This window comes from Thermosynechococcus sp. B3 (genome assembly GCF_030323045.1).
GTDB lineage: Bacteria > Cyanobacteriota > Cyanobacteriia > Thermosynechococcales > Thermosynechococcaceae > Thermosynechococcus.
This window is the reverse complement of sequence record NZ_CP097584.1, coordinates 2605076-2652703: the sequence shown is the minus strand read 5'-3', so window position 1 is coordinate 2652703 and position 47628 is coordinate 2605076. Positions and strand designations below refer to the sequence as shown.

Sequence of the window (47628 nt, the reverse complement as noted above, 5' to 3'; positions counted from 1 at the left end):
GCAAACCTCGTCCGTAGGATGTGAGCAATGATAGGCAACACGACCAAGACGGCAATAGCCCTGCAGGGCTACCGCTGCCTCACGGGAAGTGATACGATTGTAGATCGCTCTAACGACTGACTAGGGCGTGCCCCTTGGGGCAGTGTTTTTTCTGATCAACCATCATAACTGCAACAGCCATGACGCAACGTACACTGGGCGGCACTGTCCGCAAACGTAAACGCACCTCTGGGTTCCGGGCGCGCATGCGTACCAAATCCGGTCAGAACGTGATTAAGGCACGGCGGCGTAAAGGGCGGGCACGGCTGGCCGTCTAGTGTTGCCTCCTCAACATCGCCTGCGCGATCGCCATGATTTTGACCGCGTCTATCAACACAAAACTGCCCACCACGGCAAACTGGCCGTTCTTTGGCTGGCGCCCCAAGCCGTCAAGGCAGCACCACGGCTGGGCATTGTGGTCAGTAAAAAGGTGAGTAAGCGAGCCGTTGATCGCAACCGTTTGAAGCGGCAATGGCGACGGGTGATCCACCCACTCTTACCGCAGATCGCCGCAGGGTGGGATATGATTGTGGTAGTGCGTCAGGCGGCACTAAAAGTGAGTGACGAGGACTGTCGCGCTGAATTGACGCAGTTAATGGCCAAAGCAGGGGTACTGACGATGCCGGGAATTTCCGAAGACGTTTTCTACGAAGGCGGTCCCCATTGGGGTGACTTGGTGATCAACTTACTGTTGGGGCTAACGGTGATTTGTCTGCCCCTTACCGTTGGTGCCATTGTCCGTGCCCTTTGGCTGCGCTACCGCATTACAAATCGGCGGATTACGGTGATTGGCGGCTGGATGGGGCGCGATCGCTCCGATGTCATTTATAGCGAAATCACCAAAGTCGTCACCGTTCCTCGCGGCTGGGGCGCCTACGGTGATATGGTCGTCACCCTCAAAGATGGTAGCCGCTTAGAAATGCGCGCTGTCCCCCGCTTCCGTGAAATTTATGACTATATTTCTGCCAAATTGAGTCCCGCTGCCAAAAGTGTCAGTGGCGCGATTGGTTCTTAAGACCTAAGATAGTTCTGTTAACTGTTCACCCCTAATTGCAGGATTCCATGGATTTTGGTATCGGTTTCCTCTCCAACAATGTCATGCTGCCAATCCTTGACTTTTTCTATGGGATTGTGCCCAGCTATGGCCTTGCGATTGTGGCGCTGACACTGGTGGTGCGCTTTGCCGTCTATCCCCTCAGTGCGGGATCCATTCGCAATATGCGGCGCATGAAAGTGGTGCAGCCGATCATGCAAAAACGGATGCAGGAAATCCAACAGAAATACAAGGATAATCCTGCCGAACAGCAAAAGGCAATGGCAGAGGTCTATAGGGAGTTTGGTAATCCCTTGGCGGGGTGTTTTCCTCTGCTATTGCAGTTACCGATTCTCTTTGCTCTCTTTGCCACGCTCCGCGGATCACCCTTTGCTGATGTGAATTACCAGCTCAACCTGCAAATTGTTCCTCCTGATCAAACTGTCTTAGCCCAGCCCTTTGCCACTAAGCCGCAAAATATCTACGTTGATGAGGGCATCCACTTCCCCATTCAGGCGGTGGTTCCCAGCGGTACCAAGATTCCAGTGGGTCAAACGGTGGATCTCCAATTCCAAACCAAGGAGGGGAAACCCTTTAGTGAACTGGCCGCCGCCTATCCCAATAGTCACCTGCAACCCAAGTGGCAAATTATTCGCGGTCAAGAGCGGGCAACCATTGACAGTGAGGGGCATCTGCAAGCCCTGCAAGCCGGTGATGTAACGGTTCAGGGAACGATTCCGGGGATTGCGGCGGATAAAGGTTTCCTCTTTATCTCTGCCCTTGGCCATGTGGGTGCCATTGATCAAGGGGAACTCTTCATCACGCTGCCCGATGGCACACGCCAGTTTAATTGGGGCGCGATCCACTGGGATATCCTGATCATGATCCTTGGCTTTGGCGTCAGTCTCTACGTCAACCAGTTGCTCTCTGGCCAAGGCAGCAGCAATAACCCGCAGCAGCAAACCGTGAATCAATTGACACCGATCATCTTCTCTGGGATGTTTCTCTTTTTCCCATTGCCGGCAGGGGTGCTGCTCTATATGCTAATCGCCAACATCTTCCAGACGGTGCAGACCTTTATTCTTCAACAGGAGCCGCTGCCAGAGAACCTGCAGAAACTCGTGGAGGAGCAGGAGCGGGCTGAAGCCATTAAAAATCGGGCGGCTCTTCCCTTTGAGGGCAAGGGGGCTAAAAGTGCCAAGGCCACTAAAGCCAAGCGTCATCCATCAAGTTGAGGGGAGGCATGACCGCTGATCCAATTGCTGCGGGGTGTGCGTGGCTGGAACAGGCACTTGCTCTAGCAGGCTTTAAGACAACCGTTTCTGTGGTCGAGTCTCCGTTGGCAGGTGTGGTGCCGGGGCACTGGCTAGAGATCGATCGCCAGTCCCTGAGTGCTGCGCAAATTGAATCCCTGCTGGCCAACAATGCCCAAGCTCTCGATGCGTTGCAATATCTGCTCAATGCCACGTTGAATTTGGGGCGATCGCGGCAGGAGCAAACGGCTTTTACCCTAGAATTGGCGGGCTATCGCCGCGCCCGTTATCGCCAGTTGCAGGAGATTGCCCATCAGGTGGCTGCCCAAGTCCTCGACACCGGTAAACCCGTTGAAATTCGCTCCCTGTCAGCGGCAGAGCGGCGTGTCGTTCACAGCCTCATTAAGGTAGAGAGCGATCGCCTTGAAACCTTTAGTTATGGAGAGGAACCGGATCGCCGCTTGGTGGTGCAGTTAGCTCAAGGGACTGAGGCCGAAGTGGCGGCTGATGCGCTGGAGCAGGTATAGACCTAAAATCGAGTTGCCACTGGGATCAAGGGGTGGGCTGTAGCAGGCGATCGCCCCCTGTCGCGGCACAATGGCCAAAATCACACCGCTGACACCCGATTTCACAGGCAAGCCAATCTCTAGGGCATAGCGGGGGGAGTCCTCGTAGAGGCCACAGGTGAGCATAAGCACATTCACCTGCTGACGATGGCGATCGCTCACCTTGTCATGGGGCAGTGCCAACAGGAGACCCAAGCGCGCCACTTCCTCAATCGTTCCTTGGAAACAGCACACCTGATTGTAGATCTCAAGGGCAACCCCGGCATCGGCAATGCGTCCAGACTCCACTAAAAAGTGGGCAAGGGTGCGATTTTGCCAGTTGGGATGGCGATAAACGGCTGCTAACACCTCTTGATCCACCTGCAACTGCGTACCCGCACACTCATTGAGCCAAGTCTGAAAGACCGCAACACCGCCAACATGAGCCAATTGGCTAGCAAGGGCGATCGCTCCACTATTAATCATGGGATTGCGCGGCCACCCCTGATCAAGGGTTAACTGCAACACAGAGTTATAGGGGTAATCTGAGGGGCGCTGTCCCACCCACGTCCACACCTGCTCCTGCCACAGCGTTAAGGCATACAGCAGCAAGAAGGGCTTAATTGCGCTCATTAAGGGAAAGCGCAAATTGGAACGCCCAAGGGTAAACTGGTGCTTTGGGGTAACAAGGGCAAAGGCAAAGGCTTCAGACCCCACCCGCGGTAGCCGTTGAAGGGGTTCCCCCTGAGGAAGTTCTGCCGATGCAGCCTTGAGCCACTCTTGGATGAGGGCAGGGTCTAGATCCCCCAACATTGCTGAGCCTAAGTATTGGCATCGAGGGAGAGCTGCTCGCTAGTGGTGACCCGTCGCCGCCGCCGCCGACCTGCGGGCACGGAGGCCTCTGGAGTGGATGCTTCCCCGCCGGATTCAGACTCGGTCGTGACTTCTGACTCACTGGTATTGAGCAGCGTGGTGGCCGCAATCGGCTCGACATTAATCGTGCTAACCACAGAGGAGGGCGGCTCATCAGCAGTCTCTGGGATATCCTCAGGCATTCCCTCACTGACGGGTCGTGCAGTTTTCTGGGGCAGGGGTAGGGGGTCTTGGCCGGGGCGTGCCACCATCACAATCGTTCCCCGCGGATTCTTCACCTCTTCAGAGTGCAGCACAAGGGGTGAAATTCCCATTTCCGCATAGACTGCCTGCTCTTGATCCGTCATTGTTACGGTAATCACCTCCGCTGGTTCAGAGCGGCCAAGACGGGCAGGGCGCGGCGGACGGCTCTCCACTTTGACCACTGGCGGCGGCGCCGTTTCTGTAGGCGTGGTAATCACCTTGCGGCCATTGCCATTTTCAGAGGCACGGCGAGGACTGCGTGGGGCTGGTGGATGACTACTGCGGGAAGCACGCGGGCGAATACCCCCCACCGCTTGATAGTCAGGGTGGTTAATGAGTTGGGTCTCTAGGCTGCTACTGGCAAAGCCATTGGGTTCAGTGCGGGATTCTAAACTGCGGCGTGGCTCCGGTGGACGCGGCATGGGCGATCGCTCGACAATTTCGCCGGGGCTATCCTCCGGTTCACCGGGTAAATGCACCAAGTGACCCAAGCCCCCACAGGCACTACAGGGACGGCCAAAAAGTTCATAGATATTTTGCCCTTGGCGTTTGCGGGTCAATTCCACCAGCCCCAGTTCTGAGAGTTGAGCAATTTGGGGGCGAGCTTTATCAGCACGCAGGGCTTTACTAAAGTGCTCCAGCAGTTGCAACTGGTCGCGGCGGGAATCCATGTCAATAAAATCCACAATGATCACGCCAGCAATATTGCGCAGTCGCAGTTGGCGAGCAATCTCCGTAGCCGCTTCGCAGTTTGTCCACAGCACTGTTTCCCGCGAGGTGGCTGAACTGGTGAATGAACCGGAGTTCACATCAATGACCGTCAGTGCCTCTGTCGGTTGAATGATGATATAGCCACCGGAGGGCAAATCCACACGGGGTTTCAGGGCCTCACGAATGGCAGCATTCACCCGAAAGTAATCCAAAATGGGAATGGGTTCTTGGTGATAGTCAATGAGAACCCCCACCGGCTTATTGACATTCCAGTTTTTCAGGTGCTGTTTGACCCGTTTGACCCCATCGGGCGTATCCACCACAATGCGGTTGACATCACTGCTATAGACATCCCGCAAGACTTTTTGGATAAAGTCATCATCGCGCCCCAGAAGCTGGGGAGGACGGCTGGAGGCCGCCTGCTGTTGGATCGTTTCCCACTGCCGTTGCAGGAGTTCCAAATCCTCAAGAATGGCCTCTTCGGAGACACCCTCGGCCTCTGTGCGCACTAGTAGCCCCATGCCAGCAGGTTTGACCAAAATGCCTAGGGCACGTAGCCGATGCCGTTCCGCTTCATTGGTAATCCGTCGCGATAGATTCACCCCCCGACCATAGGGCATCAGTACAAGATAGCGTCCGGGCAACGAAATATTTCCGGTCAGCCGTGGCCCCTTGGTGCCCGTGGGTTCCTTCATGACCTGAACCAGCACTTTTTGCTGCGGTGCGAGCAATTCCGTGATTGCTCCAGCCGTTCGCTTCAGGCGCAATGGGCCAAGGTCAGTGACATGGATAAAGCCATTACGAGAGGCATCCCCCAAGTTGACAAAGGCAGCATCAATGCCCGGTAGGACATTTTCAACCACCCCAAGGTAGATGTCCCCCACCTGATGGGTGCCCGTGGCCACGATTAATTCTTGAATTTGATCTTCGGCAAAGACCGCCGCTAGCCGATGTTCCTCGGCAATAATAATTTGCTTAGGCATTCATTATCCTTAGAATTTCTTAACAAAATAAACGTCAGCATGAATGGGCTAAAGGCATCTAGCACAGTGTTGAGCCACTCTTGCCCCTGTAAGGGACGCGTGCAAGTTTGGCTTTAAGATGGTTGGGAAAAGGGTTCCTGTAGAGGTGGGTTGGCATTGGAACGCGGAACGCAACTCTGGTGATACCTAAAAAGCTCTGCACGACTTGCAGAAGGAAAAGATGTCACCCCATGCCAGCCTTGATGAAAGTCTATGCTTAACCTTTGGTCTCTTAGGCTATGGAGGTTAAGCAAAAGGGATTTTTCTACAGTACCTCTAATGGTCTCTGATTATAGGTATCTCTGTCAAGATTGGCTAGGGGATTTTGCAAAAATTTTCACTGTCGCTGCCGCTACCCTCGTGAGCACGAGCATAGTGTGCCACTTTGCAAACCTGATAGGACACTTTGGCGATCGCCCACAAAGCTGCTACAACTATAAACATCTATTAAGCGTCTTGGCTAGAAAATTAGCCACATTGAGGAGAATTGCCCATGGGAGTCCACATCAAGCAGGCAGTGGAAGTCGCGACCTATATCATCTCACAACGCCTACAGGGCAAAAAGCGCTTTCCCCTCACCTTGATGCTTGAGCCTCTCTTTCGCTGTAATCTAGCCTGCTCGGGCTGCGGTAAAATTCAGCATCCCCTTGAAGTCCTGCGCAAATATCTCACCCCAGAGGAATGCTTCCGCGCCGTTGAAGAATGTGGTGCACCGATTGTTGCCATTCCCGGTGGGGAACCCCTGCTGCACCCGCAAATTGATGAAATTGTCAGTGGCTTGGTGACACGGCGGAAGTTTGTTTACCTGTGCACTAATGGAATTCTTCTCGAGGAAAATCTCCACAAATTCAAGCCCTCCCCCTACTTTAGCTTCAGCGTTCACCTCGATGGTCTGCGGGAGTGGCACGACAAATGCGTGGATCGCAAAGGGGTCTTTGATATTGCGGTGAAAGCGATTAAAGCGGCTAAAGCCAAGGGCTTCCGTGTCACCACCAATACGACAATTTTTGAAGGGGTGGATCCTAAGGAAATGCAGGAGTTCTTTGACTTTGTCAGTTCCCTAGGGGTGGATGGCATGATGATCTCGCCGGGCTACGCCTATGAGTGGGCACCGGATCAGGAGCACTTCCTCAAGCGGGAGCAAACCCGTGCCCTCTTCCGTGAAATCCTTGCCCCCTACCGTGCGGGTCAGAAGAAGTGGAACTTTAACCACAATCCCCTGTTCCTTGATTTCCTTGTGGGTGAAAAGGACTATGAGTGTACCCCTTGGGGCATGCCCAGCTATAGTGTGTTGGGTTGGCAGAAACCCTGCTATCTCCTCAATGAAGGGCATTACAAGACTTGGAAGGAACTGATTGAAAATACGGAGTGGGAGAAGTATGGCCACAAAAGTGGCAATCCCAAGTGCCGTGACTGCATGGTGCACTGTGGTTATGAGGCCACTGCTGCCATGGATGCCTTTAACCCAGCCAATATGGTCAAGGCGGCGGGCAGTCTCTTCTAACGCGGGCGCATCAGTTGCCAACGTTGCTCTGCGGTTTCTGCTGCGGCTTGCGGGGTTGATTTGCCAAGGAGAACGCTTTCGATCGCTCGCCCAAGGGTTTGGGAAAAGCGGGTATAACCACGGAAGTTGGGACGTGCCTGAGCAGCGGCCATCTGATCTAGAAAAACACGAAGCGCGGGTTGCTGTGCCACAAAGGCCTGATAGCGATCGTTGGTACGCACCCGTTCATTCACGGGCAAATACCCTGTGCCCAAAGCCCACTCCGTTTGAAATTCTTCACTGAGAACGTAGTCCAAAAAGGCTAGAGCAGCCTCTTCCCGTTGCGGTGTTGAGCGAAAGACAAAGAGATTTTCGCCCCCCAGTGCGGTTGCGGCGGTTTTGAGGGCAGGCATGGGTAGAACGCCAAAATCCACCCCCGACTGTTGGAGTTGCGCCAACGTCCAAGGCCCTGTAATTTGCATCGCCACCTCGCCACGAATCAATTGATCCAGTTCATAACCACGTTCCGGGGCAGAGAGTGTCGCTAAGCCCTCCTGCCGCAGACGTTGCCAAAAGTCAAGAGCCGCGATCGCGGGGGGTGTGTCAATGTGGGCGCTTTCTGGTGTGTCTCCGAGACTGCCACCCGCACTCCAAAAAAAGGGCAACCAAGTAAAGACGGCAAATTCCCCTTGGCCAAGGGCAAGGAGTAGCGGGGTGATGCCCTGTGCCTTTAGGGTTTGGCTGACCTGCTCTAATTCCTGCCATGTGCTGGGTAGTGTTTTCACACCAGCGGCAGCCAATAAACTGGGACGATAAAAAATTCCAAGGTTGTTGGTGGCAAAGGGAATAGACCAGTAATGGTTGCCGTAGCGCATTGTTGGTATCAGGGCAGGACTAACTTGATCGCGGTAGGGGGAAGCTTGCCACCAGTCATCAAGGGGACGCAAAGCACCCAGATCAACAAACTGCCCCGTGATCGTGGGGTTATACCAGAGCAGATCTGGTGCGGCATTGCCCACCACTGCGGCCAGAATTTTCGGTAACTGCTGGTCGGGTTGGCCAACGTAGAGAGCTTGGACATGAATCTGGGGATGGCGGGCGTTGAAGCGATCCACAAGACGCTGGAGGATCACGCGGTTGGGGGGTGGGTTGACCCCATGCCAGAAAATCAGTTCAATGGGCTTCGCGGATTGGGTTGCCGTTGTACAGCCGATGAGCAGTAGGGCTAAGAAACCCAGTAGGAGTGCGAACCAGCCGCGTCTATTGCAGACGATCAATCGTGCGGTATTGAATGGCTTCGGCCACATGGGCAGCGGCAATCGTTTCACAGTCGGCCAGATCAGCAATGGTACGGGCTACTTTTAGGATACGGTCTGTGGCTCGCGCTGAGAGTCCCAGTTGGGCGATCGCCCGTTCTAAGAGATTAGTCGAAGTCTCATCCAAACGACACCACTGGCGCAGATGGCGGCTTTGCATTTGGGCGTTGCAGTGGAGAGTGGGTTCTTGAGCGAATCGCTGTTGGGCGCGTTGGCGTGCCGCCAAGACCCGCTGCCGTACCGTGGCTGAATCTTCCCCTAGGGTTTGGCGGGTCATTTCCTCGGGCTTGAGGCGGCTGACACTCACTTGCAGATCAATGCGATCCAGCAGGGGGCCAGAGAGCTTTGCCCAATACTGTTGCCGTTGGCGCGGCGAGCAGGTACAGGGTTGCACTGGATCGCCATAGTAACCACAGGGGCAGGGATTGGTGCTGGCCACGAGGGTAAATTGCGCCGGGAAAACGACGGATTGGCGGGTGCGGGCAATGGTGACTTGGCCATCCTCAAGGGGCTGCCGCAAAAACTCCAACACATCCCGCTTGAATTCCGTTAATTCATCAAGAAAGAGCACCCCCCGATGGGCAAGGGAGATTTCGCCGGGGCGCGGATAACTGCCACCCCCCACAAGGGCAGGGCCAGAGGCAGAGTGGTGAGGACTCCGAAAAGGGGGTTCTTGGAGCAATTGGCCGCGTTCTTTGAGCAGTCCAGCCACGGAGTGAATTTTGGTGACTTCAAGGGCTTCCTCAAAGGTCAAGGGCGGCAAGATTGTGGGTAACCGCCGCGCCAACATCGTTTTACCACTCCCCGGTGGCCCGACAAAGATGAGATTGTGCCCGCCCGCAGCCGCAATTTCGAGGGCACGCCGCGCTTGATACTGCCCCTTCACGTCCTTGAGGTCGAGGCTAAAACGGGGAGAGGGTGGAGCATGGCAACTCAGAGAATTGGCTGCTGGCGATCGCGAGCTGGGGTCATTCAAAAAGGCCGCGACTTCGGCGAGGGTGTGGCAACCATAGACCTTGAGCCCCCGCACCACCGCTGCTTCTGTCACATTGGCCATGGGTACCACGAGACCAGTCATGCCTTGGGCTTGCGCGGCAACGGCGATCGCCAGTACCCCGGCCACGGGTTGTAACGTGCCATCGAGGGACACTTCGCCGAGAAAGAGATGATCGCCGAGTAAATCCGTTGAAACCTGTCCTGAAGCGGCTAGGATGCCAATGCTAATAGGGAGATCAAAGCTGGGGCCTTCTTTGCGTAAATCGGCGGGGGTGAGATTAACCACAATGCGCCGCATTGGGAAGCTAAAACCGGCATTGCGAATCGCCGCCTTAACGCGCTCCCGTGCCTCTTGCACACCCGCATCAGGCAGGCCCACCACCACAATCCCCGGTAAGCCGCCAGAAACATCTACTTCGACGCCGACGGGAATCGCGTCAATTCCTAGAACGGCAGCACTCCAAACCCGTGCCAGCATAGCCTCAAAATCAGAAAGAGCACCGACGACTGGCCGTGTTTCGTCTCGGTGCCCTTAACTGGTTCGCTCCTCACACACTTAATGACCTTAGCAGATGTATCGCTAATTTGTCACCATTGCATAGGATTTTTCATGAAGTTTATTTGCAAAACCCCAATTTCTGTGTCCAGTCTTAGCGCAAACTCCCTAAGGTATGCCGCCAAGCCAACTCTTTGTTGATAATTTCGAGCGATCGCCGTTCAGTTCCACTGAACAGTGGCGTAATGGTTTCCAGAATTTGCCCCAACAAGGGTGCAGCATAATTTCCCGTTGAGCGCAACAAATGGGCATAGTAGCGAAACTGAGCTTGGCCTTGGGCACTGCGATGGAAGGCAAGCACCTCTGCGCTTGTCAGCTGCCAAACAGGGGTATTTACTGGTACCACGAGCCTTGGTATCCCCTGCTGGCCATAGAGGCGATCCTCAGTAGTCACCAAATGACCAATGAGGGCAATCCACAGCAGCGTGCGAGTTTCACTGACCAAATCTGGACTGAGAAAGGTGTCGGCATTGGTGGTGAGGCGGGGGCTGATTGGAGGAAACTGGGGATTGAATAGTTGGGAATTGTAAATGACGCCAACCGCCCAGTGGCGCTGCTCATCCTCTAGCTTGACAAAGCGACCAAACCCATAGTCTTCTGGGGCGGGGGGGTGGGGCACATCCAAGCGATCCACCAGTTGCGCCACATAATCGCAGTGGGAGTTGGACTTGACGATGTGTCCGAGGTAAATGGCCTGCTCACTCATAGCTTGCGGCTAAGACGTGCTGTTGAATCTCAATGAGTTCTTGAATCCCTTGGCTGGCGACATCGAGAAGGCGATCGAGGGTTGGCCGATCAAAGGAACCGATCTCTGCTGTACCTTGAACCTCAATGAACTGACCATTGGCCGTCATCACGACATTGAAGTCCACACTGGCCGCCACATCCTCAGCGTAGCTCAAATCCAAATAGGGGTCACCATCAATCAGCCCCACGGAGACTGCTGCCACCTGATGACACAGGGGAGATTCACTGAGTACCCCTTGCTGAAGTAGGGCACTAAGGGCATCCACAAGGGCAATGTAGCCCCCTGTAATCGCTAGCGATCGCGTGCCAGCATCGGCTTGGAGCACATCGGCATCCACAATCAGTGTGCGCTCTCCCAATAGGGATAGGTTCAAGGCCGAGCGTAAGCTGCGACCAATCAGGCGTTGAATTTCTTGGGTGCGCCCAGAGAGTTTGAGAAATTCTCGCTCTTGCCGTGGCCGCGTTGCACTGGGTAGCATGCGGTACTCCGCTGTCAGCCAGCCTTGGCCTGTGCCTTCTAAAAACTTGGGTACGCCTTCCTTGAGACTAACAGTGCACAACACTTGCGTTTGCCCCGCTTGGGCGAGTACCGATCCTAAGGCAAATTGGGTGAAATGCCGCTGAAACTGGTGCGATCGCAATTCCTGTGGTTGACGGCCATCGGGTCGCTGCCACCCCATGCTTGATCCCCTCTTAATCTCCTTCCCTATTAGAGCTTATTTTCTGGAGCCAGCGCGAGACCTTGCCATTGGGCGATCGCCCGAGGATTGGAGATAATGTAGTTATTGCTACACGCTATACTCTTTTGCCAATGCTAAATAAAGATTAGCCCGTTGCCATAAAGAAGGAGTTTGACATTGAAAAAGGTAGAAGCCATTATTCGTCCCTTCAAGCTGGATGAAGTCAAGATCGCCCTTGTCAATGCGGGTATTGTCGGCATGACCGTCTCCGAAGTACGCGGCTTTGGGCGGCAAAAGGGGCAAACGGAACGGTACCGTGGTTCAGAATACACGGTGGAATTTTTACAAAAGTTAAAAGTTGAGATTGTCGTTGAAGACAGTCAAGTAGACATGGTCGTGGCGAAAATTATTGAGGCTGCCCGCACGGGGGAAATTGGCGACGGCAAAATTTTTGTGACGCCCGTTGAGCAGGTCATTCGCATCCGCACCAGCGAAAAAGATCACGAGGCAGTCTAGGAGCGGATGCCGAAGATCTCTGGCCACACCCAGCTTCTGGGGGTGATTGGCGACCCGATTGCCCACACCCTCTCACCGGCAATGCACAATGCCGCGCTGGAGCATTTGGGGTTGAACTATGTCTATGTGCCCTTTGGGGTGAAGTCACAGCAGTTGGGGGTGGCGATCGCTGGCCTCGATGCCCTGAATGTCGTTGGCTTTAATGTCACCATTCCCCACAAAGAAACCATCCTTCCCTATTTGGCGGATGTCAGCGACCTCGCACAGCAGGTGGGGGCAGTCAACACTGTCTATCGCAGTGAAAAGGGTTGGGTGGGTACCAATACTGATGTGCATGGTTTCTTGGCACCACTGCGGCAACAGTCCTACCCGTGGTCAGAGATTGCCGTTTTAGTCTTGGGCTATGGGGGTGCCGCGCGAGCCGTGGTCACTGCCTGTTATGACTTGGGCTGTCGGCAGATCTATATCAGTGGTCGCCAAGGGGAACGGCTAGAGGCCTTTGTTGCCAGTTGGCCACAGATCACGCTCCATCCCCTCCCATGGTCAGAGCGGGCCACTTGTTTGGAGAACGTTAGCCTTGTGGTCAATACCACCCCCATTGGCATGAGTCCCCATACTAGCGCCACCCCCCTCACAGCCGAGGATTTGGCAAAATTGCCCGCCACCGCCATTGTCTATGACCTCATCTACAAACCTCGCCCCACCCTTCTTTTGCAATTAGCGATGGCACGGGGACTGCAAACCTTCGACGGCCTTGCCATGCTTCTCCATCAGGGAGCCGCAGCCTTGGAGTACTGGATTGGCCAACCCGCACCTACTGCCATCATGGCCACTGCCCTTGAAACTGCCCTAGGGAGGGAGAAATAACATGACACCTTGGCTGTCAGAACTGACGTGGTTATCGGTGATTTTCCTTGTGTCACTGTTGATTTCCCTAGGGATTAAATTTATTGCCCCCCTCTATCCCCTGCCGCCAAATTTGGGGCTAATTACTTTACTGCTCTTTTTACCGGCAGCTTTGATGGGGATTGTTTTACTGAGGCTCAACCAAAACGATAACCAAAACCGCGCACCGTAAGAATGTACTGGGGATGGCTAGGGTCGGTTTCAATTTTCTCCCGCAGCCAGCGGATGTGGACATCAACGGTTTTGCTATCACCAATAAAGTCATGCCCCCACACCTGATCCAATAACTGCTCCCGTGGCCAAACACGGCGGGGGTGGCGCATAAATAGCTCAAGCAGTTTGTATTCTTTGGGGGAGAGATTGATTTCCTCGCCCCGCAGGGTTACGCGGCATTCTTGGGGATAGAGGCAGAGATCGCGAAAGCGCAGAACCGTTGGCACCGTAGCCTGTTGAATTTGCGTCCGCCGCAATAGGGCACGACAGCGCGCCAGCATCTCCCGCATGCCAAAGGGCTTGGCCAAGTAGTCATCGGCACCAATTTCAAGGCCAACCACTCGATCAATTTCACTGCCTTTGGCACTGATCATGAGAATGGGAACTGTACAGCCTTCACGGCGAATTAAGCGGCATAGGTCTAATCCATTGATGCCCGGCAGCATGACATCTAGGATGATCAAATTCACCTCTGCCTTTTCAGGATTAGTATCCGTCAAGAGATAGGTATTAATGAGATTGAGAGCCTCATAACCATCACTGGCCACAAGGGTATGGTAGCCTTCCTCCTGCAAAGCAAGGACAAGGGTTTCCCGAATCAGGTCTTCATCTTCAACCACTAAGATGTTGGCAAGGGCAGGTGGTGTGGCAAAAGGAGCCTTGGCGGGTTCGGCGGCTGTATCAATAGAAAGCATAAAAAACCTGCGTAGTGCCCGGTTGGCTTCATTCTATCACTGCGGTTCCTTGCCCCTATTGGTTCTTGAAGTTCATCGGGCCTGTGTATTGGCTGAGTTGACTGAGTTCGCTTAGCGATCGCGTGCCGGAGTAAAGCTGATCGTTGATTTCCCATGTGGGATAGCCCTGAATTCCCTTGGCACGGCAGCGTTCCACTTGGGGATTGGCACCATTGGGGTCACATTCAACATAGTTGAGTTCCCGTACTGCCTGCTTACCAAAGAGTTCCTTTTGATCGTGGCAGTGGCTACACCAATAGGCACCATACATAACCGCTCCCACTTGGGTGAGATGGCGAGCAAGGGCCATTTCCGCCGCACCTGAGGTATTGACGATGGGGATGCCAGGACCCTCAGGGTTAGCCATGCGGGCATTATAGATGCCAAAGACGGCCACCAGCGTAATCACAGCAACAATAACACCATTAAAAAAGAGCTGACCGCGATCGCTCCATTCACGACCAATAATCGTCAAGATTAAAAATGTAAAGCTAAAGACGGCTGAGGCAATACAGTAGGGACAACTGGCCTTAATTTCTGTTACCAAAACATACATCAGGTAACTACTAAAGCTGGCCATGGCCGTTGCCCCCAGAAAGAGCAAAAGCCAAGTGGTGTTTTCAGCATTGCGGCGGAGTTCTTTTTGCTGCGGCTGGTTCAACAACAGGGGCAGGGCCGCCAGAGAGAGCATCCCCGTGTAGGCGACAAAGCCAATGAGGGAGAGGGGAATACCAAACACGGTTGCCCAAGGACTATTGAGGACAATGTCACAGCCATCGGTGGGACAAGTGACCTCTTGATTGGTCAGCTTGGCGATCGTCAGGTAGGCGGTCACCACCATGCCAGCGAGGGCAACCCCGCCAATCAACCACCGTGACCAACGATGAATCCAAGGGGTGGAGCGTCGTCGAACCATAGGTGAGCCTCCGCATTGAATCATTTTTCATCATACCGATTGGCAGACAGCACCGCTTGGGCATTGCGGCGCCATTGGGCGAGTTTAATTCGCCGTAGGGCAGAACCACGGGTGAGTTCATCCCATGCTACATCGCTGAGGGTGGCGAGTTCCTCTGGAGAAGTCTTCAAGAGGGGCGATCGCGGGGCAAAGTCGGCCACATCCGTGGGTTGAGCAAAGCGTTGATTCCAAGGACACACCTCTTGGCAAATGTCACAGCCGGCAACCCATCCTTCTAAATGAGCAGCAATGGCGGGGGGAATTTCCGGGGCACGGCTTTCGATCGTGTGGTAGGCAATGCAGCGGTTGGCATCCACCACATAGGGTTCAACAATGGCGCCGGTGGGACAGGCGGCCAAGCAACGGGTACAGGTGCCGCAGTGATTGGTGTGGGGGCGATCGCCCGGCAACTCCAACGTGGTAATTAACTCTCCCAAAAAAATCCAGGAGCCATACTGCCGCGAAATGATATTACTGTGCTTGCCAATCCAGCCAATTCCCGCCTGCTCCGCCCACACTTTGTCCTGTACCGGGCCTGTATCCACATACCAACGGTAGTCCATCTCAGGTACCTGCGACTGCAGCCATTGGCCTAGGGCTTGCAAGCGTTTTCCCAGAACCCGGTGGTAATCCCGTCCCCACCCATAGCGGGCAATTTTCACCTTGGGGGGTGGCTCTGGATCAGGCTGATAGTAATTGAGGGCAACGGAAATCACTGATTGCGCTCCCGGCAGGACGGCTTGAATCTCCTGTCGCCGCGGGTTGGCCATCCACGCCATCTCCCCTTGGAAGCCTTGGGCTAACCAGCGTTGTAGGGCAGCTACCCCAGAAGGATGGTCATCGGTATAGGTGCGCAAATCCACAATCCCCACCCGATGGAACCCCAACTGATGGGCAAATTGCTTAATCGCAGCAGCAGTAATCATAGAGAAATAATATCTCGCTCCTGTGAAAAGGGCTGTAGGATGAGGTTGCACCGTTTGCTGAGGGAGTAGGAAAGAGGGATGTCAGAGATGCCGCTGGTTGCCATTGTCATGGGCAGTGATTCGGATTTGCCAACCCTGCAGGGGGCGATCGCCATCTGTGAACGCTTTGGCATTCCCCATGAAGTGGCGATTCTCTCAGCTCACCGCACGCCTCTTGCCATGGTCGAGTTTGCCCAAAATGCCCATCAGCGGGGTCTGAAAGTCATTATTGCGGGTGCCGGTGGCGCTGCTCACTTGCCCGGCATGATTGCTTCCTTAACCCCCCTACCCGTGATTGGCGTACCTGTACCGAGCCGCCATTTGCAGGGGCTGGACTCCCTCTACTCCATTGTGCAGATGCCAGCTGGAATTCCCGTGGCGACGGTTGCCATTGGCAATGCTCAAAATGCAGGTCTATTGGCCGTTCAACTATTGGCCAGTCACGATCCAGAGCTGCTGGAGCAAGTGATTGCCTATCGTCAAGAGTTGGCCGCCGCTGTGACCGCCAAGAATCAAAAACTGCAAACACTGGGGGCTAGCGCTTATCTGCAACAGCAGTAATCTCTGATTCAGGTTCTAGGGACGAACCCGAGAGTCTTGCCTTTTGCAGATCCTGTCTAAAGAGGGGGAGAATACGGCGACATTGATCCACAAAACTCACTAACCATGTTTCCAACTGCTGCTGTTGAGTTGGGTTCACAAGAGTCTTCCCAGTCCCTAACGACCCGTGGTAGGTGATGTAGCCATCATCGGTAACAACAAAATCAGCAAACCAACTACTAGAAGGGCGGCAGGCTCGCCAGTAATTCGCGACGATGACTTTGCCAAGGTATTTTTGGGCTAATTCACTGACGCGGTTCAAGTGATCGAGGGCTTGAGCCACCGTTAAAGATGGCTGCTCTTTGACAGGGATGACTGACTCCCTAGGCGCAGCTTGAGGACTCTCAGAGGGGCAGTCCATACCCAAAATCCGCCATAGTTTTTCCTCAAGGCTTTTTAATTGCATCTGTCGGTGAGGCTCCTCATTCCCCTCGTTGCTGAGGGAGCGGTGGAGGCGCACAATCATCTCTACAGCTGCTAATTCTGAGGGGGCAAGGGATTCTAGGCGATTTAGAATATCGTTCCCGCGATCGCCCACTGCTTTCTCTAAACTTTGACCGGCGAGGGCAAAAATATCGCTTCCTTGATTGAGTAAACGCAGAATGTAGTGCCGTGTCATTGGTGTGAGTGAGACCCCCACGATACGCTTCCCCCTTGCTGATTAAAGTCCTTAATTTTTATGTTAAAGGAGATCAAAATTGAACAATCCCTAGCTGTAAAACTTGAGAGGGTTTAGGAACGTCTTTACGATCAGGATGCGCGCGATAGGCATGAAATTGAACTAGAATGTACGTACTCGAATTCACTGTGCTGCTTTCCCGATCGCCTGCTGCTATGAACGCTTTTGCACCTAGCTTGCCGACTGATATTGAATTACCCGATTGGTTAGCGACGTGCCTGCGAAATCCAGAGCCTGAGAATGGGGATGATTTGGTCTGTCGAGCGTTTCAATTTGCTTACGACTTACACCAAGGACAGCGACGGGCGTCTGGGGAACCCTACATTGCCCATCCTGTGGCAGTGGCGAGTATTCTGCGGGATCTAGGCGGCGGGCCTGCTCTTTTGGCGGCGGGGCTTCTCCACGATGTGATTGAGGATACCGCTGTTACGGCAGAGGAGCTAGAAGCCAATTTTGGTGCCGAGGTGCGGCGACTGGTGGAGGGGGTCACTAAGCTCTCGAAGTTTAACTTCTCCAGTAAGACGGAGCGGCAAGCGGAAAGTTTCCGACGCATGTTTTTGGCGATGGCGCAGGATATTCGGGTCATCGTTGTCAAGCTGGCCGATCGCCTGCACAATATGCGCACCCTAGAGTATCTACCGGAAGATCGCCGCCGTGCCATTGCCCAAGAAACCCGTGATGTCTTTGCCCCCTTGGCCAATCGCTTGGGGATTTGGCGGATCAAGTGGGAGCTAGAGGATTTAGCCTTTAAGTATTTAGAGCCAGAAGCCTACCGCCGCATTCAGGAACTGGTGGCGGAAAAACGCGCTAATCGCGAGGCACAACTGCAGCAGGCGATTCAAATTCTCTATGACCGCTTATCGGGAATGGGCTTTGGATACTTAGAAATTAGTGGCCGTCCCAAACACCTCTATAGCATCTATCAAAAAATGATGCGGCAGCAAAAAGAATTCCATGAAATCTATGATGTGGCGGGCATTCGCATTCTGGTGGCCACAAAGGATGAGTGCTATCGTGCCCTTGCCGTCGTCCATGACTGTTTCCTTTCCGTGCCAGGGCGGTTCAAGGACTACATCAGCTTGCCCAAACCCAACCAGTATCAATCGCTGCACACGGTGGTTATTGGTCTTGGGGGGCGCCCCTTGGAGGTGCAAATTCGCACATTGGCCATGCACCATGTCTCTGAGTATGGGATTGCCGCCCACTGGAAGTATAAAGAAACAGGTCATTCCTTACCGCAACAGTGGAGTGCTCGCGATCAAAAATTCACTTGGCTACGGCAACTGCTGGATTGGCAAAATGACCTCAAGGATGCCCAAGAATATCTCGATAGCATTCGCGATGATCTCTTTGATAAGGAGGTCTATGTCTTTACGCCCCAAGGGGACGTCCTTGCCCTGCAACAGGGGGCGACGCCCCTCGACTTTGCCTACCATATTCACACCGATGTCGGGAATCACTGTGCTGGGGCACGGGTGAATGGTCGGATAGTGCCCTTGGATACACCACTGCGCAATGGCGACATTGTTGAGATCATCACCCAGAAAACTGCCCACCCCAGTTTGGACTGGTTGAACTTTGTTAAAACCACAACGGCACGCAATCGTATTCGGCAGTGGTACAAGCGATCGCGCCGCGATGAAAACCTGCAGCGGGGACGGGAATTACTGGAGAAGGAACTGGGCAAAGCGGGTCTAGAAGCCCTTCTGAAGTCACCGCAGATGCAACAGGTGGCAGAGCGCAGCAACTACCAAAGTGTCGATGATTTAGTGGCCGCCTTGGGCTATGGCGAAATTACGCTGAATCTGGTGGTGAATCGGCTGCGGGCAATTACCCTAGCGCGTCCAGAGACAACCCCACCGGAACTGCCGTCAGAATCTGCCCCTGTTAACCGTGTACCCGCCAGCACGAAACCCAGTGATTCCCCGATTCTTGGAGTGGAGGGCTTGGTTTATCACATTGCTGGCTGCTGTTGTCCTGTGCCCGATGAACCGATTATTGGCGTGGTGACGCTGGGGAGTCGGGGTATTTCAATTCATCGTCAGGGCTGTAGCAACCTAGAGTCGGTGTCGAGCGATCGCCTGATTCCCGTGCGTTGGAACACAAAAGTCAATCAACGCCGTCCCCAAACCTACCCTGTGGATGTGCAAATTGAGGTGATTGATCGCGTTGGTATTCTTAAGGATATTTTGACCCGTTTAACCGATAATCAAATTAATGTGCGACGAGCCAATGTCCACACGGATCCGGGACGCACGGCGATTATTGATTTGTGTATTGATATTGTGAATGCAAAGCAGCTGGATCATCTCTTGGCGCAAATTAGAAAAATCACTGATGTCCTCAACATTCGTCGCCGTCAGCAAACGGAAGTGAGTTCTCCCTAGGTCGGATCGTCCATTCCCAGACCCCCAAGGACGATTAAGGAAACGCATTTGTGACATCACTCCTTCTGGAATCCCTACAACAGTACCCAGCGGAAGCCCTTTCCCCAACATTGGTTGCCCTGCAAGAGGCGCAAAAAATCTTGCCACCGCCTCATCCTGTCTGGCTGATTTCCACCAGTGTCTGGCAACAGTTGCGCTCTGGCGTCATTCCCCTGTGGCAAGCGGCCTGCGATCGCTGGCAAGAGGTGCCCCCCAATGCGGCGGATTTCAGGGCACTGGCACTGGAAATGACCCATGAATTACCCCCTTTGGATGTGGGGGAATTAGAAACAATTTTTGCTGCTTGTCATCACTTTTGGCAACAACAGGGGGGAGAGAGTCATCTTGTTCTCACCACCTATCTTTGGCAGGAAGCGGTGGACTTACCTTGGGGGCTAGGCCGTGGAACCGTGTTACATCATCCCAGTTTACCCCTGTGTCATCAGGCGCTCGAAGCGGCCTTTGCGGCTCTTGTTGAAGCCAAGAATCTCTATACCTATTGGCAGCAGGGATGGGATTTTTGTCGGCTCAAAGTAGTGATTTTACTCTACCCTCTGAGTACCATTGTTGCCTCAGGCTGGTGGACAGGGAGTGATCCAACATTCCAGGCGATCGCCAGCGGTGTGACGCTCCCCCATCACGGCATTCCTTTGCCCCCAAGGGGAATTGAGCTGACGCCCGCAGAGGAACAATACTTGCAGCAGGCCTGTCGCGGGTCGGCGTCCCATCTCTGGGTTTGGCATCGCAGTCAGACACAGGTTTGGTGGGGACAGTGTTTGCCAGAGCCTCTGCCGCTGGCGCCCTTGCCGCAGGCCGTGGAGCGCACCCTCATAGCTGAAGGGCTACCCGCTGCGCCGGGGCAGGCGATCGCCCCTGCCCTTGTGGTTACAGACCCCTGTGCTCCTGCGGCTGTTGCTGGGCAGATCTTGGTGAGCAAAAGTATTCCGCCCCACTGGTTGCCCCTCGTGAGTGCTGCGGTTGGTGTGATTTGTGAGCAGGGGGGCTTAACCAGTCATGGTGCCATTCTGGCGCGGGAATTGGGACGGCCAGCGGTGGTCGGTGTGGTAAATGCGACTCAGCAGATTAGTTCAGGAATGACGCTGTTTCTAGATGGTCATCGGGGGTCTATCTATCAACTGCCCCCAGAGCCATTGCCCGTGGTGGCGACCCCCTCGCCGCAAACGCCCTCACTCCCGACGGTCAAGCGGTTGCCGTTGCAGGTCATGGTAAATGTCAGTCAAGTCAGTGCCCTGCGGGTATTGCGATCGCTCCCCTGTGATGGCATTGGTCTATTGCGCTCAGAGTTGATGTTGTTGGCCTTTTTGGATCATCGCCATCCCTGTCATTGGCTAGAACATGGAGAAGCAGAGGAATTGCGCGATCGCTGGGTACAGCACCTCTGTGAATTTATGCGGGCGATCGCCCCCCGTCCCCTCTTTTATCGCACATTGGATTTACGGCCAGCCGACTATCGCCAACTCTTGGGGGGACATCAGTTTGAACCCGCAACGGATTGGGGACTGCGAGGGGTGAGTCGCTATCCCCATTGTCCAGAGCTATTTCATTTGGAACTGTCAGCACTGGCGATCGCCCACCGCTTAGAAGCCTGCCCGCTGCGCATTATCCTTCCCTTTGTCCGCAGTGTCAGTGAAGTGGTCTATTGTCAAAAGACTCTTGCACAGCATGGTTTGACAGCCAAGGCGGGTGTGGAACTGTGGGTGATGGCCGAAGTGCCTGCTGTTCTATTTTTACTGTCTGATCTGGCCAACCTTGGCGTTGCTGGCATTACGATTGGCACCAATGATCTGACCCAACTGCTGTTGGGCATTGATCGCGAAACCACACTGCCAGACTTCAATGAAGACCATCCCGCTGTGAAAAAGGCGATCGCCCAATTGATTCAACAGGCCAAAGCCCATCACTTAAGATGCCATCTATGCGGCGAAGCCCCCGCTCGCTATCCCCATTGGCTGCCGTGGTTAATTGATTTGGGGATTGACGGCATTTCTGTGGGTCCTGAGGTTGTCACCCAAGTGTTGGATCAGTTTTAATCGTGAATAAATTGGTGCTTCTTGATGTAAAATCATGCTTATCTACTGCACCCGCCCCCAGTGTTCCTATCCCCACAATGACCTGCCTGAACTAGAGGGGGATGTGTTGGTGGATACCATTAGCCAAAAGTACTGCGCCAACTGCGGCATGCCCTTGATTTTGCGGGGGCGCTATGTTGCCCAACAGTTGTTGGGACAAGGGGGCTTTGGTATTACTTACCTAGGGCGGGATTTGGATACGCCCGCCAAGCGCCAATGTGTGATCAAACAGCTCCAAGTGGAAACCTCAAATCCAGCCCTCTTGCAAAAAGCAGAAAGTTTATTCAAGCGAGAAGCACGACTCCTAGAAAAGTTGGGGGAACATCCCCAAATTCCTACCTTATTTGCCTTCTTTCAGGAGCGGGTGAGCAGCAGCACAGGCGAAGCAAAACAAAACTATTTTTATCTGGTTCAAGAATTTATTGATGGCGATACGCTTGAGTGTGAACTTGCCCATCGCGGTTATCTGAGTGAAGAGGAAGTTCGTGAGGTCTTGAAAGAGCTCCTACCTGTTTTGCAGTACATTCATGATCAAGGAGCCATTCATCGAGACATTAAGCCAGCAAACATTATTCGCCAATCGGCAAAGAACAGTAAATTTCCGGGGCAGCGTCGCCTTTACCTCATTGACTTTGGTGCAGTCAAGGAGATTTCCCGTGTTACCGAAGTTGCGAAGGGGCATACAAAAATTTATACAGCGCATTATGCCGCACCAGAACAAGTCAGAGGTGAGCAGGTTTTTCCGAGTTCCGATCTGTACGCCCTAGCAGTGACCTGTATTGTCTTACTCACGGGCAAAGATCCCAAGGAATTGTTTGATAACTACCATCACACTTGGAATTGGCAAAAGTATGTCCAAATCACACCAACGTTTCGCGATGTTTTGGCAAAGATGCTGGCTGTTGCACCCAGCGATCGCTATCAATCGGCCAAAGAAGTAGAACTTGCCCTAGCGGATGCAAAGACAGAAACAAGAAAAGCGTTAGAGACGCAGGTGCTAGAAACAACAGTGGTTACTGAGGAGTCTCCACCACCTCACTTAGCGCCGTCGGTCAACTGGCTGCTTGAGAAGTACAACAGTCGTTTGCATAGCGATTGGTTAGAGCTGCAAAACTATGGAACACCGGTTCGTCCTGCAGGTTCTCAAAGGGAGGGTGCCATTTTTACTGAGTGTGCTGCTCATCCCAGCTATTTAGTAATCACAGATGTCAATCAACAGTCCTGGCTTATTCCCTTGCACAAGGGGGAATTCGATCCTTACCTATTTCGGCGAACGTTGCCCCAGCACCCCAGTGAAAAGTCAGGGCAATTGCTGAGGCCAGCACGGGTTGAACGGCAGGATCAACATTGGCGGATGATTGAGGCAGGCAGTATTGTCCATGAACCGGTTGTCACACCCCTACCCCTCTCTACCACGCCTACAGGACAACCCTTCTCTGGGACTCAACCAGTACCCACAGCTCAGTCATCATTCGCACCGTGGCTCATTCTCGGCTCACTTGTGATTGCCTTTGGGAGTATGTTGGCAGCGATGGCTGTAATTTTGCTGTCGAACCGCCTAGAACCCCGCCCTCCCTCCCTAGCCAATTCCCCTACCGAAGTAGCAGAAACTCCTGACCAATCGCTACCTATTGAATCTCCGTTGCCAACTCCAGAAACTGTTTCTACGCCCACACCCCCTGCAAGTGCTAGCGAACGCGTCCTACTTGACCCGGAACTGCTCCCTGATCCCAGCCTTTTTGTTGAAAATTACTATGCTCTGATTAACGCTGGCAATTACGAGGCAGCGTGGTATCGATTGACCAGTTCTTTCCAAAATGATGCCTCAGCGCACCCCAACGGCTATGGTTCATACATCGATTGGTGGACTAAAGTGCAGTACGTTGATGTTTATAGTACTGAAGTTGTCAGTTTAACTTCAGGTAGAGCCGTTGTTGATGCAAATCTTCACTACGTAATGAACTCTGGTCAAGATTTTTATCAAACGCTACGCTTTACTTTAGTCAATGTTGGTGGCGAATGGCTAATTCAAAGAACCCAAGCGCTCTAGCGTGCTAGGGTGGGAGTCACTGGCTGATGCACGATGGCACGGAGTTCAACCCAGCAATGCAGAGCAATCCCCAACTCAATCCCACGCGACAACCGACAGTGGAGGCACTGGCTCAGATTCTTGCCAATTACCGCGCCAAGGGTATTTCTAGTTTGACGTTATCGCAGGCTTTTCGTTAGAAGCCATAGTGTTCAATCGCTTCGAGAATCCCTTGGGCATAGTGACCTTGGGCAAAGTAAATATGGGGGCGATCGCGCAACTTTTCCAATTCCGGACTGTGATTGACCACAACAACAGCAAGGGTATTCCCCGTCAGCATTTGCTCGTCATTGCCAGAGTCCCCAGCCACCAAAAGTTTGTCCAGAGGATAGCCCCACTTGAGGGCAAGATAGCGCAGAGCATCGCCTTTGGAGGCACGCAGGGGCAAAATATCCAAAAACTGATTATGGGAAAAAATGGGACGACAATGGAGCTTTTGCTGTCGCAGTAAACGCAAGACCGGGGTAATGCTGGGGAGAACCGCAGTGTCCACGTTGTAGCTAATTTTGTGGGAGCGTTGATTTTCTGGGGGTTGCAGCGTCAGGCCTGCCACATCGGCGAGGGTGTCTCTGACCCGTTGGGGTTCCCAGCGATAGCTAATGTGCTGCTGCCAACTGGTGTCGGGAACCAAGTGAGGGCCATAGTGAATTTCACTGCCCACGGACGTAATTAAAACATCGGGAATCGGCACGCCCCATTCATGGAGGACCTCTAGGGTAATTTCGAGATGACGCCCCGTTGCCACCCCAAAGCCCATTTCAGGACGGCGTTGCAGAAGCGTTAAGAGTCGCTCAAGGGCAGGGCGATCGCCAATCAAGGTATTGTCAATATCACTAATCAACAGGCGTTCGAGGGTGAGCAGGCGGTTCCGTGTCAGCGTCGTTGGCAGTTTATTACTCTGGTACTGAGCCGGTTGGCGTTGCACACTCAACACGGGCAAGACTGATTTTTCCGCCAGTTGAGCAAGGGCGTGCAGATACATCTCCACATGACTGCGCCAAGAGTAGTGGGCTTGTACCCCCTTCAGGCCATTGTCTGCCCAAGTCTGCCACTGGCTGTCACTCTGAAAGGCTTGATGCAGGGCACTGCGAATGGCTTCTAGATCAAGGGCATCAAAGAGCAACCCATTGCGACAGTGACGGAGAATCTCCTGCGGCCCACCATCCGCTGTGGCCAAAATCGGTAATCCACAGGCAGCCGCTTCAATGAGCGTCAGGCCAAAGGGTTCGGTCAGTGCAGGGTTGATAAAGACCCCCCGTTGCTGGGCGGCTAAACGGTAAAGATCGGGGACTTCATCGCTGGTGTGGGTTTTCGGATAGGCGACTTTGCCATAGAGGTCATAGCGATCGACCAGCAAAAAGAGTTCGGTCAACACTTGGCGAGGGCTGGCCTCCATCTTGCTAATATCGGTGCGATTGCCGAGCACTAAGACCAGATTCGCTCGCTCCTGTAAAAAGGGATCAGTGCCATAGACATTGAGCAACGCAGCCACGTTCTTGCGCGGTACTGGCCGGGAGAGGCAAAAGATAAAGGGCTTTTCCGGTTCGACTAAAAAGCGACGCAATTCCTTGCGAAACGGCAAATCCGCTGGCACAGGCGCTGGATAGAAACGGCGGGTATCTACCCCCGGCGGAATGACGGCCATCCGTGCCGGATCGTATTGATCGTAGAGGCGATACTGCTCTTCGACCTCCTGATGGGTACTGGCAATAATGAGTGCGGCACTGGCAAGGGTTTGCTCCTCGGCTTCAATGCGAGTCGTAAAGTGAAACTGCTCCTCAATGGCATCGGGCTTACTACCCTGGGCAAGGAGTCGCTGTCGCTTGACCCGGCCGAGGGAATGCCCAGTGTGCACAAGGGGAACCCCCAACCAACCGGCAACACGGCAGCCCACATAACCGGCATCGGCATAGTGACTGTGGATCACATCGGGCATGCGGCCACTTTGGCGGAGATGGCGCAACAGTTCATCGGCAAATACGTCTAAATAGGGCCAAAGCACCTCCTTGCGCAAATAGCGGCGAGGACCACAGGCCAGACGGACAATGCGGGCGCGATCGCCAATTCGCTCAATGGGCTGGGCATAGTCGGGACTGACCTTGGCATCGGGAATCAGACGAGTGACCAAATCCACCTGCGCCACCCGAGGATGGGCTGCAAGGGTTTTTGCCAGTTCCACCACATAGCGCGTTTGTCCTCCCGTATCGGCATCTCGTCCTAGTTCAAGGCGATTGCCCCGAATCAAACCATGAATACTGATGAGGACAATGTATAATCCCTCTTGCATAGCCGCTCCCTTACTTGGTGCACTACAACCCAATTGGGGGTCATCCTCACCCTACCGAAAAACATGAGCATTGTCCAAAAACCCATGGCGGCAATCCCCCCAGCAATTCATCTCAAAGAGGTCTCCTTTGGCTGGTCGCCAGAGGTTTTAGTGCTGGATCGGGTCTCCCTAGACATCCCGCGGGGGCAACTATGGATGCTCCTCGGCCGCAATGGCAGTGGTAAGTCAACGCTGGTGCGTATTTTGGGGGGTCTCTTGCAGCCCCAAAGCGGTGAAGTCTATGTGGAGCAACCCCTTGGCTTTGTCTTCCAGAACCCCGATCACCAACTGGTGATGCCCAGTGTCGGTGCGGATATTGCCTTTAGTCTCAATGGTGAATCCCTCAACTATTGGCAGGTGCGCGAGCGCGTCAGTGCAGCCCTACAAGCTGTGAATTTACAGGGGCTAGAACGCCGTCCCATCTATGCCCTCAGTGGCGGCCAAAAACAGCGGGTAGCCATTGCCGGGGCGATCGCTCGCCATTGTCGGGTGCTATTGCTCGATGAGCCCACGGCTCTCCTTGACCCCGATAGTCAGCGGGAACTCTTGGGCTACGTACGCCAACTGGTCAACAGCCAAGGGATCACCGCACTGTGGGTCACCCACCGTCTCGATGAACTGGCGCAAGCGGACGGTGCCATTGTTCTGGATCGTGGCAAAGTGATTGGCCAAGGGGCACCCAGCGACATGATGCCTCTGCTGCACGCTTGAAAAGCCAACCATTCCTGCACCGAAAGGGATCTCTCAAACCGCTGGCACTCCTCTTGGGCTGCTATGATCAAGGACTAGAGATATAGAATGCTTGCATACGAATTCACCTGTAGGATTGAATTATTGCATTAGGAGCGATCGCCATGACTGAAACGCCTCAAACCCCACCTCCCGAAGAACCCACGGCCAAAGCTAGCCGTCCCGCCCGTCGCAGCAACCCGCCCGCCAAAGAAAATAGCGGTCAAATGGTTTCCCTTGCCGAAAAAACCGCTCTTGCCCCCGCAGGCACAACCACAGCCAGCGACATCGTGGTATGGCAAACCTTTAATAGTGCCGGCTTGCGTCCCATTGAAGCCAGTCCCGTGCAAGTGGTGCACATGATCAAAGATGCCGGCGAGCGTCCTGTGCTCAGCAGTGGCCTGCAAATCTACGACAGCATCAACTCCGCCGGTATTCGCCCCATCGTGGCCACCAATTTCCGCGTGGTTGAAACCCTGAACATCATGGGGGTGCGCCCCGTGGCAGCGGATGACTTTGAAATTGTCGAAACAGTGAATTGGATGGGCATTCGTCCGATTACCACCAGTGGCCTGCACATTGCTGAAACCTATTATTCCGCTGGGGAACGGCCTGTGGCTTCTAATATCATTGATGATTCACCCGTCCTCATGGGCTATCTGGACTAGGGTCATAGGGTTGACCATTCAACCCTTTAGGTGGGGGAATGGCAGTCTGAATGGCCATTGATCCTTATCGGCACCTGCTGCGGCCACTTCTTTTTTCTGGGTTGCAGGCGGATCCCGAATTTCTGCACCAGCAGTTTATCTCCCTCTGTGGGTGGCTTAATCAGGATCGTGCCCTGAGCACTTGGCTGCGGCAGCAACTTCAGCAACGCTATGCCCTTTCAGATCCCCGTTTAGAGCGGCAAATGTGGGGACTACGCTTTCCCAATCCCATTGGTTTGGCGGCAGGGTTTGATAAGAATGGCGTCGCCCCCAGTGTCTGGTCGGCCTTTGGCTTTGGCTTTGCAGAGTTAGGCACGGTCACTTGGTATCCGCAGCCGGGCAATCCGCGTCCGCGTCTCTTTCGCCTAACAGCCGATCGCGCAGCAATTAATCGCATGGGGTTTAATAATGCCGGCGCAGAGGCCATGGCCGCCCTTTTGGAGCGATCGCCCCCGCCAACGATTCCCATCGGTATCAATTTGGGCAAGTCAAAAATCACCCCTTTGGAAGCTGCAAAAGAGGATTACTTAGCCAGTTTTCGCCGCCTGTATCCCCTTGGCGATTATTTCGTGATTAATGTGAGTTCTCCCAACACACCGGGGTTACGGGATCTGCAAGCCAAGGAACAACTAGAACCCATTTTGGAGACGCTACAAACCGCCAATCACTCCCACAAGCCCCTGCTTCTGAAAATTGCCCCCGATTTGAGTTGGGAGCAGATTGCGGCAATTCTTGATCTGATTCAAACCTATGAACTCGCCGGCATTGTGGCCACCAATACCACCGTGGCACGGGAGGGGCTAAAAACCCAGATGATTCCGCAGACGGGGCGATCGCCGGCGGCCGAGGCGGGAGGTCTCAGTGGTGCCCCTTTGCGCGATCGCGCTACCGCCGTGATTCGCTTTATCCACAAAGAGACCCAAGGCACTCTGCCGATTATTGGGGTGGGGGGGATTTTCACGCCAGAGGATGTGATCGAAAAACTAGCAGCCGGTGCAACACTGGTGCAACTCTACACCGGTTGGATTTACCAAGGACCGAGCCTATTGCGAGAGCTACTCCAAGGACTCTTAGCCCACGCCGCCGATCAAGAGAAACCAGAGAAATAGCGTTTGTGCCCTTGTCAAGGGGAGCATTCTAACTGTTAACTTTTCTATAGTATTGTCCCTATATTTTACGAAAGTATAAAAATATGACCGTTTCGCCCGAACAGATTGACCGCATTGTTTCCAACCAGCACCACGATCCCTTTGAAATTTTGGGCTGTCACCAGATCAGTGAGAATGGCCAATCCGTGTGGGCGGTACGCGCCTATTTACCCAATGCCGAACGGGTGAGTGTCCTCTGTCCAGAGCAGCGGCAAGAATATCCGATGACGCCGGTTCACCACCCCCACTTTTTTGAATGCCGCATTCCTCTGCCGGAACTGAATAATTATCAACTGAAAATTTATGAAAATGGTCACGAGCGGGTGATCTACGACCCCTATGCCTTCCGCTCCTCAAAGCTGACGGATTTTGATATTCATCTGTTTGCCGAGGGCAATCACCACCGCATCTATGAAAAACTCGGGGCACACCTGCTCACAGTCGATGGCGTTGCAGGGGTGTATTTTGCCGTCTGGGCACCCAATGCCCGCAATGTCTCTGTCATTGGCAACTTTAACCACTGGGATGGCCGCAAACACCAAATGGCACGACGTGGCAATGGCATCTGGGAACTCTTTATCCCCGGCTTGGGTGTGGGCGAGCACTATAAGTACGAAATTAAGAATCAAGACGGCCACATCTACGAAAAATCAGATCCCTACGGCTTTTACCAAGAACCGCGTCCCAAGACCGCCTCTATTGTCACCGACCTCAATAGCTACGAATGGGGCGATAACGACTGGTTGGAAAAACGGCGCCACACTGACCCCCTCACCCAACCGATTTCCGTCTTTGAGGTGCATTTAGGATCGTGGCTCCACGCCTCAATGGAGGATCCGCCCATTGGTGCTGATGGCCAACCCCAAGAACCCGTACAGGTGGCAGAACTCAAGCCCTGGGCACGCTTTCTCACCTATCGCGAATTGGCGGCCAAACTCATTCCCTACGTCAAGGAATTGGGCTACACCCACATTGAACTCTTGCCCGTTGCTGAGCATCCCTTCGATGGCTCTTGGGGTTATCAAGTCACTGGCTACTACGCCCCCACCTCTCGCTATGGCAGTCCCCAAGACTTTATGTATTTCGTGGATCAGTGCCACCAAAACGGTATTGGTGTGATTGTGGATTGGGTACCGGGGCACTTTCCCAAGGATGGCCACGGCCTCGCCTTCTTTGATGGCACCCACCTCTACGAACACGCGGATCCGCGCAAGGGCGAACACAAGGAATGGGGCACCCTTGTCTTTAACTATGGTCGCCACGAAGTGCGCAATTTTCTGGTGGCCAATGCCCTCTTTTGGTTTGACAAGTACCACATTGACGGTATTCGCGTGGATGCCGTGGCCTCGATGCTCTATCTTGACTATGCCCGCAAGGAGGGTGAGTGGGTACCCAATGAATACGGCGGACGGGAAAATTTAGAGGCAGCTAACTTTCTGCGCCAAGTCAACCACGTGATCTTTAGCTACTTTCCGGGGATTCTTTCGATCGCTGAGGAATCCACCGCTTGGCCAATGGTCTCTTGGCCGACCTACATGGGCGGACTGGGCTTCAACCTGAAGTGGAATATGGGTTGGATGCACGATATTCTGGACTACTTCAGCATGGATCCCTGGTTCCGCCAGTTCCACCAAAACAATGTCACCTTCAGTATGTGGTATCACCACAGCGAGAACTTCATGCTGGCGCTCTCCCATGATGAGGTGGTGCACGGCAAGAGTCACATCATTGGCAAAATGCCGGGCGATCGCTGGCAGAAATTTGCGAATCTACGCTGTTTATTTGCCTACATGTTCACTCACCCCGGTAAGAAAACAATGTTCATGGGGATGGAGTTTGCCCAATGGAGCGAGTGGAATGTCTGGAGTGATTTAGAGTGGCACCTGCTGCAATACGAACCCCACCAGCAAACCAAACGCTTCTTTGAGGATCTCAATCGCCTCTACCGTTCACAACCTGCCCTCTATACCCAAGATTTCAAACCGGAGGGCTTTGAGTGGATTGACTGTAGTGATAACCGCCATAGCGTTGTGTCCTTTATCCGCTGGGATAAGGACTACCAAGATTTTGTGGTTGTCGTCTGTAACTTTACACCGCAGCCCCATAGCCACTACCGCATTGGTGTCCCAGAGCATGGCTTCTATAGTGAACTCTTTAATAGTGATGCCCGCGAGTATGGCGGCAGCAATATGGGTAACTTGGGCGGTAAATGGGCGGATGAATGGCCCTACCACCACCGTCGCTACTCCCTTGATCTGTGCTTGCCCCCCTTGGCGGTGCTGATCTTGAAACTGGATCGCGAGAAAACAGCGGCGGAGCGGGCACGCTATAATCTCACACCCTAACCTTCAGGGAGGAGCTGGCCGGCTTGGACTTGCCAGAGGCCGTAATAGACGCCCTGCTGCGCCAAGAGTGCTTCGTGGGTTCCCTGTTCGACAATTTCACCGTGTTCAAGGACATAGATGCAGTCGGCATGGCGAATGGTGGAGAGGCGGTGGGCAATGGCGATCGTCGTGCGATGTGCCGTAATGTGGGCTAGCGATCGCTGGATGGCGGCTTCGGTTTCGTTATCCACGGCGGAGGTGGCTTCATCGAGCACTAGAATCGGTGGATCTTTGAGCAGGGCGCGGGCGATCGCCAGCCGCTGCCGCTGACCGCCGGAGAGTTTTTGCCCCCGCTCCCCCACCACCGTGTCGTACCCTTGGGGCAGTTGCTCGATAAAGTCATGGGCTTCCGCCAATTTTGCAGCATGCACAACGTCTGCTGGGGTGGCTTGGGGGCTGCCATAGGCAATGTTTTCAAAGACGGTGCCGTGGAAGAGAAAGACATCCTGACTCACCCAACCAATGGCACGGCGCAAGTCCCGCAGCCGATACTCGCGAATATCCACCCCATCAATGAGAATGCGCCCTTCTTGCATCTCATAGAACCGCAGTAACAATTTCACAAGGGTACTTTTGCCGGATCCCGTGGAGCCGACAATGGCGATCGTCTGACCCGCAGGGACGTGTAAACTAACATTTTTCAGCACGGGGGCACGCCCAGCATAGGCAAAGCTGACGGATTCAAAGCGCACTTCCCCTTTGACATGGCGCGGATCAAGGGGGCGATCGCCCGTACAAATCGCGATCGGCGTTTCCAGCAAATTCAGCACCCGCTGCGTTGAGGCCATGGCTCGCTGATACTGATCCAGTGTTTCCCCCAAACGGGTCAAGGGCCAGAGCAACCGTTGAATCAGATAGACCATCGTGCTGTAGGCGCCCACATCCAAGCGCCCCTGAAAAGCGGCAAAGCCCCCCAGCACCAACGTTCCCGTAAAGCCAAAGAGGATCACAAAGCGAATCAGGGGAATATAGGCCGCACTGAGGCGAATGGCGCGGCGATTACTCTGTTGGTAGGCTTCACTATCCCAGCGCAGGCGCTCCAATTCGTAAGCCTCGGCAGTAAAGCTCTTAATCGTTTGAATACCTGAGATATTGTTAGCCAAGCGTTCATTGAGGCGTCCCGCCTTTTCCCGCACATCGGCATAGCGAGGGGCGAGTCGCCGCTGAAAGATGACGGATCCCCAGAGAATAAAGGGCATCGGCAGCATCCCCCAGATCGCCACATTGGGCGCCAAATAAAAGAAAATCCCACCAATGACTAAGACAGTGGTTGTGACTTGCAACACCTCATTGGCACCACCATCCAAAAAGCGCTCTAGTTGGTTAATGTCATCATTGAGAATCGAGAGCAACACCCCACTGCTGCGTTCTTCAAAAAACGCCAAATCCATCTCTTGGACATGGGCATAGGTCTCAAGGCGCAGGTCGTGTTGAATCTGCTGCGCTAAGTTTCGCCAACTGCGGGCATAGGCATACTCAAAGAGGGACTCCAAGCTCCAGATCACAAATGATAGGCCGGCCAAGGCCAACAGTTGCTGCTCAAAGGTCACCAGCCCCCAGCGGGCGAAGAGGGAATCCTGCCGCTTCACCACCAGATCCACAGCAATCCCAATCAGAACGGGGGGAGCGAGATCAAAAATTTTATTGAGGATAGAGTAGAGGGAGGCAAGCCCCACTTGGCGTTGGTAGCGTTGGCTGTGGTGCAGCAGTCGTAAAAACGGATGCAAGGCTTCTTGGCCTCCCCAAAGTGCAGGATGATCGCGGGCAAGCAAATCACTCGCCTAATTCTTAAGATAGGCTAAAGAATTGCCCCCTTGGGGAACAACGCCTCCAACGCTACTGCCTACCTCTTAAACGGATGCTTTTCCTGCCTCCTGAATCGGTACCCACTCCGTATGGAAGGTTCCCGGTTTATCGATCCGCTCGTAGGTATGGGCACCAAAGAAATCCCGCTGTGCTTGGGTGAGATTTTGCGGCAGGCGATCGCGCCGATAGCTATCGAAGTACTCCAAGGACGCGCCAAAGGCGGGCACAGCAATCCCAGCACGGGTCGCCTCCACCAATACCTCCCGCCACGCCGCCTGTTTATCGAGGATGGTTTGCCGAAACTCCGGCGCCAGCAGCAAATTGGCCAGTTGGGGATTTTCGCTGTAGGCCTGCTTGATCTTATTCAGGAAGCCAGCGCGAATAATGCAGCCCCCCTTCCAGATGCGGGCAATTTCGCCAAGGTTTAGTTGATTATCAAAGAGTTCTTGGGAGCCTTTGGCAATCAGCGCCATCCCTTGGGCATAGGAGCAGATTTTCGAGCAGTAGAGGGCATCGCGGATTTTGCCGATGAATTCTTCAGTATTGCCGCTAAAGTGAGCCACAGGGCCGGGGAGGACTTGGGCAGCCGCCATCCGTTCGGCTTTGATGGAGGACATGATGCGGGCATTCACGGCAGCGGTAATCGTTGGAATGGCCACCCCCATTTCAAGGGCACTTTCCACCGTCCAGCGACCGGTTCCCTTTTGACCTGCCGCATCCACAATCACATCCACAAGGGGCAAATGGGTTTCTGGGTCAATATAGGTGAAAATCTGGCTAGTAATTTCAATCAAAAATGAGTTGAGTTCGGGGGTCTCATTCCAGCGTTTGAAGACCTCATGAAGTTGCTGGTGATTGAGGCCGAGGAGATTTTTCAGCAGGTCATAGGCTTCGGCAATGAGTTGCATATCACCATACTCAATGCCATTGTGCACCATCTTGACAAAGTGCCCCGACCCCCCCGGCCCAATGTAGGTGACACAGGGGCCATCATCCACTTGGGCTGCAATTTTAGTGAGAATGGGTTCGAGGGCTTGGTAGGCCTCACGACTACCGCCGGGCATGAGACTTGGGCCATTGAGGGCACCTTCTTCACCACCGCTGACCCCCATACCAAAGAAGCAGAGTCCTGCTGCCTCCATTTCAGCAACGCGGCGTTCGGTATCCGTGTAGAGGGAGTTGCCACCATCAATGAGGATGTCTCCCGGTTCAAGGAGTGGCTTGAGTTGCTGGATCAGGTCATCCACGGGTTTGCCGGCTTTGACCATCGCCAAAATGCGGCGGGGACGCGACAGGGAAGCAACAAACTCCTCAAGACTATAGGTGGCCTTGAAGCGACGGCCGGCGGCTCGTTCGGCCATGAAAGCTTCAGTGCGGGCGGGGGTGCGATTATAAACCGCCACGGAGAATCCATTTCGCTCCACATTGAGGGCAAGGTTTTCCCCCATGACAGCGAGGCCAATGACGCCAAAATCTTGCTGTGACATACATCCGTCCTGCAATGGCAAGGATCACTTCCACCATAGCGGCAAGCTCAGCCAGAGGAATGGAAGAAGACGTTAAGGTTCGCTAGCGATTGATGTCCCGCAGCAGACAGCGCAGGTTATCCCACGTGTTCAAGTAGATCAGGTTATCAATTTGCCAGCGATCGCTCCCTTGGCGAAGGAGTACTTTAATCGGCACAGGCGTTCCCGATCGCCCCCGCAGACCTGCCATAACCTCAATATCCACTTCCGCCACTTGGGGATTATTGGGCGATCGCCGGACATTGCGCACTTGCACCCCTTGAGTACTCACTTGGGTAAAGGAAAAGGGATCAAAGTCTAGCCAAACGCCATCCCGTGGCTGTCTGCGAAAGGCTTGCATCAACTGCTGGTATAGATCGGGTGTAAACACTGCTCGCTGCTGACTAAGCCGTTGGCGGCCTTGATCTTGGTTTCGCACCCACCACTGATAAAACTGGCTCACCACTGTTTCTGGTGCTGGGCGAGCGATCGCCCCCGTTTCGATGACAAGGGCAAGACTAACGCCGAGGGGCAACCACCGCTGCATCAGTTAGGCCAAACCGACGAGTTTTTCACTTAACTCCCAAAGACGGCGGGCTTTTTGCTCATCACTACCCTCTGCCGAGAGTTCTTGGACAAAGGCTTTGCGGCCCTCTTTTTGGCGGTTACCCCAGCTCCAGTGCACCCCCGACTGGCGAAACTCTGGATCGGCCACCACGATTGCGACGCGCTCACCCGCTAGTTCTTGACTGACATAGCCCCCAGTGATGTTTTTCTGGAAGAGGGGGAAGAGCTTCTGGAAGAGGGGAAAGTGGTGGCGAAACAGGGGGGTATCCGCCACACAGCCCGGATACAAGGAGCTAAAGACAATCCCCGTCGAATCATGGAAGCGGCGATGCAGTTCCCGTGTTGTCAGCATATTGCAGAGCTTGCTGTCTTTGTAGGCCTTGCCCGACTTGAAGGGCTTGCCGTTAATCATGGCAATGGGTTTCTTGAAGCCCTTTTCAAAGCCTTCGAGGTTGCCCAAATCGGGGGGAGCAGGAATGGGAATTTTACCGCCGAGTTCTTTGCGGTTGGCCGTCACCGTGCCGAGAATCACCAAGCGCTTATCGCTTTCGGGAGACTTCTTCAAATCATCGAGGAGGAGGTTGGCCAAAAGAAAGTGCCCCAAATGATTGGTGGCCACACTGATTTCATAGCCATCCACACTGTAGATTGGTTCCTTGAGCAGGGGATAATAGACAGCAGCATTGCAGACAAGGGCACGCAAGGGGCGATTCAATGCCCGAAATGACTCCACAAAGCCGCGCACACTGGCCAACGAGGACAAGTCCAAATGCAAAATCGTGTAGGCCTGCGGCGGAATCTGCAAGTCTTTGGCGGCTTGCTCTGCTTTTTCAAGATTGCGGCAGGCCATAACAACGTGCCAGCCCCGATTGGCTAAGGCTTTGGTGGCATACAATCCGACTCCAGAGGATGCACCCGTAATAATGACCGTTGGGCGTGGCTGATCACTCATAGGTTCTGTGGCATACCTGCGGTAACGTCGCTATTGATCCTGCCATAGAAGCGATCGCCCCCTAGGCACACCCCCAGCGATCATTTACAGTTACTTAATAAATAGACTCGATAGTTAATCAAGTTTTGTATCTAGCTCGCCTCTCCCCTATTTTCAGGATTAACCCCACTCTATGACCATCTGCCAACCTCTGCCGCCGTGGCTGCGCAAACCTCTTGGCAAAGCCAGTGAACTCTCCACCGTTCAACGCCTCGTGCGCCACTATGGCATCCACACCATCTGTGAAGAGGGGCGCTGTCCCAATCGCGGTGAATGCTATGCCCAAAAAACCGCCACTTTTTTACTCTTGGGTGCCACCTGTACCCGTGCCTGCGCCTTTTGCCAAGTGGAGAAAGGCCACGCTCCTGCTGCGGTTGATCCAGAGGAACCAGCAAAAATTGCCGCCGCTGTTGCCAGCTTAGGATTGCGCTATGTGGTTTTAACCTCTGTGGCTCGCGATGACTTACCCGATCAAGGGGCGGGTCAATTTGTGGTCACCATGCAGGCGATTCGCCAACGTTGCCCCGGCACGGAAATTGAAGTCCTCACCCCCGACTTTCGCATGGATCGGGGTCGAGTCTCCCAACGGGACTGCATTGCCCAAATTGTGGCGGCACAGCCTGCCTGCTACAACCACAACCTTGAAACTGTGCGCCGCTTGCAAGGCCCGGTGCGCCGCGGAGCCACCTATGAGAGTTCCCTGCGGGTCTTAGCGACGGTCAAAGAACTGAATCCCCACCTTCCCACCAAGTCGGGCTTGATGTTGGGCTTGGGAGAAACCGAGGCAGAGGTGATTCAAACTCTAAAAGATTTGCGAGCCGTGGGGTGCGATCGCCTGACCTTGGGACAATATCTGCCCCCCTCGTTGAATCATTTACCTGTGGTCAAGTATTGGACACCTGAAGAATTTAACACCCTAGGCAAGATTGCCCGCGAACTCGGCTTTTCCCACGTGCGATCGGGGCCTCTTGTACGTAGCTCCTACCATGCCGCAGATGCCGCGCCAACCCAAGAAGCGTGATGGGTACTTCATTCACTCAGGAAAGTATTTGCCCCTTGTGGTGACCATTACCGCACCGCGATCGCGAATCAACGCCTTGGCTGCCCGCTCAACGCGATAGCCAAAAAACAGAGGGCGAATTTCCTCAGTCGCTTCCACTTGAGCCACCAGATTCAAAAACCGCTCCACCTCAGATTCGGTGATATTGCTTTTGACTTCCCCCAGCACTAGAATCGGCTCTCCATGAACTTGACCCCGGATGACCAAGTCAAACTCATAACTGCCGTTGCGTAGGGGTAGGGTATCCCGCTCACAAAATTCGATTTCCATGCCCCAGCGATATTCCAGAATCTCGGGCACCACCTCAAGGGCGAGGTCTTCCAGCGACCCACCCAGGGCTTCACTGAGGCCGCCCACTTGGCGTGCAAGTTGTTTGACGGCTCGTTCGGTGTGCTTTTGCGCTTCCGCCAGTTCTGCAACAGCAACAGCTAGCTGATCCACTCGTTCTTCAGTGCGTTTTTGAGCTTGGGCAAGTTCTTCAACTCGTTCTTCAGTGCGTTTTTGGGCTTGGGCGAGTTCTTCAACTTGCTCTTCAGTGCGTTTTTGGGCTTGAGCTAATTCGCCTACGATGGACTTCAGCTCATTGAAGTCTCTTGCTTTCACCAAATCGTTGTAGGCTTCATGGATTACTTCTGCAAGCAGATGCGCTTGTTCGGGAGGAAACGCCGCCCGCAGCTTTTCTTCAAGGACAGAGGTCATTGCATCTATGAAATCTTGGCTGTACTTTCTATTGTACCGACCGGACAGAACTTCTCTAGTTGCCGCGACCTCTATCAGGAAGGCTCCTTGTGTGCAGCTCGTACCACGCCAGCCAGACGGATGAAATTCCAGTGTCAACAAATCACAACAACCTATTTGACAAATCCAAGGGAAAGCACTTAGAATCTATCAGAACTTGCATAATCAGCTTGCAACACATTTAAGCCATATTGTGTAAGCTAAGTACTAGGGGACAGCAGAATGAATTGATCGCTCTGCCGGACCTAGACGCTCGTGAGTGAGGAGTAACATCGTGAAAAAGACGTACCTGTTAGCAGGTAGCTTAAGCCTACTGGGTGTGGTTGCAGGGGCTAACATTGCTACCGCCAATGAACCCGCCAACTTCGAAAACCTAATTGCTGCTGAACCACAAAATCTCGCAGTTTCTGAAGCACTGCCTGCCCCCAACACCATTGCAGACGCTTCTAGCACCATTACCTCTGTTAATCAGCTTCTGGCCAACGAAGAATCCATGGGGCAGGTGACCTCTGTCTCGCAACTGTCTGACGTGCGTCCCACCGACTGGGCCTACCAAGCCCTCGCCTCCTTGGTTGAAAAGTATGGCTGTATCGCGGGTTATCCTGATGGCACCTTCCGGGGCAACCGTGCCGCCACCCGTTATGAAATGGCAGCAGCATTGAACGCCTGCCTCGATGTGATTAGCGATCGCTTTGCCACCAAAGAAGACCTCGCCACTCTTCAGAGACTCATGGATGAGTTCGCTGCTGAACTCGCCACCCTGCGCGGTCGCGTGGACAACCTCGAAGCCCGCACCGCTGCCCTTGAAGCCACCCAGTTCTCGACAACGACCAAGCTCACGGGTACGGCGGTGATGTCGGTGCAGTACGGTGGTCGCCCCAGTAGTCCAAATCCTTCGGTTACACCTAGTCCATTTGGCCTTGCCCCTGGTCGCACGAATCCCACCGTTATTTCTGCCGTTCTGCTGAACCTGAATACCAGCTTTACCGGCACTGACTTGCTGCAAACCACGCTGTCTACGGGCAATGGCGGTCGCGATGCCATTAGTACTTACGGTATTGGGTTACAAACTAGTTCAACTTTAGATCCAGCGGGTACAACTGATATTTTCACAGCACCTTTTCCTTATGCTAGCCCCAGCCAGTACTACTGGTCGAACTTTGGTCCGAATGTGGAGCTATACCGCTTAGCCTATACGTTTAAGCCCACCCAAGATATCACCATTACTGCAGGGACACGGTTCTATCCGAGCGACATCATTGACACCAATAGCTGGGCGAACTCTCCTACCAGTGACTTTGGTACTTACTTCTTCCTCAACAACCCCTTCATTGTGCCCTACGCCATGAACTACCTAGGGGGTGCAGGGGTTGCTATCCAGTGGAACCCCAATGAAGGTCCTTTTACTGTGCGGGCATTGTATCTTGCGGCAGAGCCAGGACGAGCTGCTACTGGCATTGCCCCTCCAAGTCCGGGGGGTGGGTTTGCGGGTGATCCCTACCAAGCTTCCTTGGAGTTGGAGTATGCCAACACCTTTGGCAATGGTCGCAACAGTTATGTGGTGAAGCTGCAGGGTACCTACTCCAAAACCTATGGCATTGAGGCGCAAGCGGGGGGCATCAACTTTGAGCTTAATCTGGGTCGCTTGGGCATCTTTGGCCGTGCAGGGGTAGCAGGGATTCCCAATGGCTACTTCCCCAATGTTTCGCCCCTACCGTTTTCTATTTTTGGTGCCCCTGCCGCTGGTATGATGGCCTATAACTTTATGGCGGGTATTGGCTACAAGGACTTGCTGGTGCCAGGTTCAGTACTGGCGGCAGCGGCGGGTGCGCCGTTTATCAACAGTGCACCTAGTTTTGGTCCCATTAACAATGCCAATCAGGTCAACATTGAGGCCTTTTACAAATTCCCCATCAGTGACAACATCAGCATCACGCCTATCTTCACAGCGATTATCAACCCCAACAATACTAATGGTGGTGGGGTTATTTCTGGTCAGCCGATTCTGCAAGGCGTGATTCGTACCACCTTCACGTTCTAGAGCGGGTGAATTTGCCCTCACCCTAGATCCCTCTCCCCTGTGGAGGGGGATTTTTTTTACGGGAAGTATTTACCACGTGTGGTGACCATCACTGCGTCGCGATCGCGAATCAACGCTTTAGCTGCCCGCTCAACGCGATAGCCAAAAAAGAGGGGACGAATCTCCTCAGGCGCTTCCACCTGAGCGACAAGATTCAAAAATCGCTCCACCTCTGATTCGGTGATGTTACTTTTCACTTCCCCGAGTACCAAGATTGGTCGCCCTGCCACCTCACCCCGAATCACTAAATCAAATTCATACTCCCCATTGCCCAGGGGGAGGGTGTCGCGGTCACAGAACTCAATTTCCATGCCCCAGCGATATTCCAGAATCTCGGGCACCACCTCAAGGGCGAGGTCTTCCAGCGACCCACCCAGGGCTTCACTGAGGCCGCCGACTTGGCGTGCAAGTTGTTTCACTGCTCTCTCGGTGCGCTCTTGGGCTGCCGCCAGTTGATCTACTCGTTCTTCGGTGCGCTTTTGTGCTTCAGCGAGTTCTGCAACAGTGACAGTCAGTTGATCCACCCGTTCTTCGGTGCGCTTCTGGGCTTCGGCCAGTTCTGCAACAGTGACAGTCAGTTGATCGACCCGTTCTTCCGTCCGCTTCTGGGCTTGCGCCAGATCCGCGACAATCGCCTTTAGTTCGTTAAAGTCTTTGGCCTTCACCAAGTCGTCATAGGCCTCACGGATCACTTCCGCCAGTAGGTGCGCCTGTTCTGGCGAGAACGCTGTCCGTAGTTTTTCTTCGAGTGCAGAGGTCATTGCTAGTGCTGATTAGCCATATTCCCATTCTAGGGAAAGTACTTGCCGCGTGTGGTGACCATTACCGCGTCGCGATTGCGAATCAACGCTTTAGCTGCACGCTCAACGCGATAGCCAAAAAAGAGGGGGCGAATCTCCTCGGGCGCTTCCACCTGAGCGACAAGATTCAAAAATCGCTCCACCTCTGATTCGGTGATGTTGCTTTTCACTTCCCCGAGTACCAAGATTGGTCGCCCTGCCACCTGACCCCGAATCACTAAATCAAATTCATACTCCCCATTGCGCAGGGGGAGGGTGTCGCGGTCACAGAACTCAATTTCCATGCCCCAGCGATATTCCAGAATCTCTGGCACCACCTCAAGGGCGAGGTCTTCCAGCGACCCACCCAAGGCTTCACTAAGGCCGCCGACTTGGCGTGCGAGTTGTTTGACCGCTCTCTCGGTGCGCTCTTGGGCTGCCGCCAGTTGATCCACTCGTTCCTCTGTTCGTTTCTGAGCTGCCGCCAGTTCTTCTACCCGTTCTTCCGTCCGCTTCTGCGCTTGAGCGAGTTCTGCAACAGTGAGAGTCAGTTGATCCACCCGTTCTTCCGTGCGCTTCTGGGCTTGCGCCAGATCCGCGACAATCGCCTTTAGTTCGTTAAAGTCTTTGGCCTTCACCAAGTCGTCATAGGCCTCACGGATCACTTCCGCCAGTAGGTGCGCTTGTTCTGGTGAGAATGCCGTCCGTAGCTTTTCTTCAAGTGCAGAGGTCATAGATAATTATGGTTCAGAGAGGAGAGGCATCATTATTTTTGAGACAACGGGTCTGCTTTACTATCCTTTGTAAAAGTCATTAACTTTTCTGAAGTTTTCTTTCATCTTTTCCCCAACACTGCTTAATATAATCAACACATCGGTATTCTTAAGCACACCTCTTACTTAAGGATAGCTCCATATCTCAATTGGTTTTATTGTCAAATATCGCTGGTTGCTGCCGGAGTAGGACGAAACTTCGGTGGGGGTAGCAGCTCGGAGGCTAAATATGATGACATCAGATCGCGGTTTTAGTGGCGGGGGAACACCACAGTTTACAGAAACGCTTCAGCCAGAACGATTACTCCAGCAACTCAGCACTTCAGGAGGCACAGGTTGCTTCAGGGTGAGCGTTCAAGGGCAGCAGTGGTTTCTCTACTTTGATCAGGGAAGTATTGTCTATGCTACCCACACGATTGAACCGGGCGATCGCTTTGAGCGCCATTTGCGGCAACTCAGCCAAAGTGTTCCTGCCCTCGATCGCGAGTTACGTGCCCAAGTCCGACAGCAATGGGAACAGGCCAACACCCCCACCCCGATCTATGAATATGAGAGTCTGCGCTGGTTGCTTACTCAAGACATCATTACCCCAGAGCACTTCAGCCGCCTAGTCGAGGGGCTAATCGTTGAAGTCCTAGAGTCGTTTTTATATCTCAAGAGCGGTCACCATCAACTTGTGCCCTATGTTGAAGTGCCAATTGTCAGCCGCTTTGACGCCACCCGACTGATTCAGCAGTGCAAATCCCGAATTCAGCAGTGGCTCAGCCTTGGCCACAAAATTGTCTCGCCTTTTCAGCGCCCCTACTTCTTTAGTGGTGCGCAAGTCAATTTAACCCCAGAGCAGCAGCAACGCTTGGGGTCGATGTTGCGGGGGTTTAGCTTCCGCCACTTGGCCGTGCTCATGAACCAAAATGAAATTGCCTTGGTGCGTAGCCTCTTACCCTTGATTGATAAAGGAGCCGTAGTCGTTCGTGAGCCGCAACACCCCTTTGATTTGCTGCCCAGTTTTGATGCCAGTTTGTGGCAGGAAACCACGCCTACCGTTACAGAGGAGAGTGGCGATTTGGGCAGTGGCTTTTTTACCTCAAAAGTGCCAAACCGTACCTATCGGATCATCTGCATTGACGATAGTCCGACCATGCTCAATGAAATTAAGCGGTTTTTGGCGGATGATGCCTTTGAAGTCATTGCCCTCAATGATTCTGTAAAAGCCCTGATGGAGGTGATGCGCCTCAATCCAGATCTGATCCTGCTGGACGTGGGGATGCCCAACATTGATGGTTATAAGTTTTGTAAAGTCATTCGCAACCATGAACGCTTTAAGTCAGTGCCGATCATTATGGTGACGGGTAACACGGGTCTCATTGACCGCGCTAAAGCCCGCCTCGTGGGAGCGACGGACTATATGACCAAGCCCTTTACTCAGGCGGAACTTCTCAAAATGGTGTTTCAGTACTTGACGTAGTACAGGCAACCTGTGGGCAGTATATTGACAGTAATCGATTATTTGAATTGACATTTGGGAGATGACATGACGACGGTTTTAGTGGTGGAAGATACCCCCTCGGAAATGGCACTGATTACCTCGTTTCTTAAGGACTCTGGCTATACCGTCATTGCGGCCACCGATGCCAAGGAGGCTCTAGAAAAAGTCACGCAGTACAAGCCCGATGTGGTGGTGACGGATGTGGTGATGCCAGGGATGAGCGGCTTTGAACTCTGCCGCAGTCTCAAGAAAAATCCGGAAACAGAAAAGCTCCCCATTGTTGTCTGCACGTCGAAAAACCAAGAGCTAGACCGCCTTTGGGCAATGAAGCAGGGGGCAGATGCCTATGTCACGAAGCCCTTCAGCCGTGAGGATCTACTGCGGGCACTGAAGTCGGTGGTGGTGTAGCGATGCTTGGGGCAGCACCTTGGTTGAATCATGGTGAAGGGCGGGGCGATTACCCAAAGAGTACGCTACGCGATCGCCCCCAAGGGGCGCCCTATTTGCGTTTGGTTATCCACGACCAATTCACGGCATTGCTGCCGATGACTGAGATTCAGCAGGTGTTGGTGATCCCACCGCAACAGCTCACGGTGATTCCCAATATGGCCGCAGTGGTGATGGGACTGCTGAACTTTCGTAACCGCATTGTTTGGGTACTGGATTTAGCCCACTTGCTCAACTTGGAGCCACTGGATGCGGATATTTCGGTGTTGACGATCGCGTTGCTGCACACCCCCAAGGGATACCTAGGATTGGCGCTCAAGGAGGTACGGGGGATCGTCCGTCTTCCCGAGGGAGCCATTCAATCGCCTGTGGGTACAGTGAGCGCGGCGCTGGTTCCCTACCTCAAAGGCTGTTGTCGCTTAGGAGAGGAGTTGTTCTTTATCCTTGATGGGGCAGCGATCGCCGAAAGGTCTTGCTCAAGTGTTCTTGCTGTTGATGTCGGATAGCACTGCTGTTAATGCTGTTAGGATGTGCCAACAATGACCACTGCCAAACCCTCCCTTGATATTCCTCCTTTGCCACCGTCGGTATTGAACTACCAACTCCCTCCCCTAGAGGAGAAAAAAGCCACAACCAACGGCAAATCCCCTGAGCAACCTGCATCCCCACCCCCCCCACCCCGCAAATTTTGGGGCTTACGTCCGAAACTGATTACCAGTGCCGTTGCCCTTGCAACACTGCCGATGATTGGTGTGGGCTTGGCGGCAAATGAAGTGGCGCGTCAACAACTGATGGAGCAGGTCTTGCAGCTCCAGCAGCAGGAAGCCAGTAGCGCTGCGCTCCAATTTGATAACTATCTGCGCGATCGCCGAGGGGATGCGCGCGTCTTGGCTTCGGTTTTGAATAATCGTTATAGCAGTGAAATTCAGCAGCGCGATCGCGCCCAACTGCAAGCCGTTCTCGATCAGTTCCTTGATGCTTACGTGGCCTACGACAGCGCCGCGATCATTGCCAACAATGGCCAAGGAACGGTTATTGCTCAATCCTCAGCGGGAAATCGTCTCGCCAACAATATTCTCCAAAATCAAGAGTACTTTAAGCTCGCGATCCAAACGCGGGGCGCGGTTTTAACCGTTGAGCCAACGCTGTCACTGCCAGAACGCCCCTTGGGGATGTTTTTAGCGGTACCGCTGATTAATCCTCAAAACCAGCAAATTATAGCGGTGCTGCGGTTGCGGGTACCCAAAAGCAGTATTCAGCAATTTCTGAAAACCTATGATCGCACTCAGCAGCAGAGTTTTTACCTCGTAGAGCCGGGGGGAACGATCTTTGCTGCCTCTATTCCAGCATTGCAGGGTAAACCCCTAGAGGAAGTCTTTCCCAAACTGGCTCAGTCTAGGGACAATACCTCAGCAAGTACGCTGACAGAACGGCGCCGCTCTGATGGCGAGTCCCAAATTCTCAGCTACACCACTGTTTCCCAACCCTTTGCCTCCATTGTCCTCGGCACCGACCAAGACTATGCCCTTAAACCCCTACGAAACCTGACATGGACACTCCTTTCGGGGGTGGTGGTGACGGCAATTGTGGCGGGGGCGATCGCCATCTACCTCAGCGATCGCGGGATTCAACCCCTGCTGCGAGCCACCAAGGCGGTGACGAAAATTGGTGAAGGGGATCTCCAAACCCGTCTGCCGGTGGAGGGGGATGATGAACTGGCAACCCTCAGCCGCACGATTAACCAGATGGCAGAACAGTTGGAACAATCCCTGATAGAAGCTCGACTGGCTGCCCAACGCGCCCAACAGTTACGTGATAGTGTCTTTCGTTTGACCCAGCAGAGCGATCGCCAGCAAATTCTCGATAATCTGGTCAATGAGGGGCGCCATCTTTTGGGGTGCGATCGCGTGATCTTCTATGAATTTGACGAGAACTATGTCGGCAAAGTCGTTGCCGAGTCTGTAGCCGTCGGCTGGCCCCAAGCCCTCGAACAGGTGATTGACGATCCCTGCTTCCGTCAAAATTGGGTTGATGCCTACACCAAAGGGCGCGTGCAAGCCACAGCAGACATTCTCAATGCTGGTCTGACGGAGTGCCACCTCAAACAACTTGCTCCCCTGAAGGTGCGAGCCAACTTAGTCGTTCCCGTGTTGGTGGAGAAAAAACTGGTCGCGCTTTTAATTGCCCACCAGTGCAGTGAGCCGCGTCAGTGGCAGCAGCCCGAAATTGATGCTTTCCTCCAGTTGGCCAACCAAGCCGGACTGGTGCTTGAGCGCAGCAAATTCCTTGAGCAGACCACCGCTGCCCAAAAAGAAGCAGAACGCCTTGCCCAAGAGCAACAGCAGCGTACGGAACGCATTCAAATGCAGTTGATTAACCTGCTCACCGAAGTCGAGGCGGCCTCCCAAGGGGATCTGACGGTACGGGCCGACATCACCGCCGATGAAATTGGTACCGTTGCCGACATCTTCAACTCCCTCATTGAGAGTCTGCGGGACGTGGTTGTCCAAGTGAAAGCCACCACGGAAAAAGTGAACACCGCCCTCTTGGCGGATGAGACAGCCATGACAGAGTTAGCAGAAGAATCGCTGCGGCAAGCCAAGAAGGTGAAGCGGATGCTGGAAGCGGTTGAGGCGATGTCCACCTCCATTGAATCCGTGGCCAACAGCGCCAACGAAGCGGCAGAAGTGGCTCGCAAAGCTTCAGAGCGAGCCGTGACCGGTGGTGAAACCATGGATGCCACCGTTGATAGCATTCTCCACCTGCGGGAAACCGTGGCCGAAACCGCCAAAAAGGTGAAACGCTTGGGCGAATCCTCGCAACAGATTTCCAAGGTGATTTCGCTGATTAACCAGATTGCCCTACAAACCAACCTCTTGGCCATCAATGCCAGTATTGAGGCTGCCCGTGCCGGTGAAGAAGGCCGCGGCTTTGCTGTGGTTGCCGAAGAGGTGGGTGAACTAGCGGCGCGATCGGCAGCGGCCACCCGCGAAATTGAGCAAATCGTAGAAACAATTCAGCAGGAAACTCATGAGGTGGTGAGTGCCATGGAAACAGGTACGGCTCAGGTGGTTGAAGGCACCCGCCTTGTGGAGGTAACCAAGCAAAATCTCCAAGAAATTGTGCAGGTGTCACAGCACATTGACGAACTGGTGCAGTCCATTTCCCAAGCTACTGTCTCCCAAGCCCGCACCTCCAACACCGTCAATACCCTCATGAAAGACTTTGCCAAGGTCTCTGAGGGGATGTCTGCTACGTCCAAGCAGATTTCTGAGTCTTTGCAAGCCACCGTGGACATTGCTCAGGAACTCCAAAACTCCGTCAACATCTTTAAGGTGACTGCTGAGGGATAACCATGCCCGAACCCGGCGTTGAGGAAACGATTCGTCTCCAGTTCCTCGAGGAGGCTCAGGACTACCTGCAAACCATTGAAGCAGGGATACTGGAACTCTCCCACCAGCCAAGGGTGATTGATGCTGTACTGCGGGCAGCTCACTCCATTAAAGGGGGGGCAGCGATGATGGGCTTTATGTCCCTCAGTGAACTGGCGCATCGCCTTGAGGATTTCTTCAAGGTCTTGAAATCGCGCCCCTGCGACGATGTTGAAGTGCAACACCTCCTGCTCAAAGCAGTGGATCAACTGCAAGCAGTCATTACCCTCCATCGCCAAGGCGTTAACCCCAATGAGGGCTGGTGGCGCACCCAAGTCGAGCCAATTTTGGATGAGTTGCAGGGACGGCTGGGAGATCCCACGGCGGAGGATGATCTGGCGCTCCTCAGTGGTGATGATGGCCAGCAGATGCGGGTGGTGCTCTTTGAAACCGAGGTGGAAGCCTGCCTACAACGCTTGGAAACTGTTCTGCAAACCTCCGGCCAACCCTGCCTCAAGGAGGAGCTGGCGATCGCCGCCCAAGAACTGGAAGGCCTCGGACAAATGCTCGAACTGCCTCAATTTGCTGAGTTTTGTGCCTCCGTCAGTGCCTATCTGGAGCAACCCAACTGTGATGTCAGCGAAGCGGGTGCCCACATTGTGCAGCAATGGCGCCGCTGTCAAGCCCTCGTGATTACTGGTCAACTGGAGGCTCTGCCCACCCGCTTGGAAATCCCGGAAACCGATGACGAGGATCAAACCATTATTGATTTACCGCTGGCCAACCTCAATCAAGAATTAGGGGTCGAGGATTTTGCCAGTGCTGAAGTGGAGGCCTTCTCCTTGGGTGATTTATTGTCCCCCCCACCCACCCCTACAGCAGCCCCTTCCCCTGCGCCAGAGGCTGAGACCACCCCAGTAACTCCCCAGCCCCAAGAACCCAAGGAAATGACCGTGCGGGTGCCGGGGCATCAGTTGGATCAACTGAGTGATCTGATGGGGGAATTGCTCATTGAGTGTAATGGTCTGGATTTACAACGGGAGCGCCTCCATGATCTGCTA

Annotated in this window: 42 protein-coding genes and 1 pseudogene (1 of these 43 running past the window's edge); 25 read left to right on the top strand and 18 right to left on the bottom strand. The window is 53.8% G+C overall.

Features of this window, described 5'->3' with window-relative positions; translation table 11 throughout:
* The first annotated feature begins 179 nt into the window (after window positions 1-179).
* The 5 genes and pseudogenes from rpmH to M0646_RS13070 all read left to right on the top strand — a co-directional run bounded on the left by rpmH (window position 180) and on the right by M0646_RS13070 (window position 2852).
* Complete coding sequence (gene rpmH / locus M0646_RS13090) at window positions 180-317, top strand: 50S ribosomal protein L34 (RefSeq protein ID WP_099799755.1); 138 nt, start codon at window positions 180-182, stop codon at window positions 315-317.
* A pseudogene (gene rnpA, locus M0646_RS13085) lies at window positions 317-586 on the top strand (ribonuclease P protein component); the annotation flags it as partial. The gene rpmH and the pseudogene rnpA, both read left to right, overlap by 1 nt.
* 72 nt (window positions 587-658) lie before the next feature.
* The gene (locus M0646_RS13080; RefSeq protein ID WP_225901724.1) at window positions 659-1054 is read left to right on the top strand and encodes a PH domain-containing protein; all 396 of its coding nucleotides are present in this window, start codon (window positions 659-661) and stop codon (window positions 1052-1054) included.
* A gap of 47 nt (window positions 1055-1101) precedes the next feature.
* Window positions 1102-2307, top strand: a complete 1206-nt coding sequence (gene yidC, locus M0646_RS13075) for a membrane protein insertase YidC (protein WP_149821547.1) — start codon at window positions 1102-1104, stop codon at window positions 2305-2307.
* An 8-nt stretch (window positions 2308-2315) separates the two neighbouring features.
* Entirely contained in the window at window positions 2316-2852 is a 537-nt protein-coding gene (locus tag M0646_RS13070; protein WP_286626032.1) for a R3H domain-containing nucleic acid-binding protein, read from the top strand.
* On the opposite strand, the gene M0646_RS13065 is transcribed toward M0646_RS13070, so the two are convergent.
* Window positions 2799-3683 (bottom strand): glutaminase, encoded by an 885-nt coding sequence (locus tag M0646_RS13065; RefSeq protein ID WP_149821543.1) that lies wholly within the window; start codon window positions 3681-3683, stop codon window positions 2799-2801. The two genes, M0646_RS13070 and M0646_RS13065, sit on opposite strands and share 54 nt — an antisense overlap.
* Before the next feature lie 8 nt (window positions 3684-3691).
* The gene (locus M0646_RS13060; RefSeq protein ID WP_286626031.1) at window positions 3692-5680 is read right to left on the bottom strand and encodes an Rne/Rng family ribonuclease; all 1989 of its coding nucleotides are present in this window, start codon (window positions 5678-5680) and stop codon (window positions 3692-3694) included.
* Between the two features lie 532 nt (window positions 5681-6212).
* Between M0646_RS13060 and hpnH the strand changes: the two genes are divergently transcribed.
* Entirely contained in the window at window positions 6213-7223 is a 1011-nt protein-coding gene (gene hpnH / locus M0646_RS13055; protein WP_286626030.1) for an adenosyl-hopene transferase HpnH, read from the top strand.
* Here the strand turns inward: hpnH and M0646_RS13050 are convergent.
* From M0646_RS13050 to rph, 4 genes are all read right to left on the bottom strand, one after another.
* A complete protein-coding gene (locus M0646_RS13050) occupies window positions 7220-8509 on the bottom strand; it encodes an ABC transporter substrate-binding protein (protein WP_226971974.1) in 1290 nt (429 codons plus the stop codon). The genes hpnH and M0646_RS13050 overlap by 4 nt on opposite strands.
* Window positions 8463-9992, bottom strand: a complete 1530-nt coding sequence (locus M0646_RS13045; protein ID WP_286649740.1) for a YifB family Mg chelatase-like AAA ATPase — start codon at window positions 9990-9992, stop codon at window positions 8463-8465. Before M0646_RS13045 ends, M0646_RS13050 begins: the two co-directional genes overlap by 47 nt.
* A gap of 172 nt (window positions 9993-10164) precedes the next feature.
* The gene (locus M0646_RS13040; protein WP_149821533.1) at window positions 10165-10776 is read right to left on the bottom strand and encodes a hypothetical protein; all 612 of its coding nucleotides are present in this window, start codon (window positions 10774-10776) and stop codon (window positions 10165-10167) included.
* Complete coding sequence (gene rph, locus M0646_RS13035; RefSeq protein ID WP_149821531.1) at window positions 10769-11497, bottom strand: ribonuclease PH; 729 nt, start codon at window positions 11495-11497, stop codon at window positions 10769-10771. The genes M0646_RS13040 and rph overlap by 8 nt, the downstream gene beginning before the upstream one ends.
* 177 nt (window positions 11498-11674) lie before the next feature.
* Here rph and M0646_RS13030 point away from each other — a divergent pair, with 177 nt between their 5' ends.
* Genes M0646_RS13030 through M0646_RS13020 form a run of 3 tightly spaced genes read left to right on the top strand, consistent with a single transcriptional unit; the run spans window position 11675 to window position 13091 of the window.
* Window positions 11675-12013 carry a P-II family nitrogen regulator gene (locus tag M0646_RS13030; RefSeq protein ID WP_149821528.1) on the top strand — a complete coding sequence of 113 codons (339 nt, stop codon included), beginning with the start codon at window positions 11675-11677 and terminating at the stop codon, window positions 12011-12013.
* A gap of 6 nt (window positions 12014-12019) precedes the next feature.
* Complete coding sequence (locus M0646_RS13025) at window positions 12020-12880, top strand: shikimate dehydrogenase (RefSeq protein WP_149821526.1); 861 nt, start codon at window positions 12020-12022, stop codon at window positions 12878-12880.
* A 1-nt stretch (window position 12881) separates the two neighbouring features.
* Window positions 12882-13091: a hypothetical protein gene (locus M0646_RS13020; RefSeq protein WP_149821524.1), complete on the top strand. Its 210-nt coding sequence runs from the start codon at window positions 12882-12884 to the stop codon at window positions 13089-13091.
* Here the strand turns inward: M0646_RS13020 and M0646_RS13015 are convergent.
* The 3 genes from M0646_RS13015 to queG are packed head-to-tail and all read right to left on the bottom strand — an operon-like array spanning window position 13057 to window position 15747.
* The gene (locus M0646_RS13015; protein ID WP_286649739.1) at window positions 13057-13827 is read right to left on the bottom strand and encodes a winged helix-turn-helix domain-containing protein; all 771 of its coding nucleotides are present in this window, start codon (window positions 13825-13827) and stop codon (window positions 13057-13059) included. The genes M0646_RS13020 and M0646_RS13015 overlap by 35 nt on opposite strands.
* Window positions 13828-13882: 55 nt before the next feature.
* Window positions 13883-14782, bottom strand: a complete 900-nt coding sequence (locus tag M0646_RS13010; protein WP_190278119.1) for a vitamin K epoxide reductase family protein — start codon at window positions 14780-14782, stop codon at window positions 13883-13885.
* Window positions 14783-14802: 20 nt separating this feature from the next.
* Window positions 14803-15747 (bottom strand): tRNA epoxyqueuosine(34) reductase QueG, encoded by a 945-nt coding sequence (gene queG / locus M0646_RS13005; RefSeq protein ID WP_286649738.1) that lies wholly within the window; start codon window positions 15745-15747, stop codon window positions 14803-14805.
* Between the two features lie 78 nt (window positions 15748-15825).
* Here queG and purE point away from each other — a divergent pair, with 78 nt between their 5' ends.
* Window positions 15826-16347, top strand: coding sequence for a 5-(carboxyamino)imidazole ribonucleotide mutase (gene purE / locus M0646_RS13000; RefSeq protein ID WP_286626025.1), 522 nt, complete (start codon window positions 15826-15828; stop codon window positions 16345-16347).
* Here purE and M0646_RS12995 read toward each other — a convergent pair.
* Complete coding sequence (locus M0646_RS12995) at window positions 16322-17026, bottom strand: hypothetical protein (protein ID WP_149821516.1); 705 nt, start codon at window positions 17024-17026, stop codon at window positions 16322-16324. The genes purE and M0646_RS12995 overlap by 26 nt on opposite strands.
* A 194-nt stretch (window positions 17027-17220) precedes the next feature.
* On the opposite strand from M0646_RS12995, the gene M0646_RS12990 reads away from it, so the two are divergent.
* Genes M0646_RS12990 through M0646_RS12975 form a run of 4 tightly spaced genes read left to right on the top strand, consistent with a single transcriptional unit; the run spans window position 17221 to window position 23810 of the window.
* Window positions 17221-19452 (top strand): bifunctional (p)ppGpp synthetase/guanosine-3',5'-bis(diphosphate) 3'-pyrophosphohydrolase, encoded by a 2232-nt coding sequence (locus tag M0646_RS12990; protein ID WP_286649737.1) that lies wholly within the window; start codon window positions 17221-17223, stop codon window positions 19450-19452.
* Between the two features lie 50 nt (window positions 19453-19502).
* Window positions 19503-21542 carry a putative PEP-binding protein gene (locus M0646_RS12985; RefSeq protein ID WP_286626022.1) on the top strand — a complete coding sequence of 680 codons (2040 nt, stop codon included), beginning with the start codon at window positions 19503-19505 and terminating at the stop codon, window positions 21540-21542.
* Window positions 21543-21576: 34 nt separating this feature from the next.
* Window positions 21577-23631 (top strand): protein kinase domain-containing protein, encoded by a 2055-nt coding sequence (locus tag M0646_RS12980; RefSeq protein ID WP_286649736.1) that lies wholly within the window; start codon window positions 21577-21579, stop codon window positions 23629-23631.
* A 26-nt stretch (window positions 23632-23657) separates the two neighbouring features.
* Window positions 23658-23810 (top strand): hypothetical protein, encoded by a 153-nt coding sequence (locus M0646_RS12975; protein WP_286626020.1) that lies wholly within the window; start codon window positions 23658-23660, stop codon window positions 23808-23810.
* Here M0646_RS12975 and M0646_RS12970 read toward each other — a convergent pair.
* Complete coding sequence (locus M0646_RS12970; protein ID WP_286649735.1) at window positions 23807-25957, bottom strand: HAD-IIB family hydrolase; 2151 nt, start codon at window positions 25955-25957, stop codon at window positions 23807-23809. The two genes, M0646_RS12975 and M0646_RS12970, sit on opposite strands and share 4 nt — an antisense overlap.
* A 63-nt stretch (window positions 25958-26020) precedes the next feature.
* Here M0646_RS12970 and M0646_RS12965 point away from each other — a divergent pair, with 63 nt between their 5' ends.
* From M0646_RS12965 to glgB, 4 genes are all read left to right on the top strand, one after another.
* Window positions 26021-26707 (top strand): energy-coupling factor ABC transporter ATP-binding protein, encoded by a 687-nt coding sequence (locus tag M0646_RS12965; protein WP_149821508.1) that lies wholly within the window; start codon window positions 26021-26023, stop codon window positions 26705-26707.
* A 143-nt stretch (window positions 26708-26850) separates the two neighbouring features.
* The gene (locus M0646_RS12960) at window positions 26851-27393 is read left to right on the top strand and encodes a hypothetical protein (protein ID WP_225901596.1); all 543 of its coding nucleotides are present in this window, start codon (window positions 26851-26853) and stop codon (window positions 27391-27393) included.
* A 56-nt stretch (window positions 27394-27449) separates the two neighbouring features.
* Window positions 27450-28541 carry a quinone-dependent dihydroorotate dehydrogenase gene (locus tag M0646_RS12955; RefSeq protein WP_190278357.1) on the top strand — a complete coding sequence of 364 codons (1092 nt, stop codon included), beginning with the start codon at window positions 27450-27452 and terminating at the stop codon, window positions 28539-28541.
* Window positions 28542-28624: 83 nt separating this feature from the next.
* Window positions 28625-30925 carry a 1,4-alpha-glucan branching enzyme gene (glgB, locus tag M0646_RS12950; protein ID WP_149821502.1) on the top strand — a complete coding sequence of 767 codons (2301 nt, stop codon included), beginning with the start codon at window positions 28625-28627 and terminating at the stop codon, window positions 30923-30925.
* On the opposite strand, the gene M0646_RS12945 is transcribed toward glgB, so the two are convergent.
* The 4 genes from M0646_RS12945 to M0646_RS12930 form a co-directional block, all read right to left on the bottom strand.
* Window positions 30922-32736: an ABC transporter ATP-binding protein gene (locus tag M0646_RS12945; protein ID WP_286649734.1), complete on the bottom strand. Its 1815-nt coding sequence runs from the start codon at window positions 32734-32736 to the stop codon at window positions 30922-30924. The genes glgB and M0646_RS12945 overlap by 4 nt on opposite strands.
* A gap of 78 nt (window positions 32737-32814) precedes the next feature.
* Complete coding sequence (gene gndA / locus M0646_RS12940) at window positions 32815-34257, bottom strand: NADP-dependent phosphogluconate dehydrogenase (RefSeq protein WP_149821498.1); 1443 nt, start codon at window positions 34255-34257, stop codon at window positions 32815-32817.
* An 82-nt stretch (window positions 34258-34339) separates the two neighbouring features.
* Window positions 34340-34822 carry a DUF3828 domain-containing protein gene (locus M0646_RS12935; protein WP_149821495.1) on the bottom strand — a complete coding sequence of 161 codons (483 nt, stop codon included), beginning with the start codon at window positions 34820-34822 and terminating at the stop codon, window positions 34340-34342.
* Between the two features lie 3 nt (window positions 34823-34825).
* Window positions 34826-35794 carry a protochlorophyllide reductase gene (locus M0646_RS12930; RefSeq protein WP_286649733.1) on the bottom strand — a complete coding sequence of 323 codons (969 nt, stop codon included), beginning with the start codon at window positions 35792-35794 and terminating at the stop codon, window positions 34826-34828.
* Between the two features lie 172 nt (window positions 35795-35966).
* Here M0646_RS12930 and lipA point away from each other — a divergent pair, with 172 nt between their 5' ends.
* The gene (gene lipA / locus M0646_RS12925; RefSeq protein ID WP_286649732.1) at window positions 35967-36854 is read left to right on the top strand and encodes a lipoyl synthase; all 888 of its coding nucleotides are present in this window, start codon (window positions 35967-35969) and stop codon (window positions 36852-36854) included.
* Window positions 36855-36866: 12 nt separating this feature from the next.
* Here the strand turns inward: lipA and M0646_RS12920 are convergent, their stop codons facing one another.
* Window positions 36867-37592: a hypothetical protein gene (locus tag M0646_RS12920; protein ID WP_286649731.1), complete on the bottom strand. Its 726-nt coding sequence runs from the start codon at window positions 37590-37592 to the stop codon at window positions 36867-36869.
* A 313-nt stretch (window positions 37593-37905) separates the two neighbouring features.
* Here M0646_RS12920 and M0646_RS12915 point away from each other — a divergent pair, with 313 nt between their 5' ends.
* Complete coding sequence (locus M0646_RS12915; protein WP_286649730.1) at window positions 37906-39672, top strand: iron uptake porin; 1767 nt, start codon at window positions 37906-37908, stop codon at window positions 39670-39672.
* Window positions 39673-39728: 56 nt separating this feature from the next.
* Here the strand turns inward: M0646_RS12915 and M0646_RS12910 are convergent, their stop codons facing one another.
* Both M0646_RS12910 and M0646_RS12905 read right to left on the bottom strand, forming a co-directional pair.
* Window positions 39729-40472: a hypothetical protein gene (locus M0646_RS12910; protein ID WP_286626009.1), complete on the bottom strand. Its 744-nt coding sequence runs from the start codon at window positions 40470-40472 to the stop codon at window positions 39729-39731.
* A 29-nt stretch (window positions 40473-40501) separates the two neighbouring features.
* Window positions 40502-41224: a hypothetical protein gene (locus tag M0646_RS12905; protein WP_286649729.1), complete on the bottom strand. Its 723-nt coding sequence runs from the start codon at window positions 41222-41224 to the stop codon at window positions 40502-40504.
* A gap of 268 nt (window positions 41225-41492) precedes the next feature.
* On the opposite strand from M0646_RS12905, the gene M0646_RS12900 reads away from it, so the two are divergent.
* The 5 genes from M0646_RS12900 to M0646_RS12880 form a co-directional block, all read left to right on the top strand.
* Complete coding sequence (locus tag M0646_RS12900; protein ID WP_149821481.1) at window positions 41493-42728, top strand: response regulator; 1236 nt, start codon at window positions 41493-41495, stop codon at window positions 42726-42728.
* A gap of 66 nt (window positions 42729-42794) precedes the next feature.
* Window positions 42795-43157 carry a PleD family two-component system response regulator gene (locus tag M0646_RS12895; RefSeq protein WP_149821479.1) on the top strand — a complete coding sequence of 121 codons (363 nt, stop codon included), beginning with the start codon at window positions 42795-42797 and terminating at the stop codon, window positions 43155-43157.
* A 2-nt stretch (window positions 43158-43159) separates the two neighbouring features.
* Window positions 43160-43702, top strand: coding sequence for a chemotaxis protein CheW (locus M0646_RS12890; RefSeq protein ID WP_286626005.1), 543 nt, complete (start codon window positions 43160-43162; stop codon window positions 43700-43702).
* Between the two features lie 33 nt (window positions 43703-43735).
* A complete protein-coding gene (locus M0646_RS12885) occupies window positions 43736-46549 on the top strand; it encodes a methyl-accepting chemotaxis protein (RefSeq protein WP_286649728.1) in 2814 nt (937 codons plus the stop codon).
* A gap of 2 nt (window positions 46550-46551) precedes the next feature.
* Window positions 46552-47628 carry the 5' end (the start) of a hybrid sensor histidine kinase/response regulator gene (locus M0646_RS12880; RefSeq protein WP_286649727.1) on the top strand. 1701 nt of this gene lie beyond the right edge of the window, so only the first 1077 of its 2778 coding nucleotides appear in the window; it begins with the start codon at window positions 46552-46554; its stop codon lies beyond the right edge, outside the window.

What these genes read in the sequence shown, in the direction of transcription:
- M0646_RS12890 (WP_286626005.1), top strand. Translation starts at nt 43,160, where the DNA reads ATGCTTGGGGCAGCACCTTGGTTGAATCATGGTGAAGGGCGGGGCGAT.
- queG (WP_286649738.1), bottom strand. Translation starts at nt 15,747, where the DNA reads ATGATTACTGCTGCTGCGATTAAGCAATTTGCCCATCAGTTGGGGTTC.
- M0646_RS12905 (WP_286649729.1), bottom strand. Translation starts at nt 41,224, where the DNA reads ATGACCTCTGCACTTGAAGAAAAGCTACGGACGGCATTCTCACCAGAA.
- M0646_RS12930 (WP_286649733.1), bottom strand. Translation starts at nt 35,794, where the DNA reads ATGAGTGATCAGCCACGCCCAACGGTCATTATTACGGGTGCATCCTCT.
- purE (WP_286626025.1), top strand. Translation starts at nt 15,826, where the DNA reads ATGTCAGAGATGCCGCTGGTTGCCATTGTCATGGGCAGTGATTCGGAT.
- lipA (WP_286649732.1), top strand. Translation starts at nt 35,967, where the DNA reads ATGACCATCTGCCAACCTCTGCCGCCGTGGCTGCGCAAACCTCTTGGC.
- M0646_RS12935 (WP_149821495.1), bottom strand. Translation starts at nt 34,822, where the DNA reads ATGCAGCGGTGGTTGCCCCTCGGCGTTAGTCTTGCCCTTGTCATCGAA.
- M0646_RS13020 (WP_149821524.1), top strand. Translation starts at nt 12,882, where the DNA reads ATGACACCTTGGCTGTCAGAACTGACGTGGTTATCGGTGATTTTCCTT.
- M0646_RS12970 (WP_286649735.1), bottom strand. Translation starts at nt 25,957, where the DNA reads ATGCAAGAGGGATTATACATTGTCCTCATCAGTATTCATGGTTTGATT.
- M0646_RS12900 (WP_149821481.1), top strand. Translation starts at nt 41,493, where the DNA reads ATGATGACATCAGATCGCGGTTTTAGTGGCGGGGGAACACCACAGTTT.
- M0646_RS12990 (WP_286649737.1), top strand. Translation starts at nt 17,221, where the DNA reads ATGAACGCTTTTGCACCTAGCTTGCCGACTGATATTGAATTACCCGAT.
- M0646_RS12965 (WP_149821508.1), top strand. Translation starts at nt 26,021, where the DNA reads ATGAGCATTGTCCAAAAACCCATGGCGGCAATCCCCCCAGCAATTCAT.
- M0646_RS12975 (WP_286626020.1), top strand. Translation starts at nt 23,658, where the DNA reads ATGCACGATGGCACGGAGTTCAACCCAGCAATGCAGAGCAATCCCCAA.
- glgB (WP_149821502.1), top strand. Translation starts at nt 28,625, where the DNA reads ATGACCGTTTCGCCCGAACAGATTGACCGCATTGTTTCCAACCAGCAC.
- M0646_RS13015 (WP_286649739.1), bottom strand. Translation starts at nt 13,827, where the DNA reads ATGCTTTCTATTGATACAGCCGCCGAACCCGCCAAGGCTCCTTTTGCC.
- yidC (WP_149821547.1), top strand. Translation starts at nt 1,102, where the DNA reads ATGGATTTTGGTATCGGTTTCCTCTCCAACAATGTCATGCTGCCAATC.
- M0646_RS13045 (WP_286649740.1), bottom strand. Translation starts at nt 9,992, where the DNA reads ATGCTGGCACGGGTTTGGAGTGCTGCCGTTCTAGGAATTGACGCGATT.
- M0646_RS13080 (WP_225901724.1), top strand. Translation starts at nt 659, where the DNA reads ATGCCGGGAATTTCCGAAGACGTTTTCTACGAAGGCGGTCCCCATTGG.
- rpmH (WP_099799755.1), top strand. Translation starts at nt 180, where the DNA reads ATGACGCAACGTACACTGGGCGGCACTGTCCGCAAACGTAAACGCACC.
- hpnH (WP_286626030.1), top strand. Translation starts at nt 6,213, where the DNA reads ATGGGAGTCCACATCAAGCAGGCAGTGGAAGTCGCGACCTATATCATC.
- M0646_RS12920 (WP_286649731.1), bottom strand. Translation starts at nt 37,592, where the DNA reads ATGACCTCTGTCCTTGAAGAAAAGCTGCGGGCGGCGTTTCCTCCCGAA.
- M0646_RS12885 (WP_286649728.1), top strand. Translation starts at nt 43,736, where the DNA reads ATGACCACTGCCAAACCCTCCCTTGATATTCCTCCTTTGCCACCGTCG.
- M0646_RS13050 (WP_226971974.1), bottom strand. Translation starts at nt 8,509, where the DNA reads ATGTGGCCGAAGCCATTCAATACCGCACGATTGATCGTCTGCAATAGA.
- M0646_RS13025 (WP_149821526.1), top strand. Translation starts at nt 12,020, where the DNA reads ATGCCGAAGATCTCTGGCCACACCCAGCTTCTGGGGGTGATTGGCGAC.
- M0646_RS13070 (WP_286626032.1), top strand. Translation starts at nt 2,316, where the DNA reads ATGACCGCTGATCCAATTGCTGCGGGGTGTGCGTGGCTGGAACAGGCA.
- M0646_RS13040 (WP_149821533.1), bottom strand. Translation starts at nt 10,776, where the DNA reads ATGAGTGAGCAGGCCATTTACCTCGGACACATCGTCAAGTCCAACTCC.
- M0646_RS12960 (WP_225901596.1), top strand. Translation starts at nt 26,851, where the DNA reads ATGACTGAAACGCCTCAAACCCCACCTCCCGAAGAACCCACGGCCAAA.
- M0646_RS13010 (WP_190278119.1), bottom strand. Translation starts at nt 14,782, where the DNA reads ATGGTTCGACGACGCTCCACCCCTTGGATTCATCGTTGGTCACGGTGG.
- M0646_RS12895 (WP_149821479.1), top strand. Translation starts at nt 42,795, where the DNA reads ATGACGACGGTTTTAGTGGTGGAAGATACCCCCTCGGAAATGGCACTG.
- M0646_RS12910 (WP_286626009.1), bottom strand. Translation starts at nt 40,472, where the DNA reads ATGACCTCTGCACTCGAAGAAAAACTACGGACAGCGTTCTCGCCAGAA.
- M0646_RS13060 (WP_286626031.1), bottom strand. Translation starts at nt 5,680, where the DNA reads ATGCCTAAGCAAATTATTATTGCCGAGGAACATCGGCTAGCGGCGGTC.
- rph (WP_149821531.1), bottom strand. Translation starts at nt 11,497, where the DNA reads ATGGGGTGGCAGCGACCCGATGGCCGTCAACCACAGGAATTGCGATCG.
- gndA (WP_149821498.1), bottom strand. Translation starts at nt 34,257, where the DNA reads ATGTCACAGCAAGATTTTGGCGTCATTGGCCTCGCTGTCATGGGGGAA.
- M0646_RS12980 (WP_286649736.1), top strand. Translation starts at nt 21,577, where the DNA reads ATGCTTATCTACTGCACCCGCCCCCAGTGTTCCTATCCCCACAATGAC.
- M0646_RS13065 (WP_149821543.1), bottom strand. Translation starts at nt 3,683, where the DNA reads ATGTTGGGGGATCTAGACCCTGCCCTCATCCAAGAGTGGCTCAAGGCT.